This window comes from Balneola sp. EhC07 (genome assembly GCF_001650905.1).
In the GTDB taxonomy this organism is placed as follows: Bacteria; Bacteroidota; Rhodothermia; order Balneolales; family Balneolaceae; genus Balneola.
Genome location: NZ_LXYG01000001.1, coordinates 173,015 through 230,685, shown reverse-complemented (window position 1 = coordinate 230,685; position 57,671 = coordinate 173,015). Strand labels below are relative to the sequence as shown.

Sequence of the window (57,671 nt, the reverse complement as noted above, 5' to 3'; positions counted from 1 at the left end):
TAAAGCATCATGTTTAAGTGTTATTTTCTCATTAGCCGTCGATACTGTCAACTCATGAATACCGTTCACATCGCCTTCTCTTGCTGAAGTGATTTCAACTTCTTTATTTAACCATTCCTTCCAGGAAAGAGCCGTTCCGCTTGGAGCATCTTTTTTGTGGATATGATGCACTTCATGAATTTTGATCTCCGGTTCTTTTAATATTTCTGATCCGGCTGAAATAGCTTCAATTGCATTTCGGATAATATTCATCCCTAAACTGAAATTGGTAGCCAACACCCATTTGGTTTCCATTTTTTCGACTTTATTTTCCAGATCTTCCGGCCAGGAAAATCCGGTACTTCCCCAGGCAGCAGGAATGCCGGATTCTAAGACCACAGGAAGTATTTCTGCTACTGCATCTCCGGGAACAAAAATGATTACAGCATCACTTTCTTTTAGCTTTTCTATCGTAGGTGGGTTGGATTCATCGAAAGCATAAGCGAGTTTATCGCCCAGCACTTCAACTACCTTGCTTCCTGTTTTACCGGTTCCAATTACTGAGATCTTCATACGATTTTTGATTGTCGATTTTTGAATGTTGATTTGAAGTAAACTAATTCAACATTCAAAAATCAAAATTCATTATTCTTGAACTTCAATAAACTCTTTATGCAACAATTTCACAATAGCTTCTCCTTCCGGTTCATCAGCTAAAAAACAGATATTGTTTTCGCTGGCACCATGACAAACCATTCTGATATTGAAATCCTTTAGTTTATCAAATATAGCTCCGCTTATTCCTGCGGTTTTATTCAGATTATTCCCGATCAGGGCTACCAAAGAATATTCCTTTTCGATTTTAACTTCGCAAAACTTTTTCAATTCGTTAATTACATCCGAAGTCAACTCTACTTTGTTCGATGCATTAACGGCTGTATCAAGCGTTAGAGATACGCTTACCTCACTGGTACTTACCAGATCCACAGAAATTTTATAATTCGCTAATACCTGAAATAACTTTGCAAGAAATCCATACTGGTGAAGCATCGCCAAACTTTTAACTGTCAAAAGGGTCTGATTTTTTCTAAGTGATAATGCCCTTATAACCGGTTTTTCCAATGACTCATGAACGATCAATGTCCCCTCTTTTTCAGGCTCACTGGTCGAAGCCACCCTTACATCAACTTTACCTCTTATTGCGGGTTTTAAAGTGGCGGGATGAAGTACTTTTCCCCCAAATACCGAAAGCTCAGCGGCTTCATCAAAAGTGATCTCTTTGATAGGTCTGGCTTCTTTTACAACTCTTGGATCCGTAGAATAGATTCCGGCAACATCTGTCCAGATTTCCAACTTCTCTGCTTCAAGAGCTTCTGCAAACAATGCTGCTGAAAAATCGCTCCCTCCTCTGCCTAATGTGGTTGTGTTTCCAAATATATCCGAACCGATAAATCCCTGTGTTAAATACACTGAATCTGAATTTACCTTCTCACTGATATTTTTCTTCAGTTTTGGAAGATCAACAACAGCATTTCCGAAATTAGAATCTGTTTTCAGAAATTCACGGGCATCTAACCACTTTGCATCCACTCCATTCTCTTTGAGAACATGGATAAAGATCTTTGTAGACATCAATTCACCAAAGGAAACTAAACGATCTTTCCATCGCTTATCTCTCGCAACCTGCTCCAAATGTTGTCGAAGCTGAGTAAGCTCTTCTTTAAAGTCCCTTTCAGCTTCTTCCTTGTTTTCCAGCTGATTGGTTATTGAAAGATGCCTTTCTTTGATGCGAATCAAGATCTCTTCCTGAGATGTAGCATCCAATTCTGAAATCCCGAGAGCAACCAGATCATTGGTTGTACCCGAAGTTGCACTAATTACAATTAACTTTCTGTTTGTGTCGGATCCAACAATTTCAGCACTGTTTTTCATTGCCTGAAAAGTGCCTACACTGGTTCCACCAAATTTTGAAACGATCATATTCCTTTTAATGATTAAGCTTGAAAATAAGAAGCTCTGAGATTAGTAAATCAAAAAATCGTCTTTTTTTACCAGCTTTGATTTTTTAGTGATCTCTCTTTCAAATCGTCCCTAAAATGTGTTATTCTCTGAGTTAACTATTTAAGAAAAATCTTGTGCAACAAAACAGAATTACCTTTTTAATATTAGTACTAATCTTTGGGATCTCCTGTTCTTCTGAGTCAACTAAAGACGGAATTACCATTACTGAATTAGAAGAACGTCTGGAAGATATTTCAGCTATACAGGATGATTCTCAGCGAAAAGCGGAAGCAGATTCCCTTTGGAAACAACTTGCTCTTGAAGATCAGATTCCGTTCAAACAAGATTCTATTGCGATATTTCTTTTTAAAGGTGAAGCAGACCAAGTAAGCTGGAATGGTGATTTCAACTCTTGGAGTGGAGATAAGAGTTTTGAAAACGAAGGCAGCAGAATTGATGGAACCAATATCTGGATGTTGAAAGCTGTCTTTCCTCCTGATGCCCGCATTGACTACAAAGTTACCATTGATGAAAGCTGGATACTGGATCCGGTAAATCCTCATTATCAGTGGAGTGGTTTTGGACCGAATTCCGAACTCAGAATGCCGGAATGGAAACCTGAACCTTTACTAGAACGAATTCCAGAAGCTCCAAAAGGATCAGTAACCGAAAATATCTTGATCAAAAGTACTCATTTGGGTTATGATGTTCAGTATCAGGTCTACACACCCGTTGGTTATGAGAGTCTCGAAAACCTACCGGTAATTTATATTCTGGACGGACAAGAATATTCTGACGACAAGCTTGGTGGAACAGTAGTTATGCTGGATAACCTCATCCACTTGAAAAAAATTAAACCCGTTATAGCTGTATTCATTGATCCAAGAGACCCGACAGATCCGGAAAGCAATCGCAGAGGAGAGGAATTCGGCACCAATGAAGATTACAACGATTTCTTCACCAAAGAATTAATGCCAAAGATCGAATCTGATTATAAGATCTCTGCAAAGAAGAACGACACTGCACTTTTAGGTACTTCTTTGGGAGGATTAAACACTACTTACCTTGGATTTTTAAATCCTGATAAATTTGGGAAATTAGCGATACAAGCACCTGCTTATTGGTACAAAGAAAAAGAGATCTTCGGATTAGTCAGAGGAACTGAGAAAGCAGATTTTGATATTTTTATGAGTGTAGGCACCATTAATGATAATATCCCTGATACCAGAATGATGAAGCAAGAATTTGAGCGACTTGATCTTGATATGAATTATTTGGAAGTAAACGAAGGTCACTCCTGGGGAGCCTGGAGTGCTCAAATGGACGATATTCTCATTCAATTTTATAAGAAATAATAAAACAGAACTAATCTATTTATGGAAACACCACTGATTACCAATGATGCTGTAGTTTTTGGATTGCTGATGGCAATACTCGCTGTAATTTTCACTACTTCGCACAGCGACAAACCGGGTTGGCAAAAATTCTATAAGTTTGTTCCATCACTCCTGCTTTGCTATTTCGTGCCTTCTGTTTTTACCACACTTGGAGTAATTTCACCGGATGGATCTAACCTTTATTACGTTGCTTCCAGGTTTCTTTTACCTGCCAGTTTGATCTTGCTAACTCTGAGTATCGATTTAAAAGCAATTGCCAATTTGGGATGGAAAGCTGTGATGATGTTCTTTGCAGGAACGTTCGGAATTTTTATTGGAGGTCCCTTGGCGCTATTAATTGTTGGTGCAATCAATCCTGATATAGTAGGTGGTGCCGGTCCTGAAGAAGTATGGCGCGGACTTTCTACAGTAGCAGGAAGTTGGATTGGTGGTGGAGCTAACCAAACGGCTATGTACGAAGTTTTTCAACCCAGTGACACTCTATTCAGCGCAATGATTACTGTTGATATAATCGTTGCAAATATCTGGATGGCATTTTTGCTTTACGGTGCAGGTATAAGCGACCGGGTAGATAAATGGTTTAAAGCGGATTCTTCTGCTATTGATCAACTAAAAAAGAGTGTAGCTGACTACCAGGCTAGTATCGCAAAAGTAACCACACTTGTTGACTTGACTAAAATAGCAGCCATCGCATTTATAATTACTGCATTTGGCCATATTGTTGGTGATTTTATGAAGCCTTTTGTTGAAAATAATTATCCGGGACTGAAAGAACTCAGCTTAAACTCTCAGTTCTTCTGGATTATCGTTGTTGCCACTTTAGGTGGATTTGCAATGTCATTTACAAAAGCTAGAAAATTAGAAGGCGCCGGAGCTTCCAAGATCGGAAGTCTTTTTCTATACATTTTGGTAATGACGATCGGTATGAAAATGGACCTTGGCGCTTTTACAGAAGTTCCAGGATTCTTTGCCATCGGTTTTGTTTGGATCATTATTCATGTGATCGTTCTGCTTGGAGTTGGAAAGCTGATTAAAGCTCCTTTCTTCTTTACTGCAGTTGGAAGTCAGGCCAATGTTGGAGGTGCGGCTTCTGCTCCGATCGTAGCGTCGGCTTTCTCCCCTGCGCTTGCTCCGGTTGGTGTTCTTCTCGCAGTACTTGGATACGGAGTCGGTACATTTGTAGCTTACTGGTGTGCGATAGTGATGAAGTTTATTTCTTGATCTAAATAATAACTCGTTCCGTAGCTCAGCTGCGGAACTACGCTTGAAAGCTCTGCTTTCATTAAGGCAGAGCTTCAAAATCCGCATTCCAATCGAGACGTTCGGAATGAGAGCAAACTGCACTGTTTAAATTATAATCCTGAAGATTTCAGAAAAAGCTTCCAACTTCACCGACCTTTAGAATTATTGGCGAGAAAGAACGTAATGGAATCGACGGCTCCGAAGGAGCAATCATTACACTTCTGGCTGATTTGAGAATGTGTTCAGTTAGTATGAAGACCTTTTGTAATGATTAGTCGATGTAATGGAGTTCGCGCCAATAATTCTTGTCGGGAGTTTTTGGTACTTTTGTCGGCACAAAAGTACATAGAACAAAGAAACGGAATGCTGTTCACAAACTTAGCTTAGAATACGTGTACCTACTTTTGTCTTGATATCCCGTTCGAACGGGACAAAAGTTCAAGCCGAAGTATGTTTCTTCGAACTGTCACTACTAAACTGTCAACGAATTATCTAACATCTACAGGGATGATGAAATATTCTCACTCTCCTGCTTCCGTGATTTAGTGGCAAAAACTCTTCTCCAAAATCAACGATCCTTTTTCAAATATGGTTACAGGTAATTCGTATCTTTACAGAGACCAGAATTTAAATAATTAACCATTTTTTTGTTGTGAAGAGAGCCCTCAAGTTCCTCCTCGTTTTTATAGCAGCTACCGTTGTAATTGTACTCGCTGCCGGAATTCCTAATTACTCAGCTTTTAAAACACTTTTCTCCAATACCGATGGTATGAGAGAAGGTTATGAATATGTAGAAAAGACATTCTCGCTCCGAGGACTAACCGAATTCATTGGCGAGCATCCCGAGTATATGTCGGTAGTAAGTTTTAATGTTGACGAACCTGATTCTGGCATTTATTATGGTGCAGATATCCCACGTGCACAGGGAGCTATTTCGAATCTTTTTCTTCTTATAGAATATGAACGACAAGTTCTGGAAGGAAAAATTGATCCTGATGAGCCTGTGCAGATTTCAGATATCGAACGCTTCTTCCTTCCGCAGATCAGTGAAAACGCATATAATTCCAGTGTTGAGCTTCTTGAAGCCAAATCAGAAGATGGTGTTCTTACTTTGGATGAAGCAGTTGCAACAATGATAGCATCAAATGGATTAGCCATTGCAGATTATGTCTGGTTTAAATTAGGAAGAGAGAATATCTTTAATCTGATTGATGAGCTACAATTGGAAGTCACCGAAGCACCACTTCCCTTTTCCGGGCTATATCTGGCAATCCAGCCAACCATCTCAGATACCAATACAACAAAATCATACGACAAGATCATTGAACTGGCATCACGTTTTAATTCTGATGATACTTTTAATTCAGAAACCAAAGAACTTTTCAGAGAAGAGCGATTGAACCTGAGTTTCATTCAGGAAAAAGATGCTTTGGCACAATTCCCTCAAACCACAGCAATGGAAATGGCCAGTTTGATGGCTCAGCTTCAAAAAGATGATCTGATTTCTGTTGAAGTATCACAAGCAGTAAAAGAAAAAATGAAATGGGTATTTGGCGGAGAAGCCATACAACGCAGTTTCAGTAATTACGGAGCTATTTACGACAACCGAATGGGAATGCTGAGCGGAATTGATTTCGGTACTTCTATCTATGACGGACATACTTCAGCGCAGGCTGTATTTTTTGACCAATTGCCTGTTGCATTCTTTATCCATTTATCGGCAAACCACATGCAGGAAGACTATCAACAACGTCTTATTTGGGATCCCGCTTTGTATGAAACAACTGTAAATGAAATCGAAAAAAATAACTGATGTCAAAATACAGATTACTCACTTTTTATTGGCTGATTCCGATGTACCTGTTCTTTCTGGTGTCTCAACAAGCTATGGTGTATGTTGGGGCTAAAGACACCGTTGAAGAAGGAATTCACTACGAAGCTGACGTTCTGGATATGGAAGTAAAGCAGATCGCTGCTCAAAGTAATGGCTACATCGTGATCGCTTTTGAAACAACTTCAGGAACAAAGATCGAGCGTAAAATGACGCTTTCCATTCAAATGGCTCAGCAGCTTCTTCAAAGTTCTAAAGTAGAATTGAGTTACCGAAAAGGTGGTTACCCTGAAATCGTGCTTCTTCCAACCTATGAACTTCAAGTTAAAACATCGCTATTCAATGGAGCCGTAGCATTTCTGGGATTGATCGTGACTTTAATTGCAGGTGTTCGGGTTCAAAAATATATCAACAGAAAAAGCGCTGATGAAACCGGCGATGATTTTAACATAGAACGAGTTGATTCATGAAAGGAACACTATTTTTAATACCCACAACACTGGGCAAAACTTCCGAAAACAACGCTATTCCTGAATACACACTTTCAATTCTTCGTGGATTGGAATCTTTAGTGGTAGAAAATATTCAGACTTCTGTAAAATTTCTGCAATGGGTGGGTGATACCATTCCGGAATACAAGATCGATTTCTATCAGCTGAATAAGAATACTCCTGATACGGAGATATTTTCTTTTATGAAGCCGCTGAAAGCCGGCAAGGATGTTGGATTGTTATCCGAAGCTGGAGCTCCTGCAGTGGCTGATCCGGGTTCAAAGCTGGTGAAAATGGCACATCAGAATGGAATTAAAGTAGTTCCTTTGGTTGGACCTTCTTCTATTTTACTTGCATTGATGGCTACCGGATTTAACGGACAAGCTTTTTCTTTTCATGGTTATCTTCCTATCGATGCCAACAAGCGAAAGCAGATGCTGATCCAGTTGGAAGGGGAATCACGCAGACATGATCGTACTCAATTGTTTATGGAAGCTCCGCATAGAAATAATGAATTGTTCAAAGCAGTTCTGGAAACCTGTACTCCGCAAACCTGGTTAAGTATTGCCACTGATATTACTCTGGAAACTGAAGAAATTGATACAAAAACGGTTTCAGAGTGGAAATCAGCAAAAAAACCTGATCTCCATAAAAGACCTACCATTTTTTCTATTTACGCGAAGTGATTTAGGGAAACCTCAGAGGGCACAGAGAATTTATCTTTCTCCCAAGCTCCTGCTTGGGATGACGACGGGGAGCTCCTGCTCCCTATGGAGACGAACCCCGAAGATGAATTTCATTCAACTAGTTTCGTAGCTCCGCTGCGGAACTAAGCTTGAAAGCTCTGCTTTCATTGAGGCAGAGCCTCAAATTCACATTCCGAACGAGACGTTCGGAACGAGAGCAACCACGCATTAAAGTTTAAAAATAAATGTATTTGGAGCAAGAGCTCCATACTAATTTCCCAAGCAGGAGCTTGGGAAAGAGATAGAATTATTGCTCAGAATCGAATTTTGTCATCAAAAAAGAACGAGTTTTTATAAAAACTAAGCTTGAAACAACTAGAAATATTATAGCATTTATAATTAGTACTGGTAATTCATTACCACGAAAAGCTAAAAAAAGGAAGAAATTAATTCCTAAAATTATTAATGAATGAACTATGATAGCTCCCGGTATAATTGATAAAATCAAAGAAACGAAAGTTATTCCGGCAATTTTATACTTATTCATAGAGTTTGACTTAAATCAATTATGTCAACGAATTGTCTAGCTCCTAGAGAAACGACATATTCATTCATTAAACAAGAATCCAGATAGTAAATTTATTATAAATAAACCTGTTATCAGCTGTTTAGTATACTTTTTTGTGAATGAAACCCAAAAACCATAAATGCATATTGTAATAATTCCAATAAATATCGGAACGTAAATATACATTAGCCCTCCAAGTCCGCTTCCATCTGGAATTCTTAGTGAAGAAATAACAACTCCACTAAATATAGAAACGATGATTATGGAAATATTTCTAACGTGTTTTCCTATAACTGATACAGATTAACTTTCTATTGGCTTAAAAGGAACACTACTCGGCAGTAACTGTCTTCTGTTTAGTTCGGTAAGAATCAGTTCTGTGATCTCTCCTTTCAACAGGAATTCGTAGCGGATATCTAAAACGTATGCTTTCACTTTCAGATGAATGATGTAATTTTTATCGATAACCTGATTTTCTGTGATCACAACCACCGGTTTATTCAAGTACACATATCTGGACGTAATCGCTGCTTTATAGGCCACCTCTTTTACGGTATCAATATTTGTATCAGCCGGTAAATAGATCGAAGCTACAACCTGACAATCGAGCGCTCCTGTATTCGAGTTGGAAACTGAGTTATTAACGATATCCGCATTTGGAATGGTTACCAGAGAATCATCAGGAGTTACAATTCTGGTAGATCGTAAACCTATTCCGGTTACTTCCCCATAATATCCATCAATTTCGATCTTATCGCCAACCTGAAACGGACTGTCTAATATGATGATAAATCCACCGAAAATATTCTTCAGAATATCCTGTGCTGCAAAACCTACGGCTATACCGATGGAAGCTCCAACTGTCAGAATGGTTTCAACAGGAGGGTTTATAATTCCTCCAATAACTATAAACAAAGCCACTGACCACAGGATCACATTTAAAAAAGGGATCAATCTCTTTATAAGTAATCGATATGAAGCCTGATTCTCTGCAAGTTTACCAAGCAGAAAAGTGATAAATCTGTTCAACAAGAAAGCGAATATCAGTACAATGAACGAAGAAATGATCTTTCCCGTAGAAAAGAGCTCTTCAAAAGGAACGATCTTTGGCTTAAGATTTATGACATTAGACGAGTCAGTTACAGCTGAATCAGCCTGAGCGGTACTGAGCGAATCCTGAGCACTCAGAGCAAAAGAACTCAAGCTGAAAACCAGAAACATGAAATATGTAAGTATTCTTTTCATATCAGTGAATAATATTTCTTCGTTTCAGTAATCGTAATACTTGACGATACACCAATTGATTGAGATAGTATCCACTTTCCTCTTCGATCAAAACTCCGCGTGATTTTAATCTTGTAAGCAGTACTCTGCTCTGAGCCAGTGTTAAATTCAGAACTCTGCAAAGCTCAGCTACTTTTAAAGTATCATGCAATACAATAGCTGCAAGGGTAAATAATGTTTCCGGCTTTAAAATCTCCAGTGTCTCAATATTAACAGGTTGAAACGGAGAAATAGTTATGGTTCTTCGTTCCACTTTTTTGATAGAACGAAGCCAAAGAATGGTAGCAACAGAGGTATTTCCTTCCGTTATGTCTGCCAATCTCTCAAAATAAATTTCCTTTAAATACTCCTGAACAGCTTTAGGGTCGTTCAACCTCTTTTTATAATTTCGAGATTTTCTGGTTGATTCGTCGGCCTCAAAATTCAATCTATACACACTCTTTTGGTGTCGGTTCATTATCACCGATTGAATGTGACCATCACTTAACGCATCAGTAAAAAAGACATGCGTGAAATGAGTTTCTACCCCTTCAACTTTGTTCAAAAATTCCCATGCATATCTGGAACACGTAGTTATCCAGAATACTTTTCCCTTGGTTTCAGAAATGATCAACCATAAAGCATCAAGTGCATCAAAACCGTTTATGTTTCTAAGATATAGTTTCTGTAAACCTTCCAAATTCACGACTATTCTTTCTTCGAGTGCATTTAAAGCATTAACTATATGTTCCGGCCGGTTTACATCTTTAATATCAAAAGCACTACCGAATAAGCTTAATATCTGTTCGATCTTCCAGGTTGATTGCTTAATTTCGATATTGATGATCTTTTGTTCTTTAAAGATCTCATTCGTTAACAAATTGGAAAGAGTTGACTTCCCACTGCCCTTTTCACCAACTAACGCTACGCTGCTTGGAAACCCTTCTTTCCATGCATCAAAAGCCTTTCCTACCGCTCTTATATTGTCTGATGCATTAACATAAAGTTCCAGATCTATTTGTTTACTCAGGTCGAATAGTTCTCTGTAAGACTTAGGAAGTTCCTGGATCTTTTGATCTGTTTCGGTTAAAAAAGTGCTTAACCCAACACTCTTTTGAACTGACTTATCATCAATGATCTTAAATCCAAAAATTCTTTGGATTGGGATAATGATCTGGCGTAGTTTTCTACTTGCAAATCTTAGAAAAATTGCTGTAGCATCAACTGTCTTAGCCCAATAAGCAATTGAAAGATTCTTAACCCTTCCTGCCCAACGTTTAAGCCTTAGTATATATAGTTTGGATCGTTTATTGATCTCTGTAGAATTAAATTATTATTCGATAATGTACCATTTTTGGAAAACCTTCCATAGATATACAAAAAATTTATTTTTCTGCTCACCGTTAGGTATTAAAAATGAGGCTTTTTATGCATCCCAGAATGTATTAAATTGAGTAAATCATCTACAAAATTATGTTTAACAAAATTACCCTGAAAAGAATGTTTAAAATTCATTCTAGGCGTACCTTCTTTTTTGTTTTTCTTTGCTTTCTTTTAGCATTAAGTGACTCAATATCAGCTCAGAACAGTCTTTCGAGGATATCAACAGTTGACCGAAGCGATGGTAAAGGAGCTGTAATCAGATATCACTTTTCAGAAGCTGTAGACTCTTTCGAAGTCATTCAACCGGCTCCTGATCTTGTCCAAATGGTCTTATACGGTGATATTGATACCACTGGAATTCAACTACCGGGTTATGGGGATAAAGTAAATCAGGTTATCCTCTACAAACAGGATTATGGATTTGGAGTAGATATCTATTTAGGACAAGGTTACGCTTATATGGCCGATGCTTATCCGGATCAGAATGGAACACATCTGTTAGTGGGCCTTACCGAAACCAATTATGAAGAACTAGATGCCTATTCTCAGCAATTTCTGGCCAAAACCTGGTACGAAAATTTTGAATTCACTGAAGCCCCTACTCCGACAACAATCATTGATACCGGTTCAGTTACAGATAGCTATAATCCCGTTCGGGATAAATTAAAGTTTGATAAGATTGTGATCGATGCCGGACATGGTGGACATGATCCCGGGAATTTAGGCTACAAAAGAAGTGCTAAAGAAAAAGATGTTGTTTTATCAATAGCAAAAAAATTGGGTGGCTATATAGAAGAGAATCTCCCCGGTGTTGAAGTAATTTATACAAGAGAGGCAGACGAATTTGTTGATCTATGGGAAAGAGGAAGTATTGCCAACAGAGCTGAAGCGGATCTGTTTGTTTCTATTCATGCAGATGCATGGACACAACCTTCTGTAAGAGGTGCTTCTGTTTTCTTTTTAGGGCTTGATAGAAGTGATCGTTCTTTTGAAGTAATGAAAGAAGAAAATCAGATCTATGCTGATCATGAAGTAGTTCAGGATTTATCTGAAGAAGACCTGATTGTTTATGAATTGGCACATAGCGGAAACATCGCAAACAGTGAACGAATTGCTTACATGGTGGAAGATCAACTTAAAAACAGAGCACAGAGAAAATCCCGCGGTGTTCGCCAGAAGGGTCTAGTTGTACTTTATCAATCAACCATGCCGGCTATTTTGGTCGAAACAGGATTTCTGACAAACCCGGCTGAAAAAAGATACCTAACAAGCGATTGGGGGCAAAGTTTAATTGCATCAGCTATATACAGAGCTATTAAACAATACAAACAAGAACAAGACGAAAGTTATTCTTTAAAAGCGACTTCAGCAAATGACTAAACCTTTGATCATCGGAGTTGCCGGAGGTAGTGGCTCAGGAAAAACTACGGTTGTAAGTACCATCTCCAAAACTCTTGGTGCAAACAAACACCTGCTTTTACAGCACGATTCCTATTACCGTGATCTTAAACACCTTCCTTTTGAGGAACGTATTAAACATAACTTTGATCACCCGGCCTCGCTGGAAACAGAGCTTCTGATTCGTCACATTAATGCTCTTTCTGAAGGTTATCCGATTGAAGTACCTCAATACGATTTTGCCAACCACATTCGAAAAGAACAAACCACAGCTGTTACTCCTAAAGAAGTTATTCTGGTTGATGGAATCCTGATCTTCAGCGAACCTGAGCTTCTGGAATTGATGGATGTGAAGATCTTTGTTGATACAGATGATGATATTAGATTACTTCGCAGACTTAAAAGAGATATCAGCGAACGCGGCCGCTCTGTAGAAAATGTAATGGAGCAATACCAAAAATTTGTACGTCCAATGCATTTGGAATTTGTTCAGCCGAGCAAACGATATGCTGATGTGATCATCCCCAGAGGGGGCAAAAATAAAGTCGCACTGGATATGGTACTGGCGTTGATCAACGAAAAGCTTTCTAACCGCGAATAAAAGCTTCCATTCCTTTAAAGATCAGAAACTCGTCTCTTTTAGAATTCATCGAGATCAAACCTGAAATAGTATTGGCATCTCCTCCGGTTAAATAAAGATCAAAATGACCAAACGATTCCTGATATCGTTTTAATGAAGCATTGATCCCATCCACAAAAAAAGCAACCTGCCCCCATTGCAATGACTCTACAGTACTTTTTCCCGGAAACGTTGAAGGGATCTCAGTTTCAACTGTAGGAAGTTCAGGAGCTGAAGTTTTGAAAATATTCAGAATACTTTGTAAACCCGGCATGATAACGCCTCCCTGGTAAACTCCTTTTTCGCTCATAATATCTATTGTACATGCACTACCTGCATCTACTACCACAACAGATTCCTGTTCTTGTTTATGTGCACCTAAACACCCCAGAAAACGATCTATTCCCAACGATTTTGGGGTTTGGTAATTCAAATTATGTTCAGGGATATCACTGATTTCGATACTTTTTATTTCGAAGTCCGTTACCTGATTCCTCAGTAATTCAAAGTGATCTTTTCGAACACTTGCCACTACGAGATTCTGAATCGAGTCTTTATGTTGGTTCAGCCATGAAATCAAATATGTTACTGATTTAAAATTATCAGTAGACTTTTCCCAAACATTATTATTCCTGAACGCCACCTTTATGGAAGAATTACCAATATCGAGAAAAAGCGTTTTTTTTGAATTTTCTGAATCGTTTTTGCTCATGAATTTGTATTACATTAAAGACATAAGAGAATAATCAATCTAAACGATAGTATGAATTTAAAATCAAAGATTGCGATAGTTACCGGAGCAAGTAGCGGAATTGGTGCAGAATTTTCAAAAGACCTTGTTAAAAAAGGAGCTAAAGTTTATGGCTTAGCCAGAAGTATCGATAAGCTCAACAGTATCAGAGAAAAACTAGGGAATAATTTTGTCCCAGTTCAGCAGGATATCACCGATAGTGAAAGCCTGGAAACCTGGGTAGAGGAAACATTTTCTGATGACCATTCTCCGGACATTTTAATTAACAACGCCGGACTTGGATATTTTGCAAACGTGGATGATTTAAAAATTTCTGAGTGGGATAAGATGCTGAATGTAAATCTTTCCGGAATTTTCTATCTAACACGATTGGTCGTTCCTTTAATGAAGCAAAATGAAAATATTTGCCATATTGTGAATATTTCTTCCATAGCCGGATTGATGGGAAACCCTCAAATTTCTGCTTATAACGCCACAAAATATGGATTAAGAGGATTCAGCGACGCTCTCTTCAAAGAACTCAGATATGACGGGATCAAAGTATCCTGCTTCTTTCCGGGCTCTATTGCCACTAACTTCTTTGATGCCATTGATGAAGTTGATCAGCATCCGAATATGATGCAAGCGTCTGACGTTTCTGACACATTGATCCATGTTTTAGAAACACCGGATAATTTTTTAATAAACGAAATTATAATGCGTCCACTCAACCCAAAGAATCCCGGGTAGATGTTGAGAAATGTGATAATTCTTTTCGTAGGGAGCTTTATTCTTTTTAATTGCAATAATGATCGTCCTATTCAGAAGCCGGATAACTTAATGGCTGAAGAGTTGTATCTGGATCTTTTCTACGAATTAGAATTACTTAGCGTGTATCAGGATCGAGGCGCTAAAGGCTCAGTTGTTGATTCTCTGCATGAGGAGATCTTTAAAAAATATAACTCAGACAAAGATGTTTTTTTGAGCAGTCATAAATACTACCAAAGCCAAATTATAGAACAGCAAGTTCGTGCTGATTCCGTCATAAAAAAGATCGAGAGAAATCTAATAGCACTTGAAAAATTAGACTCGCTTACAACTCAGGAAGGCTCTGTTAAAGAGTAATGATTCAAGTCTTCTCTACTTACTTCAATTACATTCTCCTTTACTAAATAAGAAAGGATTTGCTTTGCTGCATTTTGATTGATGGAAAGTTTTGAAGCAATACTGATCAATGATTCATCTTCGTTTTTAAGCAATTCTATTACATCCGTGATCAATTGCTTATCGAAAGTGTTCTTAGCTACATTTAAATTACTTTTCAGACAGTTATCGCAATGTCCGCATGGTTCGTTTTTAGTATCTCCAAAGTAATTTCTTAGAAAAACTTCTCTACATGTATCTGAGTTAATGAAGCTATTCATTTTGTCTAACTTCATCAGTAATACGTCCCGATGTTGCTCCACTTCATGTTTACTTATGGGTAGCCTTGATGATCGGGGTTCCAGAATTTTTACTAAATCTCTTTCCTCTACCAGCGTAAAGATCAAAACATGATCGTTCTGCATTAATACATTCAGCGCCTTAATAAGACCGTTCCTGTTGATATCTAAAGCTGATAACAGAGTTTCTTCATCTGTCTCTATCATATCGTAAAATGCCTGGCTATTTAAAGTCCTTTCTAACTTATCTACGAATTCAGCTTTATCAGGATTATTACATCGCTCTTTAAATTTTTGAAGCATTTCCTGGCTCAAAGTAAATTGAATAGAAAAGGCAGGTTTAACATCCTGAATCCAGGAAATAATGCCGAATTGTTCCAAAAGTCTTAGAGAGGTTCTTATAATACTGAATGATTCTTTTGACCTCTTTTGAAGTGCCTTTAGTTCCAGTTCTGAAGCATCCAACATAATTGCTCCTTCTGCAAGCTCAAAGCTGTCACACAATGTTTGATACACTTTTTCTAATTGTTCTCTCTTTGGGTAATTTTGAACAATTCTGTTTTTTGCTCCTGAATAATCAGAAGATTTATAATACAAGATCGGATATGCCTCCTTTCCATCTCTTCCTGCCCTCCCTGCTTCCTGATAGTAAGCCTCAATAGAATACGGCATAGACTCATGAATTACATAACGGCAATCAGGTTTATCTATTCCCATCCCAAAAGCATTTGTTGCAACAACCAGTGGCGTTTCTCCCTTTATCCAACGAGTTTGAATGTTCTTTCGGGTTTCACTTTCTATGCCAGCATGATAGGCTTCTGTATTTATCCCTTTTTTGGTAAAAAAATCCGCCCAATATTCACAGTTCTTTCTTGTTCCTCCATAGATCAAACCATCTCCCTTTTTAGAAGCTCTGGTAACACCTTCTATCAGTTTCTCTCTCTTCTTTTCAGTTTCAACTACCCACCATTTTAAATTCGGACGTTTAAAACCTAGCGATACTACTTCGGGTTGATTGAAGCTCAGATTCTCAAGGATATCCTTCCGAACTTCCGGAGTAGCCGTAGCGGTTAAAGCGATCCAGGAAGCAGAATCCGAAATTGATTCCAGATTTGTTTTTATATCTCTGTAAGCGGGACGAAAATCATGTCCCCATTCAGATATACAGTGTGCTTCATCTACAGCAACAAGATCAATATTAAGGTTATGCAGTTCGTTTTGAAAGAGTTCCGTTCCAAGCCTCTCAGGTGCACAATACAGTAGTTTATACATTCCATTTCTGGCATTAACCAATCGTTGTTCAACTTCATAAAATGGAATTGTATTATTTATGAATGTTGCTGAAATACCCTGATCATTTAATTGCTGAACCTGATCCTGCATTAAAGCTACAAGGGGTGAAATAACCAAGGTCATTCCTTCAAATACAGTTGCAGGAACCTGATAACAAAGAGATTTACCTCCGCCGGTTGGGAAAAGCACTAAAGTATCCTTTCCGGAGAAAACAGAATTTATTGCAAGGTCCTGCCCTTCCCGGAACGATTCATATCCCCAAAACTCTTTTAAATGTTCTAATGCCTGATTAAATTGGTACTGCAATTTTAAACCTCAATTTCTTTTCCCAAAAGTATTGATATCATTCTGTTCATCAAATAAAAACATGAAGCTATTTTTCTATCTATTTTTTTTAGTTGTATTCCTTAGTTGTGCATCATCTTCTCCTAAAGAGAAAATAGACTACCGCGAAGAGATGAGAAACTTTGTTATTGAAATAGCAGAGTTTGCCAGAGAGCAGGACTCCGATTTTATTGTAATCCCTCAAAATGGTCATGAATTAATTCTTAAGAACGACAGTAGCATTGCTCAAGATTACCTCTCTGCCGTAGATGGATTAGGGCAGGAAAGCCTGATCTTTGGCTATTATGGTGATAATACGATCACCCCAACCGACAGCAGAGAATATCTGCTTCAGTTACTGAGAACAGGTAAAGGTGAAGGCAAAACTGTACTTGTTACAGACTATACCGATGAGGATCAAAAAATTAAACGTTCTTATGAGCGAAATTCTTTGAATGGGTTCATCTCTTTTTCTGCGCCTGAGCGTGAACTGACTTATATACCTGAACCATCTGAGTTTTTGAAAAATGAAAATAGCAGAGATATAAAAACCCTTTCTGATGCCCGGAATTTTCTTTACTTATTGAATTATGAAAACTATGATTCAAAAGAAGAATTGCTTTCTTCCCTTTCTGATACAAATTTTGATGTATTTATTATGGATGCTTTTTTCTGGGGTAAAATATTTACCAAAGAAGATCTGGATCAGATAAGAACGAAAAGCGACGGCGGAAAGCGACTCCTTATCAGTTATATGAGTATTGGAGAAGCTGAAGATTACCGATTCTACTGGGATGAAAGCTGGGATAAAAAAGAATTAAGTTGGATCGATTCCGAAAACCCAGACTGGCCCGGTAATTTTAAAGTGAAATACTGGAATCAAGACTGGAAAAAAATCATCTACGGCGAGAGTAGCTCTTATACCCAGATGATTTTAAATGCAGGTTTTGACGGTGTTTATTTAGATATTATTGATGGATTTTGGTATTTCGAAAACCTTGCATCAAATTAGTTTGTTTAAACTTTTTGAAGTTAAATTACCGGTAAACTACCTTCAAACATATTTTCGAAATTTACTTCTCTAGGTTCGTCTGCTTCAATCAGCAAACTAATTACATCCCCGGCTTTAGAACAAGTAACATGGCTGATAGGATCCAAATCAGGTGTAACAAGGCCTTGAGAAATAGATCTGTTTACAGCATTTCTGATTGCATTTGCCTCCCGGTATAATTCAAAACTTTCCAACATCAGTGCTACCGACAAAATGGTTGCAATGGGGTTTGCGATATCTTTGCCAGCAGCTTCAGGATAACTACCATGAATAGGTTCAAATAACGAAGTTTGATCACCTACCGAAGCGGAAGACAACAAACCTATTGAACCTGTTATCACACTTGCTTCATCGGAAATAATATCGCCGAACATATTCTCCGTTAAAATCACATCGAATTGATTAGGTCTTTGGATTATCTGCATAGCAGCATTATCTACATATAAATACTCAACTTCTACTTCAGGGTAGTTTTTTGATAAATCCTGAACTGTTTCTCTCCATAACCTGGATGTTTCCAATACATTTGCTTTATCAACCAATGTTAATTTCTTGCGTCGTCTCATTGCAGCATCAAAAGCCATAACTGCAACTCTCACAATTTCATTTACACTGTATTCGCATACATCATATGCAGATGTTCCTTCTTTACTTCTTCCCTTTTCTCCAAAATATATTCCGCCGGTCAATTCACGGTACACAATCAGATCTGTTCCTGTTATGCGCTCTTCTTTTAAAGGAGAACGATCGGCTAATGAATCAAATAATTTTACGGGACGAATATTTGCATAAAGTCCTAAGCTCTTTCTTAGTTGTAATAGCCCCTGTTCAGGTCTCACCTTTGCTTTTGGATCGTTATCGTAAGAAGGATCTCCTATTGCACCAAAAAGGACAGCATCTGCTTGTCTGCAAATTTCGATCGTGTTTTCAGGTAAAGGGCTACCGGTTTTGTTAATCGCATCAGCACCAACAAGGGCATACTCATATTCAAATTCGTGATCAAATTTCAAAGCAACTCCGTCAAGCACTTTTTTAGCTTGTTTAATTACTTCGGGGCCGATCCCGTCACCGGGTAGAACAGCTATCTTTTTCTTCATTCTCAAAATTCTTTGTGTGTTTGTTCAAATTGTTCGATCTGACTTTTCTTACTTATCAAATAGTCTATATCATCATATCCATTTAACAAGCAGGATTTTTTATTAGCGTTGATTTTGAATTTCTCTTTATGGTTTGTTCCTGGAATCGAAATCTGCTGATCTATCAATTCAATTTTTAGCGTTATATTCTTGTCTTGTTTAACCAATTCAAAAATAGTTTCTAAAAAAGCATCGCTTACCTGTACAGGTAAAAGACCATTGTTAAGAGCGTTCCCTTTAAAAATATCGGCGAAATAACTAGATACTACAGCTCTGAAACCAGAATCGTAAAGAGCCCATGCTGCATGTTCCCTACTTGATCCACAACCAAAATTCTTGCCTGCCACCAAAATGCTTCCGGAATAAGATGGATCGTTTAGTATAAAATCTTCTTTCAGATCACCTTGTGAATCATATCTCCAATCTCTGAATAAGTTTTTCCCAAACCCTTCTCGTGTTGTAGATTTAAGGAATCTTGCCGGTATGATCTGATCTGTATCAATGTCTTCGTTTGCAAGTGGTATAACTGTACTGTTAAGAGTTTTAAATTTTTCCATTATGCCGTTGCGACCTTATTTACATAATTTCTGGTGTCTACGATTTTACCTTCAATAGCTATTATTGCAGCTGTTAAAGGGCTTACTAACATTGTTCTCGCTCCGGGACCTTGTCTGCCTTCAAAGTTTCTGTTTGATGTGGAAACGCAATATTCACCATCAGGTATTTTATCTTCATTCATACCTAAACAAGCTGAACACCCCGGCTCACGAAGTTCAAAACCGGCATCTGCCAGCACCTGATGAATTCCTTCTTCACGTGCTTGTTTCTCAACCTGTTTGGATCCTGGTACGATCATAACTTTCATATGATCCGCTTTTCGCTTTCCTTTTACATACTCTGCCACAACTCGCAGGTCTTCAATTCTACTATTGGTGCAACTACCGATAAATACATGGTCAATCTTTTTGTTTAACAATGAAGAACCGGCCTCCAGATTCATATATTTCAATGACTTTTTAAAAGAGTCCGAATCATTATCAGGAATTGTCTCATCGATACCGATCCCCATTCCGGGATTGGTTCCATATGTGATCATAGTCGGAATTCTTTCAGCTTTAAACGTGTACTCTTTATCAAAATATGCGTCTTCATCTGAATACAAAGTTTTCCAGTAATTGATCGCTTCTTCTAATGCAGCCCCATCAGGAGCGAACTCTCTCCCTCTGATATATTCAAAAGTAGTTTCATCGGGAGCAATCATTCCTCCCCGAGCCCCCATTTCAATACTCATGTTACAAATGGTCATCCTTGCTTCCATAGATAATGAAGAAATCGCAGACCCCGCATACTCCACAAAATGGCCTGTACCACCTGCTGTGCTCAATTTTGAAATGATATACAGAATGATATCTTTTGAAGAAACGCCCCTTTGAAGCTCTCCATTAATAGTGATTCGCATTGTTTTGGGTCGCTCTAACAATAAACATTGAGTCGCCATCACTTGTTCAACCTGAGAGGTGCCAATTCCAAAAGCAATCGCCCCAAAAGCTCCATGAGTGGATGTATGGCTATCGCCACAAACTATCGTCATTCCCGGTTTTGTAATTCCCAATTCTGGGCCAATTACATGAACTATTCCTTGATAAGGATGTCCAAGTCCATAAAGATCAATGCCAAATTCTTTGCAATTCTGGATAAGTGTATCAACCTGAAGTTTAGAAAGAACTTCTTTGATAGGAAGATGTTGATCTTTGGTAGGTACGTTGTGGTCTGCAGTTGCTACAATTTTATTTTTTCTGAATAGACCGATGCCTCTTCGTCTTATTCCTTCAAATGCCTGAGGGCTTGTGACTTCATGGATAAAATGTCGATCTATGTATAATATTTCCTGCTCATTTTCTATAGAATCAACTATATGACTCTCCCAAACTTTCTCGAAAAGGGTTTTTCCCATAATATATTTTAACCTGTTAGAGAATCAGAGGTTTGAGAGAATAACTGTATCAGATCCTTATCAGTTACTACTTTTTTAGTGTCTGCGATAGATAAAAATCTTTTGTAATGTTCTTCCAATTCATTTTTGCTTACTTCAAAACCCAGTCTCTTTCCCCGGAATTTAAGAGCAGCTCTTCCACTTCGGGCTGTAAGAACAATAGAAGATTCGCTTACGCCCACTTCCAGAGGATCAATAATTTCGTAAGTTTCTCTGTTCTTTATTACACCATCCTGATGAATTCCTGAGGAGTGCGCAAACGCATTAGCCCCAACAATTGCTTTATTAGCCTGAACCGGCATTTTCATCTTTTCGGAAACCAATTCGCTTACAGATTTCAAACATCTTGTATTGATACCTGTGTCATATTCTAAGCTTTTTTGTTGTCTTAGTATCATTACAACTTCTTCTAATGAAGCATTACCGGCTCTCTCTCCAATACCATTCATTGTACATTCTACCTGAGTTGCACCGTTCACTACTCCCGATATAGAGTTTGCTGTTGCCAGACCAAGATCATTGTGACAGTGAGTAGAAATAGTCACATTCTGAATGCCTTTTACATTCTCATATAGATATTTGATTTTTTCACCATACACCCACGGCATACAATACCCGGTTGTATCAGGAATATTCAGAACTGTTGCTCCGGCTTTAATAACTTCTTCCAAAATAATAGCAAGGAATTCGTTTTCAGTTCTACCGGCATCTTCCGCATAGAATTCAACATCTTCTACAAAAGTCTTGGCATATTTTACTGCGGCCACTCCCCGCTCTACTACCTTTTCTCTGGTAGTTCTTAGTTTATCAAACACATGACTGTCTGAAGTACCGATACCGGTATGGATCCTGCTATTTTTTGCATCTTCAATTGCTTCAGCGGCGACTTTTATATCGTTTTTAACAGCTCTTGATAATGCACATACCCTTGTATTCTTAATAACCTTGGATATTTCCTGAACTGATTTAAAGTCTCCGGGGCTGGATATAGGAAACCCAACTTCCATTACATCAACGCCAAGAGCTTCCAGAGCTAAAGCTATTTCAATTTTTTCCTTTGTGTTTAGTTGACATCCCGGTACTTGCTCACCGTCTCTTAGTGTGGTATCAAAAATTTGTATTCGCTTGTTTGGCATTATACTTGGGATTTCTAACTTAACTAAATATTCTAACGCGTTGTCGTTGATGGTTCATTTATGCGCAGAAATTACCTTCTCCTTGTAATCTTAAAAAACAAGATTTATGATTAATTACGACACCCAAGAAAATATTTGATATAATTAAAATTAATTTTAACAATTACTTAATTGTTATTTTAGATTTGCTTTTTTACAATGGCTAACCAACCAAATGATCATCTTTATCAACTAATAAAGTCACTTACTAAAGCGGAGAAAAGAGGGTTTAAGATTTACGCTACTCGCTCAGGGAATGAAAGCGCTAAATTTATCAAATTGTTTGATGCTCTGGATAAAGCCTCTTCTTATGATGAAGCTGCCATTATTAAAAAGGTAACTGGAATACATAAGCGTCAACTATCAAATCTAAAAGCACATCTTTATAAGCAAATACTTACCAGTTTAAGGTTGATCAACATAAATCATAATATTGATATTCAACTTCGCGAGCAGCTTGATTATGCCCGAATTTTATATAACAAAGGGCTTTATCAACAGAGCTTAAAGATCCTTGAAAAAACAAAAGAAGTAGCAACTCAACATTATCGGGCTACTTTACGCTACGAAGTTTTGGTCTTCGAAAAGATTATCGAATCACAATATATAACAAGGAGTCTCAAAAACAGAGCCGATGAACTTATTGTGGAAACACAAGTAACGCTGAACTCAATGACAGAATACACGGCTTTGAGCAATCTCGCGCTGAGATTATATGGTATTTATATCAAAGCCGGACATGTTCGTAATAAAGAAGACTTTGAAAATATATCCTCTTTTTTCTCTGAATCAATTAATAGTATCGATATTTCTAAGCTGGATTTCTTTGGAAAACATTATTTAAATGTATCTCATGCATGGTATAGTTTGATCGTACAAGATTTTCTTCTTCAATACAGACATGCTACCAAGTGGGTTGAGTTATTCAGGAATAACCCTGAAATGTTGGCATTAGAACCTATCTGGTATTTAAAAGGAATGCATGTCTTGTTGGAAGCACTTTTTGTACTTGGACACGCAAAAAAGCACTCTCGGGAAATTGAAAAACTGGACGAATTTCTCGCCAATCCACCAAGCCGTATAGACGAGAATTTGGAAACTGTCGGTTTTATTTATTCCTATACATCCAAAATAAATGTACACTTTATTGATGGTAGTTTTACAGATGGTGTACAGCTAGTGCCGGAGTTACTTAAAAAACTGGATAAGTTCGCAGACCAGGTAGACCCACACAGGATTTTAATCTTTTACTACAAGATTGCCTGCCTTTATTTTGGAGCCGGAAATAATAAACAATCTATTCACTTCCTCAATAAGATCATCAATTATCCGGATTCAAGATTAAGGGAAGACATCCATTGCTTTGCCCGAATATTGAATCTGATTGCTCATTTTGAAATGGGGAACCGAACTTTGGTAGATTATCAGATTCGTTCTGTATACCGGTTTCTACGAAAAATGAATGATCTGAATCTTGTTCAACAAGAAATATTGAACTTTATACAGAATTTAGGAAACCTTAAACAAGATCAGACTAAAGAAGCTTTTCTTAATCTGCGCAACAGGCTTCTTGAAATCAATAAAATGCCTTACCAAAAAAGACCATTTTTATATTTGGACATCGTATCATGGTTAGAATCTAAAATTTATGAAAAATCAGTTCAGGAGATCATTAAAGGTAAATTCAGATCCAGATAGCTTACATCCACAAAGTTTGGATATCCCACTTAAGCATAATATTTGAGTGCCTGTTGTTTGAAATTTAAATGAATTAGACATTTCTTTGCTCCAACAAAACTAATTCAAGAATGATTACACGCACTACTATCACGGTCATTATTAATGTCATTGGTACCAAATACCGACCTGGGAAGTAATGTGTGATCTTAATACTCTACAAAAAAGCCTTCCCTAATCCGGAAGGCTTTTTTTTTACACTTAATCTATAGAATGGCTGAATTAAATAAGTTTAGTAAACTGATTACTCAAGATGGTTCACAACCTGCTGCTCAAGCAATGTTACATGCGATCGGTTTAAATGACGAAGACCTGAATAAGCCAATGATCGGAATCGCCAGTACGGGTTATGAGGGAAATCCCTGCAATATGCACCTAAATGATCTGGCTGTCCATGTAAAAAGAGGAGCTCAAAAGGCTGATCTCACGCCTTTGATCTTTAATACTATTGGTATCAGCGATGGTATTTCTATGGGAACTCCCGGAATGCGGTATTCTTTACCCTCTCGTGACCTGATTGCTGACTCCATGGAATCTGTAGTTAAAGGCATGAGCTACGATGGATTTATAGCAATTGTAGGTTGTGATAAAAATATGCCGGGTGCTGTAATGGCAATGCTTAGAGTTAACAGACCTTCAATAATGTTGTATGGAGGTACTATTGCGGCCGGACATCACAATGGGAAAAAATTTGATATTGTATCTGCATTCGAATCCTGGGGACAAAAAGTAGCAGGCAAAATTGATGACAATGAGTTTAAAAAAATAATTAAAAAAGCTTGCCCCGGAGCCGGAGCTTGTGGTGGGATGTATACTGCCAACACCATGTCTTCTGCAATTGAAGCACTTGGTTTGGCTCTTCCCTACAACTCTTCTATTCCTGCTACAAATAGTGGCAAAGTTATTGAATGCGAAGAAGCAGGATATCATTTAAAAAACCTCATTGAAAATGATATAAAACCACTGGATATACTTTCAAAAAAGTCGTTAGAGAATGCGTTTCGAGTTGTAACCGTATTAGGGGGATCTACAAATGCCGTTTTGCACTTACTGGCTATTGCTAAAGCTGCTCAATTAGATTTTACGATTGCTGATTTTCAAAGAATCAGTGATGAAACTCCTTTTCTGGCAGATCTAAAGCCAAGCGGTTCTTATGTAATGGAAGATCTTCACGAAATAGGTGGCGTTCCTGCGGTAATGAAGTATATGATGGATAAGAATATGCTTCATGGTGATTGCTTGACAGTAACCGGAAAAACTTTATTCGAAAATCTTGTTGAAGTAGCTCCTCTATCAAATGATCAAAAAATCATCAAACCAATTGAAGATCCGATAAAGAAAAATGGACACATTCAGATCTTATTCGGAAACCTTGCCAGTGAAGGTTCTGTTGCAAAGATCACAGGAAAAGAAGGACTAATATTTGAAGGGGCAGCAAGAGTTTTTGACAGTGAAGAAGAAGCAAATGAAGGAATTCGGGATGGACTAGTTCAAAAGGGAGACGTTGTTGTAATAAGATATGTAGGGCCTAAGGGTGGTCCTGGAATGCCCGAAATGCTAAAGCCAACTTCAGCTATAATGGGAGCCGGACTAGGTAAAGAGGTTGCCTTGATTACAGATGGAAGATTCTCAGGTGGTTCTCATGGATTTGTAGTTGGTCATATTACTCCGGAAGCCCAAACCGGGGGAATCATAGCCTTGGTTAAAAACGGTGATATAATCAGTATTGACGCTGTCAAAAACACCATTGATGTTCATTTAACTGAAGAAGAACTGAAAGCCCGAAAAGCTAAGTGGACAGCACCTCCAATAAAAGAAAAAAGCGGACAGCTTTATAAATATGCTCGCACTGTTGCTTCTGCATCACAAGGTTGTGTTACTGATGAATTTTAATTTCTCAAACATTGATGAAAATTATGGAATCACAAATAGTTACTAAACAAAACAAAAAAATTAATACTGAGCTTATCAAAGGTGCTGAAGCTGTAGTTAAAATTTTAATTGAAGAACAGGTAGAAGTCGCTTTTGGTTATCCGGGTGGTGCAATAATGCCTATATACGATGCTCTTTATGATGAACAGGATCGTATACAACACGTTTTAGCACGACATGAACAAGGAGCTATTCATGCAGCTCAGGGCTTTGCAAGAGTAACTACAAAACCTGGAGTTTGTTTAGCTACATCAGGGCCCGGTGCTACAAACTTGATTACAGGTTTGGCTGATGCCCAAATAGATTCCACTCCCCTTGTTTGTATAACAGGTCAGGTTCCTTCTTCACTCTTAGGTAGTGATGCATTTCAAGAAACGGATGTAATTGGGATTTCAATGCCTGTTACTAAATGGAATTATCAAATAACAGATGCAAATGAAATTCCGGAAGTACTTGCCAAGGCATTTTATATTGCCAGCTCCGGAAGACCTGGTCCTGTTTTAATTGATATTACCAAAGACGCTCAATTTCAGAAATTTGACTATAGCTACACTTGTTTCAAGAAAATCCGAAGTTATGTACCCAAACCTGAAATAGATCCTTCCAGTATTGAGAAAGCTGCTTCAGCGATCAATTATGCAAAACGACCACTTATTTTATTTGGACAGGGTGTTATTCTTGCAAACGCTGAGAAAGAGTTTAAAAAGCTTATAGAAAAAACAGGAATTCCTGCTGCATGGACTATTCTCGGGCTATCAGCACTGGAAACTGACCATCCTCTAAATGTCGGGATGTTAGGTATGCATGGTAATTACGGGCCTAATCTACTTACAAACGAGTGCGATGTGCTTATTGCTATCGGAATGAGATTTGATGACAGAGTTACCGGAAATCTGAGTAAATATGCTAAACAAGCTAAAGTCATACATCTGGAAATCGATCCTGCTGAAATAAACAAAAATGTTAAAGCAGATATACCCGTATTAGGTGATGCCAAAGAAACGATAACACACTTACTTAAACTAGTGAAGCCAAGTAGCCACGAAAGCTGGCTCCAGAGATTTATCGATTGTGCAAAAATAGAGCAGGAGAAAGTAATAGATAAAGAACTAAACCCTGATTCTGAAACTCTTTCTATGGGTGAAGTCATCAATATTATTAATAAGCATACACAAGGTGATGCAATTATTGTATCCGATGTAGGTCAACATCAAATGGTGACTTGCAGATATTCTAAATTCTCAAAATCTAAAAGCAATATTACATCAGGAGGTTTGGGAACAATGGGTTTTGGGTTGCCGGCCGCTTTAGGAGCTAAACTTGGTGCCCCTGATAGAACTGTTATTGCAGTAATTGGTGATGGAGGTTTTCAAATGACCATTCAGGAACTAGCTACTATCTATCAAACCAAGGCAAAAGTAAAAGTACTGCTGCTTAATAATGAATTCCTGGGAATGGTTAGGCAGTGGCAACAGCTCTTTTTTGAGAAAAGGTATTCCTCTACTGAAATGATAAACCCTGATTTTCAAACTATTGTAAAGGGCTATTATATCCCAACCAAAAAAGTAACGGAAAGGGATAAGCTGGAAAAAGCTATCGAAGAGTTTTTGAATTTTGACGGAGCCTATTTTCTGGAAGTAATGGTAGGCAAAGAAAACAATGTATTCCCTATGGTACCAAGTGGTGCTGGAGTTTCTGAAATAAGATTGGAGTGACAAGAATGGAAAAAGAAGAATTTACGATCACAGCGTATACAGAAAATCATGTTGGATTACTCCATCGTATTACCATCATTTTTACCAAGCGGAAAGTGAATATTGAAAGTATTACTGCTTCCGAAAGCGAAAAAGAAGGGATTCACAGATTTACTATTGCAGTAACAGAAACTGAAGAAGCTGTTGAAAAAATAGTTAAGCAGATAGAAAAACAAATTGAAGTATTAAAAGCAGATTACTACAAAAATAAAGAAGTGGTTCAGCAGGAAGTAGCTCTTTATAAGATCCCAAGTAAATCATTGACTAATGGCATCGAAGTAGAGCGGATTGTAAGACAACATAATGCGCGCTTTTTAACCATTGAAAAGGACTTTCTGGTTATTGAAAAGGCCGGGTTCCGTAGAGAAACCAAAGCATTATTTGACGATTTGATACCATTTGGGATTAATGAGTTTGTGCGATCCGGACGTATTGCTGTATCCAGAGAAGAGCATGGAATAGGAGAATACGTTCAACAAATTTTATCAAAGAATTGAACCAAAAAAATCTATATCAAATAACAAATCAAACAATAAATAAATGGCACTTTTAAATTTTGGTGGAGTTGAAGAACACGTTATAACCAGAGAAGAATTTCCTCTGAAAAAAGCACAAGAGGTTTTAAAAAATGAAACTATAGCTGTAATCGGATACGGAGTTCAGGGACCCGGACAAGCTTTGAATCTCAGTGATAATGGATTCAATGTAATTGTTGGGCAAAGAAAAAATTCTAAAACATGGGATAAAGCAAAAAACGATGGATGGGTTCCGGGCGAAACACTTTTTGAGATAGAAGAAGCATGTGAAAAAGGTACTATTCTACAATACTTATTATCCGATGCCGGACAGATCTCTCTTTGGCCCACAGTTAAAAAGCATTTGACCAAAGGGAAAGCGTTATACTTTTCACATGGTTTCGGAATTACTTACAAAGAACGGACAGGCATCATCCCTCCTGATGACGTAGATGTAATTCTGGTGGCTCCAAAAGGATCTGGCACTTCGCTAAGAAGAATGTTTCTTGAAGGCAGAGGCCTCAATTCCAGCTATGCCATCTTTCAGGATGCTACCGGGAAAGCAAAGGAAAGAGTATCTGCATTGGGAATTGGTGTTGGATCAGGATACCTGTTTCAAACCGATTTCAGAAAAGAAGTCTTTAGTGACCTGACCGGTGAGCGTGGTACTTTGATGGGAGCTATTCAAGGTATTTTTGCAGCTCAATATGAAGTACTCCGGTCTAATGGACACTCCCCTTCTGAAGCTTTTAACGAAACCGTTGAAGAATTAACACAATCATTAATGCCTTTGGTTGCAGAAAATGGAATGGATTGGATGTACGCTAATTGTTCAACTACAGCACAAAGAGGAGCTCTGGACTGGTGGAAAAAATTCCGGGATGCATCAAAACCTGTTTTTGAGGAACTTTATTCTGAAGTCGCTGCCGGAAATGAAGCTCAAAGATCAATTGATTCCAATAGTCAGGACGACTACAGAGAAAAACTCGAAGAGGAACTCAAAGAACTGAGAGATTCTGAAATGTGGCAAGCAGGAGCAACAGTTCGAAAACTACGTCCCGAGAATAATTGATCACTGTAGAATAAACGAAATCTCGTACTTGTGAAAGTTAAAACAACCTACTACCCTGCTTTAAAAAATATCGAAAAAGCCGCTGAAACATTAGAATCTGTTGTATATAAAACTCCTGTACAACAAAGCTTCTCTCTTTCAGAAAGATATAACTCGAATATTTATTTAAAGCGGGAAGATGCCCAAATAGTACGCTCCTATAAAATTCGGGGTGCATTCAATAAGATAAACTCAATAAAAGACACTAAGAGAAGTGTAGTTTGTGCAAGTGCGGGTAATCATGCACAGGGTGTAGCATTTTCTTGCTATAAACTCGGAATTAAAGGCGTAATATTTATGCCTGCAACCACTCCTAAACAGAAGATTCGGCAAGTGAAAATGTTTGGAAAAGAAATGGTTGAGGTGATTATTGATGGAGATACTTTTGATGATTCTTCATTGTTAGCAAAAACATTCTGCCAAAAAAATAATGGAGTCTTCGTACATCCCTTTAATGATGAGTTAGTAATTGAAGGACAAGCAACCGTTGGCTTAGAAATTTGCGACCAAACAGACTTTAAAATTGATTATCTATTTATTCCTGTTGGAGGTGGCGGACTTTCATCAGGAGTTTCAAGTGTGTTTAAAGCTCTGAGTCCGGAGACAAAAATTATCGGTGTTGAACCAACAGGAGCACCTGCCATGTTTAATGCTTTTAAACATGGACAAATACAAGAACTAAGGGAAATCGATAAATTTGTTGATGGAGCTTCTGTAAAAAAAGTAGGCGAACTGAACTTTCCTATTTGTAAAGATAATATGGATGAAATTTCCTTAGTAGATGAAGGAAAATTGTGCTCAACAATTATTCAAATGTACAACGAAAATGGTATAGTACTTGAACCTGCCGGTGCACTTTCTGTTGCTGTTCTGGATAAATTTAAAGATGAAATAAAGGATAAAAATGTAGTGTGTATACTTTCGGGAGGTAATAACGATATTACCAGAACTGAAGAAATACGTGAGAGATCACTACTATATGAAGGCCTAATGCACTATTTCATTGTTCGTTTTCCGCAAAGAGCAGGTGCTCTAAAAGAATTTGTGGAAGAAATTTTGGGACAAAACGATGACATAGTTCATTTCGAATACACAAAGAAAACATCCAGAGAAAGAGGTCCCGCTTTGGTTGGTATAGAACTACAATCAAAAGAAGATCTTGAACCCTTGATAGAGAAAATGAAATTAAAAAATTTCTTTGGTGAGTATCTTAATAAAAAACCGGATCTGTTTAGCTATATGATCTGACTTGAAATCATAGCTACATTAAATAATTTAATCAATGAAAATATTAAAATTTGGCGGCACATCTGTTGGCTCCGAAAATGCAATCAGAAAAGTTGCTGAAATTATCAGCAGGCAAAAACAACAAGTTGTTATTATAACTTCTGCTGTAGGAGGCGTTACGGATCAGCTAGTAAAAATCGGCGAGTTAGCCGCAAAGGCAGATGAACGTTATGAAGTTTTGTTATCGAAATTAGTAACACTCCATAAAGAATTATACCTAAGCCTGACCGGCAAGAAACCGGATGAAAATTTCCATCAAATTATTCTTGAATTACAAGAAATTTGCAAAGGTGTTGAACTTATTAAAGAACTTACCCCTCGTAGTTTTGACTATATTTTAAGCATAGGGGAACGCCTTTCCTCACTGATTCTAAACGACTTTTTTATAGTTGAGGGGTTGGACATTCAATTATTTGATAGCCGTTTTATTATAAAAACAGATGATAACTTTGGAAATGCAAATGTAGAATTCGCTGAAACAAACAAACGAATCAAAGAAGCTAAGAAATCATTCAAAAGAATAAACCTCTTTCCCGGTTTTATAGCTTCCAATAACGATTCAGTAACAACAACTTTGGGAAGAGGCGGATCAGATTACACTGCAGCAATACTGGCCGCGGCATTAGATGTTGAAGAGTTTGAGATATGGACTGATGTAGATGGATTAATGACTGCAGATCCAAGAATCGTAAAGAATTCAAAAGTCATCGAACATGTTTCTTATGAAGAAGCCATGGAGCTCTCTCATTTTGGAGCAAAAGTTATATATCCACCGAGCATCCACCCTGCTCTTAGTAAAGGCATTCCTATCAGGATAAAAAATACTTTTAATCCTGATCATCATGGAACTCTAATAACTAAAGAATGGGATGAAAACAAAGAACTGATCCGAGGCATTTCTAGTATAAAATCTGTGTCGCTGGTTACGCTAAGTGGTAGTAGTATGGTGGGTATTCCCCGGTTTTCTTCACGGCTATTTAAAGCGCTCTCTCTTGCAAAGATCAATGTGATACTTATAACTCAATCCAGTTCAGAACATTCAATAAGCGTTTCCATTGATGTAAAAGACGCTAAGAAAGCTGAACTAGTACTTACTGATGAATTCAGTGAATCAATTAGATCTAAAAAGATCGATCCCATAGAAGTTGAAAATGGTTTGTCTATTCTTGCCCTTGTTGGTTCGAACATGAGAAATCAAGTTGGGGTAAGTGGCCAAATGTTTAATGTACTTGGCAAGAATGGTGTAAGCATTAAAGCAATTGCTCAGGGTTCTTCTGAACGAAATATCTCAGCTGTAATTAACCAAACTGATCTAGATAAAGCTCTTAATGTACTTCATGAAAGTTTTTTCCAATATGTAACGCGACGTATAAACCTGTTTATCATTGGCACAGGTAATGTTGGTAAAGCTTTTATTGATCAACTGACCCAGCAATTCTCTTTTTTAAAAGTGAATCATCAACTCAATATCAAAATTATTGGTGTTGCTAATTCAAGAAAAATGAAGTTCAATAAAAATGGAATTCCCTTATCAAAATGGGAATCTGTATTAAATACAGGCGATACATATTCGGAAAATGAATTTCTCGATAATATGTATTCTATGAACCTACGAAACAGCATTTTTATTGATATAACAGCATCTGAAAATATAGCTTCATTATATCAGCAGATCCTGCAGAAAAGTATTTCGGTTGTAACTCCGAATAAGATTGCCGCTACCGGCTCATATACTGATTATCTTGCTTTAAAAGCATCCAGTAAAAAATTTAGGAGTAAATTCTATTTTGAAACAAATGTTTGTGCAGGGTTGCCTGTCTTATCTACACTTAATGACCTCGTTCGGAGTGGTGATCAGATAAATCAAATTGAAGCTGTGCTTTCCGGAACTTTAGTTTATCTGTTCAATGAATACGACGGGTCTACAAAGTTTGTGGATGTTATTAAAAAAGCAAAAAAATTGGGCTACACAGAACCGGATCCCCGGCTCGACCTGTTTGGTTCAGATGTAAAACGAAAAATTCTGATCTTGATCAGGGAAAGTGGCCATCAATTTGAGTATGAAGACATTGTCCTCGAATCATTTTTACCTGAAAGTTGTCTCAAAACTTCATCGCTCGATGATTTTTACGCTCAGGTTGAAAAAGAAGAAGAGCATTTCTTAAATCTGTATAAAAATGCCCAATCAAATAATACCCGCCTCAAGGTTGTTGCAACATATAAAAATGGAAAGGGTTCGGTAAAATTAAAAGCTATTGAAACCAGTCATCCTTTTTATAATTTAGACGGTAAAGATAATATCGTTTTATTTTACACTAACAGATATAAAGAACAACCTATGGTAATTAAGGGCGCAGGAGCAGGAGCAGATGTAACAGCTTCAGGAATTTTTGCTGATGTCCTCCGAATTTCCCAATCTGATTTATAATGAGTGAAATAAAAGTTTTTGCACCTGCTTCAGTAGCTAATGTTGGTCCAGGGTATGATACTTTTGGCTTCGCTATTGAAGAACTTGGTGATATTATTACTGTTTCAAAAAGAAACGATCAGAAATTAAATTTTCTACCTTCTATAGGTGCTGAATTACCAGTTGAACCTTTAGAAAATGTAGCCGGAGTGGCCATTCAATCGTTTTTGACTAAGTTGGGCTCTACTCAAGGCTTTGACATTACTATTGAGAAAATGTTTCGTCCCGGAAGTGGGCTTGGAAGCAGTGCTTCAAGTGCGGCAGGTTCCGTTTTTGCTGTGAATGCATTGTTAGGGTATCCATGCACAACAAAAGAACTTCTTCCCCATGCTTTAGAAGGAGAAGCATTAGCTTCAAAATGCTATCATGCAGATAATGTTGCACCCTCACTTCTTGGAGGGTTTCAAGCAGTAAGAAGTTATGAACCTCTCGATATTTTCAGCATTAAAAATTTAGAAGCACTACATGTGTTGATCATATTTCCTGATGTCCAGATCAAAACTGTAGAAGCAAAAAAGCTTCTTCCTGTAACCCTTTCCATAAAAGATGCCCGAGAGCAATGGGGAAATGTTGCTGCAGTTATTCACGCTTTACATACCAAAGATTATGAATTACTGAACAGAGCAATCACTGACAGAATTGCTGAACCTTTTCGAAAAAATCTTATCCCTGGTTACGAGAAAGTAAAAAAAATAGCTTCCGAATCCGGTTCGGTAGGTTTTAATATTTCGGGTTCGGGACCATCTATGTTTGCTTTATTCACAGATGAAAGCAACTTAACATCATGTTCTGAAAAAATTGAAAAATTTTACTCTTCAATTGATCTTTCTGTAAAGATCCATATTTCAGGTATTAACTCAGTGGGTTGTAAGATTTTATGAAATTCTATTCAACGAATAAAAAAGTAGATCCCCTATCCTTTAAAGAAGCGGTTATTCATAGTCTCCCCTCTGATCGTGGTCTTTATTTTCCCGAAAAAATCCCAACTTTGGATAGTGATTTTTTTAAGGAGCTGAATTCATATACCCTTTCAGAAATTGGTTCCAAGATACTGGCTCCTTTTACTCATGAGGATATTCCAAAAGCTAAACTTAAGAACATAACAGAAGAGGCTTTTAACTTTGATGTTCCTTTAAAGAAAGTTGAAAACGGGATTTATAGTTTGGAATTATTTCATGGACCAACTTATGCCTTTAAAGATATTGGCGCTCGATTTTTAGCTCGCTGTTTGGCTTATTTCAATGAATCACATAATCAGGAAGTCACCATTCTTGTTGCAACTTCCGGCGATACCGGTGGAGCTGTTGCTTCGGGTTTTTATGATGTTGATGGTGTCAATGTTGTGATTTTATATCCCAGTGGCAAGGTTAGTGAATTACAGGAAAAACAGTTGACCACTCTTGGTAAAAATATCACGGCAGTTGAAATAGATGGTACTTTTGATGATTGCCAAAATATGGTAAAACAAGCTTTTTTAGATAAAGAACTAAATGAAACTCTAAACCTCAGTTCCGCTAACTCAATAAATATTGCTCGCTGGCTACCTCAATCTATTTATTATTTTGAAGCATTTAAGCAGTTACAAAATCGAGATAATCTGGTATTCTCTGTGCCTTCTGGGAACTATGGTAATCTATCTGCAGGATTATTAGCTCAGAGAATGGGATTGTCTGTAAAACATTTTATAGCAGCATCAAATCAAAATGATGTGATTCCCAGATTTTTAACTACAGAGCAATATGAGCCATTAAAAACTATTCCCACTTTGTCGAATGCTATGGATGTTAGTGATCCTAGCAATTATCCAAGACTAATGGAACTAGTAAATGGAAAGCATGCAGAGTTACGAAGTCTAGTTAAAGGCTTTTCAATGGATGATGCTCACACTCTGGAAACAATCAAAAGCTGCTTTGAGCAAAACTCATATATTACTGATCCTCATGGTGCCATTGGCTATCAAGCCTTAAAAGATACAATGACTGCTGATGAGAATGGAATATTTTTAGAGACCGCTCATTATTGCAAGTTTGTATCTACCGTTGAAAAAGCATTAGAAAAACCTCTATCTCAACCTGGTTTTGTATCTGAGCTAATGAGTAAGCCCAAAAAGAGTATTACTATGAGCAATAGCTTTAAGGAATTTAAAAGCTTTCTTTTCGGATAATATTGAAACCTTACAAATTCTGGTTTTTCACCAACATACTTACCACCTTTTTCCCGTCTTCCGTTATCAACTTACTTTTTTCCTTAAATCCCAACTTCTGATGGAAAGCCATTGAGTCAGGATTCTGAGGTTTCACATTGACTTCGCAGCACACTAGATCTGTTTCATTTTTATCAAAGAGAAATTCATATAGCTTTCTTCCCATCCCTTTGCCTTTAAATTCTTCTTTGATCACTATACGATCTACATACTCGAATTGTCTGTAATGATTATTAAAGAACTTGTAATTCACACTTCCATAATCTGCTCCTTCTCTTAGCGAGATCATAAAACCGGCAATTTCTCCGTCAATATCTATTACTACAAAATTGGATGCTATTTCCAGAAAACTCAGAAAGTCTTTTCTCCTAATGCTACTGACATGAGGCACTTCTGCCTCATTCAATTTCCGGATTTCAGAAATATCTTTTGTAATCGCTTTTCTAATTACCATATTCTCTAATAAGCTATAAATAGTACAACTGTTTTCTGTTTAAATATTAAGCCTTGTACAGTTAGTATACCAAACAAAATCTATTGTTTTTGAAAACAACTTCAACTAAAACTTTATAAGACATCAATTTTTACACTAAACTTTCATTTCATAAACTATATTTAAATTAAAATCTAAAGATGGACTGCAAGAAATCTGAATTTACTCTCGATACGAATATTACTTATTTAAACTGTGCGTACATGTCGCCTTTAATGCAAAGTGTTGAAGAAGCGGGAATAAAAGGGATCAAGAATAAGAGGCAACCCAATCTCATTTCAGGTCAGGACTTCTTTACTGAATCTAACGAACTGAGAAACGAATTCGCTCAATTAATTAATTGTCAGGAATCTGAGAATTGCGTGATCATCCCTTCTGTTTCTTATGGAATGGCAAATGTGGCCAGAAACTTGAAACTACAGAAGGGAGATAACATAATTGTTGTAGGTGAACAATTTCCAAGCAATGTATATCCCTGGATGGAAGTTGCTCAAAAAGCGGACGCTGAGATCAAAACTATTTCTCCTCCTGATACAAAAACGGGAAGAGGTGAGCTCTGGAATAAACAGATTTTGGAATCAATAGATGAACGGACTAAGCTTGTTGCTTGTGGTCATATTCATTGGGCTGATGGTACAATTTTCGATTTACGCTCGATCAGACATAAAACCTATGAAGTAGGTGCATGGTTAGCAGTAGATGCTACTCAGTCGTTAGGAGCTTTACCATTCGATGTTCAGCAGCTAAAACCCGATGCTTTGATAGCTGCCGGATATAAATCTTTAATGGGACCGTATAGTATCGGAATGGCTTATTATGGCTCAGCATTAAGCTATGGCAATCCGATTGAACAAAATTGGATAAACCGATTCGAAAGTGAAAATTTCTCTAATCTGGTCAATTATAATGAGCATTATCAACCGGGGGCACTTCGATATGAAGTTGGTGAGCACAGTAATTTTATTTTAGTTCCAATGATGCTGGAAGCAATCAAAAAACTAAATGAATGGAAACCTGAAAACATTCAGCAGTATTTGATCGATCTGGTTGAAAAACCGATTTGTTTATTACGGGAATCAGGGTTTATTATCGAAGAGACAAAATATCGCGCTTCAAACTTATTTGGAATTCGTTTAGCGGAACACCATCAAATGAATAAATTGAAAGCAAAGCTTTTGGAATCAAATATTATTGTTTCTTACAGAGGAGATGCAATAAGAGTTTCCCCAAATGTGTATAACGATTCGGGTGATTTAAATAAATTAGTTCAAGTACTAACATCAAACTAACAAAGATGAACACCTCACGAAGAGATTTTCTTAAAACATTGGCTACCGGCTCCACGGTTTCGGTGCTTTCAATGCTCAATCCTGTTGAAACATTATTTCGGGAAAAGCTGAAAAATAAACTCTCCGGAGGCTCGCTACCCACTAAAGATGACTATTCTCTGGATAAACAGATCAAGTATCTAAACCATGGCTCTATAGGAACTATTCCAAAAATTGTACAGCAAGCTCATAGGAAATATTTATCGCTTTGTGAATCCAATCCCTGGTTCTATATGTGGAGTGGCGAGTGGGAAGAACCCATCGAAAGTGTGAGAAAGAAAACGGCAGAGTTTCTAAATGCTGATAGCGATGAAATCAGCTTCCCTCATAATACAACAGAAGTATATAATCTTCTTGCTTTAGGATTACCACTTGGACCTGATGATGAAGTCCTGTTTTCGAATTTGAATCATGCCGGAGCAAGTATTCCTTTTCACATCCATTCAAAGAAAAGAGGTTATTCTGTTAAAGTCTTTGATATTCCTGTTCATGATCTTCCTAACATCACTAAAGAAGAAATCCTGGATCTTTACGAAGCTAATATAACATCCAGAACTAAACTTGTAGTCATTCCTCATATCGATAATACATTTGGGATACGACAACCTGTAAAAGAAATAACCGCTCTTGCCAGATCCAAAGGAGTGGAATTTGTTTCTTTGGATACCGCACAAACAATGGGAATGATTCCTGTCGATGTTAAGGATCTGGATATTGATGTCATTGGAACAAGTGCACATAAATGGATACAAGCTCCGAAAGGAGTTAGTGTAGCTTATTTCAATAAAAGAATTCATCAAAAATTAGATCCGATGTGGGTAACTTGGGGGCAAGAACGTTGGAAAGACTCCGCCAGAAAATATGAAGACTACGGAACCAGAAACTTAGCTGAAGTTTTGACATTAGGGCATTCAATCCAATACCAGAGTAATATTGAAAGCATTTTAAAAGAAGAAAAACTCAAAAACTTGTGGAAACACGCTCAAAATCTATGCGAACAAAACAGTAATACCGTTTGGAGATCACCGTCTGATTGGGAGCTTTCAGGTTCGTTATTCATAGTTGAATTAAAAAATGAGCAACCTTCCATCCTATCAAAAAAACTATTTAAGGAAAACGGATTTGTATTTCGACCTTTTGATCAGCATTCCACGATACGGATTTCTCCAAATGTATTTAATACGACTGAGGAACAGGACGAACTTTTCGAATTAATCGTCTAGTTCAACATCATCAGGAGAATCATCATCCGATACGAGATCCTCGACATCGGAGTCATCTATCATATCATCTTCGTCGTCGTCAACATCTTCGATATCAATTGGAGCAGGTTTCTCTTTTTCGGGTTTCTTTTCAGTAACTGCGCCTGCTCTTCTTAAAAGAATAGCTATATCATCTTGATCATTTTCGGTGGCGATCATTATTGCTGTATCACCGTTCTTATCACGCAACTTAACATCAGCGCCTGAAGCGATCAGAAACTTTACTACTTCATGATGACCATTTTTTGCGGCCAGCATCAGTGCAGTGTGCCCCCATCTTTGTTGAGCGTTTACATCTCCTCCCTTCTCGACCAATAGTTTAACAGCTTCCAGGTTTCCGGCTCTTGAAGCTACAATTACAGCCATATCACCAATTTGCACACCTTTATCAAACAGCAATTTCATCATCTCTATATTGCCGTTTTCTGCAGCTTTGTTGAGAGCAGTACCTCCCATTTTAGTTTCTGCGTTTAAGTCAGCTCCGGCATTGATAAGAAGCTTAACAATATTCAGATGGTTCTTTTCCGCGGCGGTAATAAGAGCATTAGCTCCGCTGGATGTAGATTCATTTATATCTGCTTTTGCTTTAATAAGCTTAGTTACCTCTGCTTCATCTCCGGATTTAGCAGCTATAATTAATTGAGGTTGATCCATATAGTGGTTCAGTTAAAGTGATATTTTCCCGATGATAAAAAACGTGCTTGTATTCTCAAATTAATAAATAATAAAATTTACTATTTGAATGAGCCCTCAACTTCGTAACCGTTGATAAACTCTTCAGAACTCATTCTTTTTTTGCCCGGTAATTGCAGTTCTGTAATCTCAATGGTTCCTTCTCTACATCCTGCCAGTAATTTCCCTTCTTTTTCTAATAGTTTGGATGGAGCCACTTTTATTTCAGGACCTAGCTTTGAACTATAGATCTTCACTTTTTTGTCATTCCAGGTAGTCCAGGCAACAGGGAAAGGATATAATCCTCTGATTAGGTTATGAACTTCCCCAGCAGTTTTATTGAAATCTATTCTTGTATTTTCATTGAACAATTTTGGAGCCGGTGTAGCCTTTGAGTCTTCTTGTTTTTTCAGATCATAATTATCTGACTCTATGAGATCGATTGCTTCTAAAAGTTGACTACTCCCTTCTGCCATGAGTTTAGAATAGATATCACCTGTTGTATCGTTATCGCCAATAGGAATTTTCTTTTGAAGAATAATATTGCCTGTATCCACTTTTTCATCGAGAAAGAAAATAGTACAACCGGTTTCTACTTCACCGTTTATTACAGCCCAGTGAATTGGTGCCGCTCCTCTGTATTTCGGTAAAAGAGATGCGTGGAGGTTAATACTACCGATCTTGGGTATTTCGAGTATATTTTTTGGTAATATTCTAAAGGCAACCACCACAAAAAGATCCGGATTTAATTCTTTCAAAGTCTTTTCAAACTCCTCAGATTTTAGATCCTCGACTTCAATTACCGGTAAGCCTAGTTCCAAGGCTTTTGCTTTCACAACAGTAGGAGCCACTTCAGAACCCCTACCTCTTCTCTTATCTACATTACTTACTACTGCCTGAATAGTGTGGTTCGAATTAAATATCTTCTCAAGACTTGGAATTGCAAAATCCGGAGATCCCATAAAAACGATATTCATCTTATCCCCTTGAAACTATTGGATACTCTACTTCTATATTTCCCAGATCTATTTGTTCAAGATCTGATTTGACCATTCTTTTTCTAAAAGAGCTTAGATAATCAATGAATAGTATTCCATTTAAATGATCGTTTTCATGTTGAATGATCCGCGCGATCCAACCTGAAAATTCTTCCACCTTTTCGCTAAAATCTTTGTCTCTGTACTTGATCACGATCGTTTCCGGCCTGAACACTTTTTCACGAACTTCTGGTATGCTTAGGCAGCCTTCATCCATCGGGATATTTTTTCCTTTTTTCTCAACGATCTCAGGATTAATAAAGACCATTACCCCGTGTTTTTCTTCTTCATCTTCAACAACAGGATCTCCATCCATAACAAAGATTTTAAGAGATTTTCCAATTTGAGGAGCAGCTAGTCCTACTCCATCAGAATTGTACATGGTCTCGATCATATCTTCTATAAGCTCAGAAACCTCTTCCGTTAATTCGCTTATGGGCTCGGTTTTATCCCTTAAAACAGAATCATTGTAGGTAACAATGGGTAAAATTGACATAAAAAATTAATGTTTAGACTCTAAGTAGGCCTGTAAGATAAGGGCTGCGGCGATTCTATCCACACGTTCTTTTTTTCTTCTCTTTTTTTGGGGTACTCCTATTTCTATCATCACATCAAGAGCTTGATTAGAAGTATATCTCTCATCAATTTTAAATACCGGAATTTCAGGATACAGATTCTTTAACCGATTTATAAATTCCTGAACCATTCTGGTTGCCTCTCCTTCTTCTCCATTTGGCATCAGAGGCCAGCCTATTACAAAACCCTCAACCTGAGACTCTTCCACTATATGAGTTATTTTATCAATAATCTCATCCGGTGAAAAAGTCCCAACTGGCGAGGCAATAGTCTGTAAAAGATCGGTTTGGGCTAACCCACAACGTTTTTTACCAACGTCAATACCGATCAAGCGTGCATAGTTTTGCACTATTATTTCTTTTTTACGTCTTCCAGAGGTTGGCGTAAAAACGACTTCATTAACTTACTTGGCTTGAAATGTGTTTTACGGTGAGCGGGCACGTAAATCACTTCATTAGTTTTGGGATTTCTGGCTTTTGGTTTTGCTTTAGTCTCTTTTACTTCAAGCACTCCAAAATCTCTAATTTCGATTCTGCACTCTGTATCTGCAGACATCATTATTTCTCTTAATGCAACAATTACCGCGTCAACCCATGGTTCAGCGTTTATCATTGCCTCGTCTTGTGCTTCCGCAACACGACGAACAACATCCCGTTTGGTGTATGTCATCATAATAATAGTAGTTTAGTTAAAGCGAGTATATCTCGCGTTGTCCTTTTGATTTATCCGCTTCTTAACTTTTTGCTTATTTTGAAACCTAAAAGCGATTCTAATCATTGCTGGCAATATACTTACAAGTATAGACTCTCAAAAATTAATATTGTTAAAGTTATTCATATCTAAGAACATTTTTTACTCCTTCAACTCTTTCTAACCTTTTCATGATCTTCTTAAGATGTGATAATCCATCAACATAAAGAGATATAATTCCCTCGAACATACCGCTGTCACTATTTACATTTATACTCTTCATATTTGTTGATAAGGATTTAGACAATACATCAGTAATATCGTTGATCATCCCTACTCTGTCCTCTCCGATCACTTTTACAGCACCCAGAAATTTCGTCTCAATATTCTTAGACCAGTCAACATCTACAATTCTCTCGCCTTCAGTTTTGATCAGATGAAGTGCATTATTACACATTGATCTGTGAATTTTAATATCACCGGTTCTGCTTATAAACCCAATTACATCATCTCCAGGAATCGGATTACAACAGTTTGCATAAGAATATTTTACATTACTCAGCTCGCCATTTATAATTAAAGACTTTCCGTCTCCTACAGACCTTGCTTCCTTTATATACTTTTGCTGGATCTCATCTTCAGTAGCTTTAGTGGATTCACTTTGCTCTTCCTCAATTCTGCCGGTGCTCTTATACTTCTTTACCTCTCCGAACAATTTATTGACATCAAAAGAGCCTACCCCAATAGCATAAAACATATCTTGCGTGGTAGTAAAGTCATACATTTTTGCAAACTTAGTAAGCTCCTGATCACTGATCTCGATCTTACCACGATCAATCCTTTTATCCCAAATAGCTTTTCCTTCATCAGAAACCGCTCTTTCTTTTTGTTTTATGTACTGACGAATTCTGGATTTTGCCTTATGCGTAACTACATCATCAATCCAATCTACATTCAGATTGATCTTATTACCTGTCAGTATTTCAACCTGATCCCCGTTAGAAAGCTTTTGTCGGAGCGGAACCATTTTACCATTTACTTTAGCAGCCATTGCACGTTCCCCAACTTCGCTATGAATATCAAAAGCGAAATCAATAGCAGTTGCACCGTTTGGCAACGTAGTTAGCTCTCCTTTTGGAGTAAACACATAAAGTTCTTCTTGGTACAGATTGAGCTGAAAATCCTTAACGAAATCAGTTGCTGCATCAGGTCGGGGATTGTCTAAAACATCTCTTACCCAGTTTACAAACTTATCAAGACTTTCAGATCCTTCCTGGGCTCCTTCTTTATACTTCCAGTGAGCAGCCAGTCCCTTTTCTGCGATGTCATCCATCTTTCGTGTACGAATCTGCACTTCTACTTTTTTACCCTGATTGGTGATCACGGTAGTATGCAATGATTGATAACCGTTGGCTTTAGGAACCGAAATGAAATCACGAAAGCGTTCAGGAATCGGAGTGTACCAATCAGTAAAAATCGAATACACTCGCCAGCAATCTTCTTTAGAATGAGGCTCTCCCAAAATTACCCTTATCGCAAACAGGTCATAAATTTCTTCGAATGGCTTTTGCTGACGCTGCATCTTCTTATAGATGGAGTAAATATGCTTTGGTCTGCCTTTTATCTCAAAATTTAACTTCAACTCCTTTAGCTGCTTTTCAACAGGAGTCATAAATTGTTTGATGAACTTTTCTCTCGATTCCTTCTTTTCTTTAAGCTTTCTTGCAACAAATTTGAAGGATGTAGGATCCAGCGTTTTAAAACAGAGGTCCTCTAATTCATTTTTGATCTTGAACAATCCAAAACGATGAGCAAGTGGAGCATACAGATCCATTGTCTCGTTAGCGATCTTCATTTGTTTTTCTCTTTTCAGATGATGAATGGTTCTCATGTTATGAAGACGATCCGCAAACTTTATTAATACAACCCGGATATCCTCAGCCATTGAGAGGAGCAGCTTCATAAACGTTTCAGCTTGCTTGCTGTCTCTGCTTTTAAAGACACCTTCTATTTTCGTAACTCCGTTAATGATCACAGCTACTTCTTTGCCAAACCAATATTCTATATCCTCAAGAGTAACAGAAGTGTCTTCAACGGTGTCGTGTAATAGAGCAGCTATCACAGAGATCTCATCAATGTTGATCTCTCTGGCTACAATTTTAGCTACTTCAACGGGGTGGTAATAATACGGTTCTCCGGAAGCCCTGACCATTCCATCATGTGACAAGTAGCATAGCTTGAAAGCTTTTTCTACCTGTTCCTCATTTATTTCACCAATAAACTCCCGACATTCTTCCAGGAGCTGCTTCAGATCTTGTTTCTGAGCTTTCTTAAGCTTGAGACTTTCTAAATCCGTACGTGCTATTTCTTTTAAATCACTCATTATTTAACGCGAACAATTGCCCTTTATGTAAGGTTTCATCCTACTAAGAAAGTTGAATATAAAACGTATAAAAAAAGCGGTTGAGTGTGAACAAAACCGCTGTTTGTAGTTAACTAAATTTAAAAACTAAGTACAACCCCAAAAATAATTCTGCCTGTTTTATCATTGAGATCGGGAACTTCAAGATTCCGGCTTGAGAATCTATATTCAACAAAAGGTTTAACCAATGGAATAACAGTTACTTTTGCTCCTGCAAATGTATTCCAATAGATATTAGATTCCTCTTCTTCACTTGGTTGTTGATTTGGTGGTGGTGGATTTGAAAAATCCTCTGCGCTTAGATCTACCGTTTCTGAGCCCAACCCTGCGCCAATATATGGCTCCAATAAACCCAGGGTTACTCCCGCATATGCAGCTAATCCAAAATCATAGTTCTCGATACTTTTGTCATAAGAGAAAGTTGTTTCATCGACGGTATTGGTTTCACTGAAATAACTAAAATGTGCTCGAAGCCCAAAATTCACCACCGGTATCGAATTCAAAAACCCGGATTGAATACGCACTCCAAACCCGCTTTGTGGTTCTTCATCTCTAAGCTCAAAAGAAGCGCCGACTTCTATTTGTGCCGAAGCTGTATTAATTAACACTACACTAAGCAGAATGGGAAATATCTTCTTCATCATGTCTATAGAATCTTTTTTTGTTTTCAGGAATGTACAAAACAGATACCAGAAATAATTCGAAATTTATTGAAAACAATATTGAAGTAGTCCCATATTAAGTTGTATATTTTGCGCCTTCCGAATGGTTAGTGTTTTTAACTACTGACAATCAATTTGGAAGAACAAACCAAGCCCGAGTGGTGGAATTGGTAGACACGTTGGACTTAAAATCCAATTCTAATTAAATTGGAGTGCCGGTTCGAGTCCGGCCTCGGGTACTTTTAGCCTTTTGTAAGTATATTTTTTATAACAACTTACAAGAGGCTATTTTTGTTTTGGTCTCGGTATTGGTCGATGTTCGAGTCTACACTTTGTAGCCTCTTTTAAATTTATTTAGCTTGAAGATTACTACTCAATAAAATGAATTCCTCTTTTTTTGAGCACAAAAGATAATTTATTCCAGCTTTTTAAAATGCTGTAGTAATTATAGACATACTTAATAAAGAAATGACACAATTGTCTGTCTATACTAAATCAAGATTTCTTTTCAACGTCTTTATTCTCTTTAGCTTTTTTTTCGATTAACTTTTTAGGAGGAACTACGGGAAGGAAAACTTTATCTTTATATCGATAGTTTGTAAGTAGTGATGCTAAATAACCTCTTGTACTTGAATATGATAAAGAAACTAGTGTTTCCAATATCCCTATATTTTCTTCCTTATCGATGTCTTCCGCTTCAATTCCTTTTATTATAAAAGAACTTCTCAACCTTACATCGATAAGCTCTTCATTCGTTAATTTAGATTGCAACATTACTCTTATATCCAAAAAACATTCATTTGTATCTTTATCATAAGATGTTTCAGTCTGTATTTTAATAGGTTGTCCTCCAATAGCCTCATTAATGTCACTAACTCGGGGCTCGATAATATTTGAACTCACTAAAAAAATATTTGTATAACGGTATTGAATATTCTTTTTCATTGAACCAATGCTAGAACAAATTCATCTGAGTCCTTACTACTAATTTCAGTAGTGCTTGAATTCGTATTTTTATGTAGAGTCATAAAATAATTATTTGAAGTGTCAATACGCGATTCATTCTCAACCTCAACACCCTCTTCTAAACAATCAGACACGTCAATCAATTCCAAAAAATCAGGTGTCATTCCAACCGCATTTGCTAGTTCAAATATTTTCAATATTGAAATATTAGTTTTTGGGTCTAATAGTTGCGTAACGGCTGATTTAGAAATGTCTAATTTTTCTGCAATATCTTTCTTTTTTCCATTATTGTCTTTGAGTTGTTTTAATATTGATGCAGAAAATTCTTCCAGAAACAGGCTAGCTCTAAAATCAAATTTAGTTAATCGTTTAGAGAATCTATCTCTTTTACTTTCTGGATAACTACTTAATAAGTTTCTGAAACTTTTTTTCATTTTCACTGATCCATTTTAAAGTGTTCGTAATAATTTTATCAGCTGATTTGAACTCAAGGTTTTCTTTATTCTTTTTATCTTTAACAAAAACATGAGTTAAAATTATAACTGAATGATCACAAATTTCCTCAATTGTGAATGGTATTCTTATAACTTTTGAACCTTCTTTTATGTACAACAAGTTTGTATGACCCTGAGCCACTGAATAACATTTCTGTCTTCTAACAACTTCGTACCCATTATCAGCTAAGGAGTCAATTTTACTTATAATTATATCACTAGACTTAACATAATTTTCATCTGCACAAAAATCCGAGTAACTCATCTTGTTACCTAAATTTTTGTTTACACTTACGACTAAGTGTTTTTTACCTTGTTTTTCCAGTTCTATCAAGTTAAGATATATCTAAACTATTAAAAAATATTTTTTGTAAAACAATTTATACCAGTTAATAACTACGGAATTAAACAACAGAAATTATTGATTTTAATCAATAGCTAAAATTCCATTATCTGCCAAATATTTTTAAGCCAAAAAGAGCGATAATCTGGTCTCCATATTGGTCGATGTTGATATCTTAAATAGTAAAAAATAATATTGATTTCGCAATATTAATTACAATAGGCACACCTTTTTGCTATTTGAAATGTAATTTCGTCTATTTTAGACTCCAGTATTACGGCCTCGGGTACTTTAAAGCCTTGTAGCTCATATATTTATAGAGTTACAGGGGTTTTTTGTTTTCACATGATTGTCAATGCTTACCATTCTGGGGACAACATAGGGACACAGAACTTTTCCTCGTTCCGTAGCTCTGCTGCGGAATGACCACCAGAAGCTCTGCTTCAAAAATATTTTGTAAGGAATTACTTCTAAAATGGTATTACCCTACATGGGAAGAAGCAGATACAAAATCTACGAAGAGCATTATCCATACTTCATAACAAGCACATTTAATGATCAGCTTTCATTATTTGCAGATCAAGAAGTAGCTAAAATAGTTCTTAATTCCTTGCGATTTTTGCAGGAAGAAAGATTAATAACACTATATGCCTATGTGTTTATGCACGATCACCTTCATTGTATAATGGCAGGAAATAACCTTTCTGATAAACTCCGTAAATTCAAATCATATACTGCAAGAACTATTATTGATTACCTGACAGAGACGAATAGAACATACTATTTAAAAAGACTTAAAAATGGGGTTAATAAAGAAAACTCAGAGTATAAAGTCTGGCAGGAAAGCTTTCATCCTAAACAAATTAGAACTACTGAAATGATGATTCAGAAAATATCTTATATCCATTTTAACCCTGTGAAAGCTGGTTTTGTGAACAGAGAGATTGAATGGAGATATTCTTCTGCACGTAATTATGAAGGATTAGATGGGCTTGTTCCTATTCGAGTGTTTGATAGATAAAGTAATGGGGGTAATGGGGAGCCGAGCTCCCATTAGCATTCCGCAGCAGAGCTACGGAACGAGATTAAAAATAATCCAATTTCAATCTTGTTTCGCTTTAATTTATTTAGGTAAGTCAAAATAATTTTTTCCATTTATTTTTTAATAAAGCTCTTTACTCTTTCAAGTTCACAACTTAAAAGCAACAGCAAAGATAGTCTGTAAGTCCCATTCTAAATCTAATTCACAAGTCGACGCTTCATTGCTCTCTTTGATGTCACCGGCTTTTCGATCTTATATCTGAACGTAAAAGATGCTCCATTATCATTGTTAATGACAAAACTGGCTTTTAACTGTTTTAACAACACCGAAACCAATCGGAAGCCCAATGTTTCCGGTTTTTCCAGTTCAAAGTTTTTGGGAAGCCCCGGACCATTATCCTCAACTTTGATCGTCACTTCTCCATCAACAGAAAACATATTTACCTTGATCACCGGATCTAAAGCATCAGAGCCATACTTAAAAGCATTTACCAACACTTCGTTTAAAAGTAATCCCGTTGGGATAGCCTGTTCAATACTTAGACTAACCGGACTTGCTTCCAGCTCCAGCCTCGGTTTTTTAATTTTTTGATATCCTTTGAGTTGAATATTCTCAATAAGATCGTTTATGTATTCATCCATTCTAATGCTGGAGAACGTTTCGTTTTGATATAAACGCTCATGCACTAATGCCATGGAACGTATCCTGGATACAGTATTTACAAAACTTTCTCCCCTGTTCTCTTTCTCAATCTCATTCTGTTGCAACTGAACTAAGGTGGAAACCAAAGCTAAATTATTTTTTACCCGATCATGCACTTCTGATAATAGATATGTTTTTTCTACCAGCTGATCTTTAATTTTCTGCTCAGCTTCTTTTCTGTGCGTTATATCATTAATCACACCATAAATACCGGTAATCTCTCCATCCACAATAATAGGAAGGTTGGTAACTTCAGCGGAAATATAACTTCCGTCTTCTTTTAAAATTTGTGTTTCATAAGTCTGAGATCTTCCCTTTAAAGCCAACAGAAAATGCTTTCTTACTCTTTCTACCTGAGTCTCATCCACAAATCTTTGAAAAGTTGAATTTTTCATTTCATCAGCTGAGTAACCTATCAGTTGCTCAAGTACTTTATTGGCATTGATCAATTTTCCTACAGGCGAGACTGAAAAAACTGCATTTGGGTTTTGATCGAACAGAGACCGGTACTTTTGCTCACTAAGCTCTATTTCTTCACTCCATTTTCTAATGCTTTTTAAGAATCTCAATGAGAGTATGCTCCCAACTATTATACTTATTACAACCAGAGAAATAATTACACATATAATTACCAAGTTTAACAGCTCTGTTCCTCTCGCCAGAGATATGGATAATTTAAACTGCATTACTGTTAGTTCATCATCCAGTTCTATAACTCTTGATATCAGTTTTTCCTGTTCTGATTCCGTGAAGCTATTCTCATTGATCAGCTTCTCAGCTCTGTTTGAAATGCCTTCCAATTCAAAGATCAATGAATCAGATTCGATCCATAACGCAACTGTTTCTTTGAATTCACTGAATTCGTGAAAATTTTCGAATGTGGTTATCATTTTTCCTATGTCAGCCGGTACTGAATGCGTTTTTTCCAGCAATGCTCTTACCAACTCTCTGTCAGTATTATCATCCTTCAGTTCGATCCTGATCTGCTCCATTTCTTTAATAAGAAATACAGAACTTTCTACTTTGGTTTTATAACTCTGATCCTGAGTGCGAAGGTAGTTTACCAAATTGAAGGTTACGTCTTTCCGCGCAGTAGTCCAGTTAGTTTGGAAAGATGCAAACCCTCGTAATGCTGATAATGAGTTTGTAGATACAACAATAGAAATAAGAAGAGATATCACCAGTACAATAAATACCAGTAAAATACTCACCACTTTCATATCAACATTCAGCTTGCTGATGTATCTTTTTTTATACAAACTTTTGATGTCCTTCATACTTTAAATAATCACTGTACCCTAATACCGCCCAAAACATTACTAGAAATCAAAACAGAATACTATTATAACTTAAATGAGGCAACTTATTTAGTTTTAACCATAAATAGAACTAACAAATAGGTTTTTTGTAATTATTATAATCTAAAAATCTTTAGTAATAAGAATTTTCTTTATCCATTAAACCTCTTATTATATAAGCTGATTTAAGAAGAGCTAATTTTATGGACAAGAAACAGAAAACGGTTATGATCGTTGAAGACGATCTCATCCTTAATCTGCTTTACGAAAGCTATTTAGAAAAACTGGGCTACGGGGCTGAGGGCGAACTTGTATACGGGAAAACTGCTATAGAAATTGCAAAACGTATAAAACCCGATTTGATCCTAATGGATATCTCTCTTGAAGGAGAAATGGATGGTATTGACGCCATGCTCGAGATCAGAAAATTCTCAGATGTACCTGTAATTTACATTACAGGTAATTCAGATCCTTATCATGTGGAAAGAGCAAAAGAAACCAATTATCTGGATTATTTAGTTAAACCTATCGAATTTGATGTTTTGAAGGAATCTTTAGTTAAAAACTTCGAAAAGCTTTAGAACATCACTTCAATTTCTTTCTTCATCTTTTTTTACCACCATTAAAATGGATGGGATCAAAGATTCTCCTATTTTATATACATGAACATTAATACAGCCAAAAAAATTGGTCGCAATCGCCTATTGCGCTGGATACTCCTGATGGTAGGCCTGTTTGCTATTATTGCACTCACCGGGATGAATGTTTTTAGCCTTTATGACATCCGGGAAAGAGTAACTGAGAGTGAGAGCGAACGTCAGCTTAAGAAAGCCGAAGAATTAACTGCTCTTGTTCAAAGTAAAATTTATGATCCCTTTACAAAACCCCTGAATATAGATGATCAAACTGAAGCATCTTTGGAAAATAACGGGGAAATTTCAAAAACATTAGAAAAGATCTTTATTGATCTGGCCGATAATCCCTACACTTCTTCTATTTATTATACCCCTGCTTCTAAAGATCCTTGTGAAACCGGCACCTCCATTTATTACTTCAATCAAAGTGATATGAAAATGGAAACAACCGGTGATTATAGCAGTTTGGTTTGCGACGGGGTTGGTCTTATACGCTCTGCTACTCGAATTCAGATCAATAATTTCGATCTCAGATGGCGTTCCATGATAGAGTTTGACGCCCATCGTAGCATGAATATTGGATTGATCAACTTAACCGAGAACAGGGTAATTGGGTATTTTACTTTTATTTTGGATCAGGAAGCAATTGTAAATAAGCTCATCGCACCACTCATTTATGAATACTTTGGTGGAATCGAGAATGATGGAACCATTGTATGGCTACATGATCATCGCAGAGATATTGTCTTAGCTTCCAATAACTCGTCTGTAGATTTTAGTGTTGATCTGGTAGATAACCGAGTACGTTTTCCAAGATTCTTCGGTGACTGGATCATAAAAGTAGCTTTCCTGAATCCACCGATCACCTCTGCTTATCAGGATACCTTTAGAAAAAATATTATAGTTCTTGGTTTTGCTGTTCTATTCTTAGTAGGCTCTTTACTGTTCATGTTCTACACTGCTCAAAAAGAACGAGAGCTTTCAATGAGGCAAGCAGGTTTTCTGGCTAATGTTACCCATGAGCTTAAAACTCCTTTAGCTGTTATGCAGGCAGCCGGGGAAAACATTTCTGATGGAAGAGTCACTGAACCCGAACGTCTTAAAAAGTATGGAGCTCATATTTACGATGAATCTATTCGTCTGAGAAAAATGATCGAAAAACTTCTGGACGTAGCTAAATATGATGCAGGCCAAACTCTCATAAATAAAACTCATCAAGATCTTAAAGTATTGATCGACAATTATTTGGCTGAGAATGAGGAGTTCATATTAGAAAAAGGATTTGAACTAGATTACAACTCCGAACAGGAAACTGATTTTAATGTTTTAGTAGATATAGATAGTATTGAAACCATCTTAAGTAATCTTTTTGAAAATGCTATTAAGTATAGCTTTGAAACAAAAAAGATCGCTATAAAATTATTTGAAGATGAATCTCAGATCAAACTCTCTATTCGGGATCACGGTGTTGGTATCCGCAAAAACGAACTGAAAAACATATTTAAGAAATTTTACAGAGTAGAAGAAACTCTGGTTGCTAAAACAAAAGGTCATGGATTAGGATTGAGTATTGTAAGAAACCTTGTTCTGTTGAATGGAGGTGATATTCATGTAGAAAGTGAATATGGTGTAGGAACAACTTTTGTGCTCTCTTTTCCAAAACTTAATACTCAAGAAATTTAAAACTACTCAAAAAAAAGTAGTATTATCCAATTTTACAATCTCAAACTAAGAAGATATGGCAGAGAAGAGTTCTAAAATCCTGATAGTAGAGGATGAACCCAGTCTAATTTTTACACTTCAAGATACACTAGAGGGTGAAGGATTTACCGTATTTGTAAGTGAAGATGGAGAAAGTGCGGTTGAAATGGTCAAGGAGCATAACCCTGACTTAATGATTCTCGATATTATGTTACCCGGGAAAAGCGGATATGATATTTGTAAAGATGTACGTGAACTTAAGTACACATTTCCGATTATTATGCTTACTGCTAAAGATCAGGAAACCGATAAGGTTAAAGGACTTGAGCTTGGAGCTGATGACTATCTTACTAAGCCTTTTGGGGTTAAAGAACTTCTTGCAAGAATTAAAGCACGCTTAAGAAGAGCCGGCACATATTCGAATGCAGGTGAAGTTGATATTCTTCAATTAGGTGAAGTTAAACTGGATCTGGCGGAAAGCGAAGCAATCCATCCCGGAGATAAGGTTGTAGAACTTACAGCCCGTGAGGTTGAATTGATAAGATATTTACTTTCTCATGCTAACAACCCGGTTTCCAGAGATGAGCTACTCGAAAAAGTATGGAGATATGAATACAGCACAAATACCAGAACTGTAGATGTTCATATTTCAAAATTAAGAGCTAAAATCGAAGTTCATCCCGATGATCCACGCTACTTAATTACGCTGCACGGAGTCGGATATATGCTAAAGTCGAATTAAGAGTTATCACGAACAAACTTAATAAAGTTCTCAACCTGAGAATCTAAAAGTTTTTGCTTGAAATCATCTTTTAAGCCTGTTTCCGGATCAAATTCTTTTGATACTCTGGGTATAAATACTCTTTCTGGAAATTGAAGTGCATTTCTGTAATTAGCTATCATTTGAAATTGTTCAACAGACCTCAATGCTCCGAATGCTCCTGAAGCTTCGCCTATAAATGCCATTGGCATCTTTTCAAATGCCCCCGGAAACGGGAGGTAATCGATAAACATTTTGAGAATTCCCGGAAATCCCCCATTGTATTCCGGAATCACAAATATGAGCGCATCAGCATTCAAAATAGGGTCTCTGAATTTTTTTATGGACGGAATTTCTTTTCCATATTTACCACCTATCACATCAACTAATGGAAAATCCTCCAAGCTTATTACTTGAGCTTCTATATCTTTAGTTTTGTAAAGCCCCGACACATATTGGGATACTTTTAGTGCCCATGAGTTAGGGCGATCTGTACTGCTGATTATTTTTAAATTCATTCAGTTATTGAGTTTTTCATAAGTAACAATATTCCTGTCAAATCATTCATTTGTTTGAAGTGTTTGTTAATTTGCCCGACTAAGTTTTTAATTTATTAAAGAAATTACGATAATCGTATAGAATAAATAGGTTTCAAAACATTACACATACTTAAAGCCTTTCTTAAGGCAATCTGATAATGGCTAAACTTTCAATAAAAGATCCTAGGATAGTTTCTGTTATTGGGCTCATTGGTTTAATAGGATATATAACTGACGCGTTATTATTTCCCGTTTCGTATGAGCTTGCACTTATGAATATTGCCTGCAGTTTTTTTACTTCTCTGGCTTTAATTTTTCATTTAGTAAAAAAGCCAAAAATCGAACTCAGCCTTTCTCTGTTTGCACTTATTTTGTTAGTAAATCTTTTGGTAGCTCCTTTCTTTCAAATAGCTGAACCTGATTTTTCTTCATTCTACATCAGGAACACACTTTTCTTTTGGGTAATAATGCCTCTTTTGGGATTAACAATTCATAAGAACATGTTCATTATAAGTGCAGTATTGTACCTCATACAGTTTGGAGTAATATTATTAGTCAGTAAAAATCCTTTTTTAGTGAACTCCTCAGCTACAATTTTTTTGGTTCTTATCGGATACCTCTACATAATTTTGTTTTTACTTCGAATGCTTGAAGAAGCTGCCCTAAGAACAGAAAAACTAATTACCAAACTACGTGAGAATAACACTGAGTTAGTTAATAAAAAGGAAGAACTAAGTTCACTTGTGAAAACTAAAGACAAACTCTTCTCCGTTCTGGCTCATGATCTACAATCTCCTTTTATGGGCATTTCAGGCCTTAGTGAAATGATCAAAAAAAATGCCCAAAAAGGAAAAAAGGATGAAGTAATTGAATATAGTAAGATGATCGCTGATACAACTAAAAGAACCAGCACGCTCTTTACAAACCTACTCGACTGGGCTGCAAGCCAAACTGGTGAGCTGGAAATGAAACATACTATTAATAACTTGGATGAATGTCTGGATGAAACTATTGCTTTACTACAAGACCATCAGCAGAGAAAGAATATTACGATCCTGAAAGACAATACTAATATCAAAATTAGTGCAGATCCGAACGGACTTAAAACGGTTCTAAGGAATCTGATTTCTAACGCTCTTAAATTCACTCCTCATGATGGAATAATTAAAATTTCAGCTGAAAAGAACAGAGACGAAGCTGTTGTATCCATATCCGATTCAGGTATTGGTATTAAGAGCGATTTGATCCCTAAGATATTTAAAACGGATACTTATATCAGCACAGAAGGAACTGATGATGAACACGGAACAGGAATTGGCTTAAGTCTCTGTAAAGAAATGATCGTTCGGCATAATGGCAAAATTTGGGCAGACAGCAAACCCGGTCAGGGGAGCATTTTTTACTTTTCACTTCCCAATTTAAACTCAGTTCAAGAAGATTGAGACCTTTTTTTAATCTCATTTAATCTCTTTATCAGCAAACCTTCTCTCCCTTCTTTTCCTGGTTCATAAAACTTTTTCCCATTCAGTATCTCAGGAAGATATTCCTGATCAACCCAATTTCCTTCAAAGCTGTGAGGATATTTATAATCTTTTGAAGCATTTTCTGTATCTAGGTATGTAGATGAAAGTCGATTAGCGGTTCTGTCTTTTAAATAAGGAGGAACAGCTCCCACTCCCTTTTCCCGTACTTCTTTACTAGCTTCAAAAATACCTTTGGTACTGTTACTTTTCGGGCAAATACTTAAGTACGTACAAGCATGGGATAAAAAATACATTCCTTCCGGCATCCCTGTTTTCATAAATGCCTCCTGACAGGAATTAACGATTGTAATCGCATTTGGTTCAGCCATTCCCACATCTTCACTGGCGAATATGAGTAATCTCCTGAAAAGGAAATTAGGATCATCCCCTCCTTCCAACATGGCATTCATCCAATATAGCGCTGCGTCAGTATCCGAACCTCTTAAAGATTTTATAAAAGCTGAAGCATAATGGTAGTGCTCGTCTCCTGTTCTATCATAACGAACATTTCTTCTTTGTATACTTTCTTCGGCGATCTCTTTGGTGATATGGATTTCACCCTGCTCATTTTTCTTACTTGATAAAACCGCTACTTCCAGTGCATTCAATGCATTTCGAACATCTCCTCCGGCATAATCAGCTAAATGATCTAATGCTTCTTTATCTGCTTGTATGTCTTTATCTCCTAAACCTCTTTCTTCGTCTGCAAGAGCTCTGTCCAACATTCTTCTTACATCAGGAACCGTTAAAGGAAACAACTCGAACAACTGACATCGCGAAAGCAATGGATTAACTAATGAGTAAAATGGATTTTCTGTTGTAGCTCCTACCAACGTAATGATCCCTGATTCCAGATGAGGAAGTAATGCATCTTGCTGAGCTTTATTCCAACGATGGATCTCATCTACAAAAAGAATGGTTTTTCGTCCATTCAACTTTTTTAGTTTTTCCGCTTGCTCTACTACAGCTCGGAGCTCTTTTATACCATCCAGAACAGCGTTGATGACTTTAAAACTGGCTTTGATCTCTTTTGAAATGACATGCGCTAAGGTAGTTTTTCCGGAACTAGGCGGACCATAAAAGATCAATGATCCAATGATCCCACTTTCGATCATTCTTTGAAGCATCTTTCCTTCACCTACCAAATGTTCCTGACCTGCAAACTCTTCTAACGACTGTGGACGCATTCGGGTTGCTAGTGGTTCATCGGAATAACTATTTCCTGAATCGTTTACTTGAAATGAAGATGCATTTTTATCTTGAAATAGATCCATTTTGTTGGATTGGTTGAACATGTGCAATATATGTTATTGCAGGGCAAAAATCACACTGTACAAATGACAAATCTCAATCCTAACTATAAAAGTGATTTTTGGTTTCCGTACTTCGCAAGATACTGATCCAGTTTGACTTTTTTTCTGGTGCTGTCACTGGTCATATAGCGAAGCTTGCCAAAGATCTCTCTTTCCTGCCACGCCCGGTCAAATCGACCAAAGCACCAGAATATTCCGGAGTAGCTGTTTGGGTCCCTCCCATCGATCGCATATTTGTTATTCAGTTCTATCATGTATTCTAATGCGGTTCGGTGATCGGGAGTCCACTCTATGATCTTTTTTCCCCACAACATTCGTAAGTAATTATGAATGATTCCCTCCTCTCTCAACTGGGTTTGTGCGGCATTCCAAATTTCGTCATGTGTTTTGGATTGTTCAAATTCTTCCAAAGTGTACACATATTCCCTAACGTCATTTTTGTGTTCTTCCATGGTTGTTTTTGCCCAGTTTGGCAGAGACTCAAATTCATCGTAATTATTTACATGATGTGCATAATGAAATCCAACTTCCCGCCAGGTGATCACTTCGTCGAGAAAGCTTTCTATATTTCCGTCCCCGTTAAAAAAGCCACTATTCTTACCTCCGTTTGGTGTAAGATCTTCAAGAGTCCACCCTTCGGGCTGATGATCAAGAGCAGCTTTAACGATCTCATATTCACTGATCTTTCCGAAATGTAACCAGGGACTTAATCCACTCGTTTTCTTTTTGTCGGGGTGATTTCTTTTCTCGTCGTATTCCAGCAAACTATGCCCAATAAAATGTCCCAGTTTTCCCAATGCTGCTTGTCGGGTTCCGGTCATTTCGATAACTCCCACTTCATGATCAATATCTAACCCGGATATAGTTTCTTCTATGTTTTCCAGCATCTTATCTGCTTTTGGATAATCATTCAGAAAATCTTTGGGTAATTCGATCTTATCTCTGTTCTCTAACTCTTCGATTGGATCTTTCTTGGGTGGATTTGTGAATCCTTCCTTGAAATGTTTTTGCATGATCTTTCTGAACAGATATGCTGAGTACGGATCTTTATCAGTTACCCCAAGTGGAATGATACCATTTGAATCAATTGTGGTATATGGAACATCAATTTTATCTGCTACCCGTTCGTTGTGTTTTTTTATGATGAAGACAGGATATTCATCCGAAATAACATTACATGCATTTTCAGCTAATCGATAGAACAGTCCTTTACCTGCTCCGATCTCCGGTTCCACAAAACTGAAATAATTCAGATCGTTGGATTCAGCAAAGTCCAGATTCTCTTTCATTCCTTGCATGATAAATGCGTGGAATCGATCACACGCCCATGGGTATTCAATTGAAAGGCCTTCGTAGATAAGCAGTGGTTTCCCTAATTTATTTGCCCAACCTATGGCATATTCAAGAGCGTAGTTATACTGGAATCTTCGATTGATCTGCATCCAATAAAGAACATAATCGCCGTTCTCGTTTGGTTCATTGTTGTTTCTGGAAAACTTTCGGTAACTGTTGATATTTTTCATAAGCATTTGATCTTTTGGTTAAACCAATTGCTTATGTTCGAAATTCCATCTTCTTAATATGTTCTTTGGTATTTAAAAATTTGGTCTGAGTATGGCCGGATAATTGTAGTCGCAGTGAAATTATTAACCTTATCTGAAGAAATGGTAATGGTAGCGGAAGAATCATCCGGGTTTGTAACCAACAAGTAATGAAATTCTGAATTTATAATTTCTGTAATATTCTCAGCATTAAATTCAGCTAAAACCGAGATGTCATCAAACTCTAAGATTTCTTCCGCTATTATAAATGAAACATCGGTAAGCTCCATCCGCATTACATCATGAGTTCTGCTCATCTGTGAGCTTTTGTCTACATTTTGAAACCAATGTATCTTAGACGCTCCTGCAATCATAGGCATAACAACAATTATAAGCATTAAAGCACTCCCGGTATACCAAAGTGCTGTTGGATTTTCTCTTTTTTCGGATTGGATAGTCCCTTTTACAAACAAAAAAGGGATAACAACAAAAATAAGTATTAAGCTTATTGTTATTCCTGCTCTTGCTCCTTTGTAGAAGGCAGAAGTGGTTTCATCTCCCGAAAACTCGTTAATGGATTCTATCACAGAAATTCCATTCACTTGAGTAGACGGGACCGTACTTGGCAAAAATACATCCGGATATTTTGACATTGAATACGAAT

General features: G+C 37.1%; 53 protein-coding genes and 1 tRNA gene (2 of these 54 running past the window's edge). 27 read left to right on the top strand and 27 right to left on the bottom strand.

Annotated features, from left to right (window positions below; genetic code table 11):
* Both A8B79_RS01000 and lysC read right to left on the bottom strand, forming a co-directional pair.
* Positions 1–552, bottom strand: the 5' portion of a protein-coding gene (locus tag A8B79_RS01000) for a dihydrodipicolinate reductase C-terminal domain-containing protein (protein WP_066216843.1). The gene continues 126 nt to the left of window position 1, outside the view; 552 of the gene's 678 nt are visible here — the first part of the coding sequence; it begins with the start codon at positions 550–552; its stop codon lies beyond the left edge, outside the window.
* A 72-nt stretch (positions 553–624) separates the two neighbouring features.
* Positions 625–1,959 carry a lysine-sensitive aspartokinase 3 gene (lysC, locus tag A8B79_RS00995; protein WP_066216841.1) on the bottom strand — a complete coding sequence of 445 codons (1,335 nt, stop codon included), beginning with the start codon at positions 1,957–1,959 and terminating at the stop codon, positions 625–627.
* Between the two features lie 155 nt (positions 1,960–2,114).
* Here lysC and A8B79_RS00990 point away from each other — a divergent pair, with 155 nt between their 5' ends.
* The 5 genes from A8B79_RS00990 (at position 2,115) to A8B79_RS00970 (ending at position 7,627) form a co-directional block, all read left to right on the top strand.
* Positions 2,115–3,335, top strand: a complete 1,221-nt coding sequence (locus A8B79_RS00990; RefSeq protein WP_066216838.1) for an alpha/beta hydrolase-fold protein — start codon at positions 2,115–2,117, stop codon at positions 3,333–3,335.
* A 21-nt stretch (positions 3,336–3,356) separates the two neighbouring features.
* Positions 3,357–4,598, top strand: a complete 1,242-nt coding sequence (locus A8B79_RS00985; protein ID WP_066216835.1) for a DUF819 family protein — start codon at positions 3,357–3,359, stop codon at positions 4,596–4,598.
* 673 nt (positions 4,599–5,271) lie between these two features.
* Positions 5,272–6,432, top strand: a complete 1,161-nt coding sequence (locus tag A8B79_RS00980) for a serine hydrolase (RefSeq protein ID WP_066216830.1) — start codon at positions 5,272–5,274, stop codon at positions 6,430–6,432.
* On the top strand, positions 6,432–6,920 hold the full coding sequence (locus A8B79_RS00975; protein WP_066216827.1) for a hypothetical protein: 489 nt from the start codon (positions 6,432–6,434) through the stop codon (positions 6,918–6,920). The genes A8B79_RS00980 and A8B79_RS00975 overlap by 1 nt, the downstream gene beginning before the upstream one ends.
* Complete coding sequence (locus A8B79_RS00970; RefSeq protein WP_066216824.1) at positions 6,917–7,627, top strand: SAM-dependent methyltransferase; 711 nt, start codon at positions 6,917–6,919, stop codon at positions 7,625–7,627. The genes A8B79_RS00975 and A8B79_RS00970 overlap by 4 nt, the downstream gene beginning before the upstream one ends.
* A 307-nt stretch (positions 7,628–7,934) precedes the next feature.
* On the opposite strand, the gene A8B79_RS00965 is transcribed toward A8B79_RS00970, so the two are convergent.
* The 3 genes from A8B79_RS00965 to A8B79_RS00955 form a co-directional block, all read right to left on the bottom strand.
* A complete protein-coding gene (locus A8B79_RS00965; protein WP_066216821.1) occupies positions 7,935–8,174 on the bottom strand; it encodes a hypothetical protein in 240 nt (79 codons plus the stop codon).
* A 324-nt stretch (positions 8,175–8,498) separates the two neighbouring features.
* On the bottom strand, positions 8,499–9,440 hold the full coding sequence (locus A8B79_RS00960; RefSeq protein ID WP_235603513.1) for a mechanosensitive ion channel family protein: 942 nt from the start codon (positions 9,438–9,440) through the stop codon (positions 8,499–8,501).
* Position 9,441: 1 nt separating this feature from the next.
* On the bottom strand, positions 9,442–10,338 hold the full coding sequence (locus tag A8B79_RS00955) for a hypothetical protein (protein WP_066216819.1): 897 nt from the start codon (positions 10,336–10,338) through the stop codon (positions 9,442–9,444).
* Between the two features lie 620 nt (positions 10,339–10,958).
* Here A8B79_RS00955 and A8B79_RS00950 point away from each other — a divergent pair.
* Together A8B79_RS00950 and udk are read left to right on the top strand one after the other, a co-directional pair.
* A complete protein-coding gene (locus A8B79_RS00950) occupies positions 10,959–12,221 on the top strand; it encodes an N-acetylmuramoyl-L-alanine amidase family protein (RefSeq protein ID WP_153038309.1) in 1,263 nt (420 codons plus the stop codon).
* Positions 12,214–12,840, top strand: a complete 627-nt coding sequence (udk, locus tag A8B79_RS00945; protein ID WP_066216814.1) for a uridine kinase — start codon at positions 12,214–12,216, stop codon at positions 12,838–12,840. The genes A8B79_RS00950 and udk overlap by 8 nt, the downstream gene beginning before the upstream one ends.
* On the opposite strand, the gene A8B79_RS00940 is transcribed toward udk, so the two are convergent.
* Positions 12,827–13,570 (bottom strand): type III pantothenate kinase, encoded by a 744-nt coding sequence (locus tag A8B79_RS00940; RefSeq protein WP_066216811.1) that lies wholly within the window; start codon positions 13,568–13,570, stop codon positions 12,827–12,829. The two genes, udk and A8B79_RS00940, sit on opposite strands and share 14 nt — an antisense overlap.
* Before the next feature lie 51 nt (positions 13,571–13,621).
* Between A8B79_RS00940 and A8B79_RS00935 the strand changes: the two genes are divergently transcribed.
* On the top strand, positions 13,622–14,338 hold the full coding sequence (locus A8B79_RS00935; protein ID WP_066216809.1) for an SDR family oxidoreductase: 717 nt from the start codon (positions 13,622–13,624) through the stop codon (positions 14,336–14,338).
* 90 nt (positions 14,339–14,428) lie between these two features.
* Positions 14,429–14,713, top strand: a complete 285-nt coding sequence (locus A8B79_RS00930) for a hypothetical protein (protein ID WP_161485122.1) — start codon at positions 14,429–14,431, stop codon at positions 14,711–14,713.
* Here the strand turns inward: A8B79_RS00930 and A8B79_RS00925 are convergent.
* Positions 14,689–16,629 (bottom strand): RecQ family ATP-dependent DNA helicase, encoded by a 1,941-nt coding sequence (locus tag A8B79_RS00925; RefSeq protein ID WP_066216802.1) that lies wholly within the window; start codon positions 16,627–16,629, stop codon positions 14,689–14,691. The two genes, A8B79_RS00930 and A8B79_RS00925, sit on opposite strands and share 25 nt — an antisense overlap.
* A gap of 61 nt (positions 16,630–16,690) precedes the next feature.
* On the opposite strand from A8B79_RS00925, the gene A8B79_RS00920 reads away from it, so the two are divergent.
* A complete protein-coding gene (locus tag A8B79_RS00920) occupies positions 16,691–17,659 on the top strand; it encodes an endo alpha-1,4 polygalactosaminidase (RefSeq protein ID WP_066216799.1) in 969 nt (322 codons plus the stop codon).
* Between the two features lie 20 nt (positions 17,660–17,679).
* Here A8B79_RS00920 and leuB read toward each other — a convergent pair whose 3' ends face one another.
* From leuB to A8B79_RS00900, 4 genes are read right to left on the bottom strand one after another with little or no spacing between them, the layout of a single operon-like run.
* On the bottom strand, positions 17,680–18,795 hold the full coding sequence (gene leuB / locus A8B79_RS00915; protein ID WP_066216796.1) for a 3-isopropylmalate dehydrogenase: 1,116 nt from the start codon (positions 18,793–18,795) through the stop codon (positions 17,680–17,682).
* Positions 18,796–18,797: 2 nt separating this feature from the next.
* Positions 18,798–19,391 carry a 3-isopropylmalate dehydratase small subunit gene (gene leuD, locus A8B79_RS00910; protein ID WP_066216793.1) on the bottom strand — a complete coding sequence of 198 codons (594 nt, stop codon included), beginning with the start codon at positions 19,389–19,391 and terminating at the stop codon, positions 18,798–18,800.
* Positions 19,391–20,788 carry a 3-isopropylmalate dehydratase large subunit gene (leuC, locus tag A8B79_RS00905; RefSeq protein WP_066216790.1) on the bottom strand — a complete coding sequence of 466 codons (1,398 nt, stop codon included), beginning with the start codon at positions 20,786–20,788 and terminating at the stop codon, positions 19,391–19,393. The genes leuD and leuC overlap by 1 nt, the downstream gene beginning before the upstream one ends.
* 8 nt (positions 20,789–20,796) lie before the next feature.
* Positions 20,797–21,963, bottom strand: a complete 1,167-nt coding sequence (locus A8B79_RS00900) for a 2-isopropylmalate synthase (RefSeq protein ID WP_066216787.1) — start codon at positions 21,961–21,963, stop codon at positions 20,797–20,799.
* Between the two features lie 198 nt (positions 21,964–22,161).
* Here A8B79_RS00900 and A8B79_RS00895 point away from each other — a divergent pair, with 198 nt between their 5' ends.
* The 9 genes from A8B79_RS00895 to thrC all read left to right on the top strand — a co-directional run bounded on the left by A8B79_RS00895 (position 22,162) and on the right by thrC (position 34,969).
* Positions 22,162–23,700: a hypothetical protein gene (locus A8B79_RS00895; RefSeq protein ID WP_066216784.1), complete on the top strand. Its 1,539-nt coding sequence runs from the start codon at positions 22,162–22,164 to the stop codon at positions 23,698–23,700.
* Positions 23,701–23,952: 252 nt separating this feature from the next.
* Entirely contained in the window at positions 23,953–25,632 is a 1,680-nt protein-coding gene (ilvD, locus tag A8B79_RS00890) for a dihydroxy-acid dehydratase (RefSeq protein ID WP_066216781.1), read from the top strand.
* 23 nt (positions 25,633–25,655) lie between these two features.
* Complete coding sequence (gene ilvB, locus A8B79_RS00885) at positions 25,656–27,386, top strand: biosynthetic-type acetolactate synthase large subunit (RefSeq protein WP_066216884.1); 1,731 nt, start codon at positions 25,656–25,658, stop codon at positions 27,384–27,386.
* A gap of 5 nt (positions 27,387–27,391) precedes the next feature.
* The gene (ilvN, locus tag A8B79_RS00880; protein WP_066216779.1) at positions 27,392–27,922 is read left to right on the top strand and encodes an acetolactate synthase small subunit; all 531 of its coding nucleotides are present in this window, start codon (positions 27,392–27,394) and stop codon (positions 27,920–27,922) included.
* 43 nt (positions 27,923–27,965) lie between these two features.
* The gene (gene ilvC / locus A8B79_RS00875; protein WP_066216776.1) at positions 27,966–29,012 is read left to right on the top strand and encodes a ketol-acid reductoisomerase; all 1,047 of its coding nucleotides are present in this window, start codon (positions 27,966–27,968) and stop codon (positions 29,010–29,012) included.
* Between the two features lie 30 nt (positions 29,013–29,042).
* Positions 29,043–30,299, top strand: a complete 1,257-nt coding sequence (ilvA, locus tag A8B79_RS00870; RefSeq protein WP_066216772.1) for a threonine ammonia-lyase — start codon at positions 29,043–29,045, stop codon at positions 30,297–30,299.
* Between the two features lie 34 nt (positions 30,300–30,333).
* The gene (gene thrA, locus A8B79_RS00865) at positions 30,334–32,766 is read left to right on the top strand and encodes a bifunctional aspartate kinase/homoserine dehydrogenase I (protein WP_066216769.1); all 2,433 of its coding nucleotides are present in this window, start codon (positions 30,334–30,336) and stop codon (positions 32,764–32,766) included.
* The gene (locus A8B79_RS00860) at positions 32,766–33,686 is read left to right on the top strand and encodes a homoserine kinase (protein ID WP_066216766.1); all 921 of its coding nucleotides are present in this window, start codon (positions 32,766–32,768) and stop codon (positions 33,684–33,686) included. The genes thrA and A8B79_RS00860 overlap by 1 nt, the downstream gene beginning before the upstream one ends.
* Positions 33,683–34,969 carry a threonine synthase gene (gene thrC, locus A8B79_RS00855; RefSeq protein ID WP_066216763.1) on the top strand — a complete coding sequence of 429 codons (1,287 nt, stop codon included), beginning with the start codon at positions 33,683–33,685 and terminating at the stop codon, positions 34,967–34,969. Before A8B79_RS00860 ends, thrC begins: the two co-directional genes overlap by 4 nt.
* Positions 34,970–34,979: 10 nt before the next feature.
* On the opposite strand, the gene A8B79_RS00850 is transcribed toward thrC, so the two are convergent.
* Positions 34,980–35,462, bottom strand: a complete 483-nt coding sequence (locus tag A8B79_RS00850; protein WP_066216760.1) for a GNAT family N-acetyltransferase — start codon at positions 35,460–35,462, stop codon at positions 34,980–34,982.
* 179 nt (positions 35,463–35,641) lie between these two features.
* On the opposite strand from A8B79_RS00850, the gene A8B79_RS00845 reads away from it, so the two are divergent.
* Entirely contained in the window at positions 35,642–36,790 is a 1,149-nt protein-coding gene (locus A8B79_RS00845) for an aminotransferase class V-fold PLP-dependent enzyme (RefSeq protein WP_066216754.1), read from the top strand.
* Positions 36,791–36,795: 5 nt separating this feature from the next.
* The gene (locus A8B79_RS00840) at positions 36,796–38,052 is read left to right on the top strand and encodes an aminotransferase class V-fold PLP-dependent enzyme (RefSeq protein WP_066216751.1); all 1,257 of its coding nucleotides are present in this window, start codon (positions 36,796–36,798) and stop codon (positions 38,050–38,052) included.
* Here A8B79_RS00840 and A8B79_RS00835 read toward each other — a convergent pair.
* The 7 genes from A8B79_RS00835 to A8B79_RS00805 all read right to left on the bottom strand — a co-directional run bounded on the left by A8B79_RS00835 (position 38,041) and on the right by A8B79_RS00805 (position 44,132).
* Positions 38,041–38,745 (bottom strand): ankyrin repeat domain-containing protein, encoded by a 705-nt coding sequence (locus A8B79_RS00835; protein WP_066216745.1) that lies wholly within the window; start codon positions 38,743–38,745, stop codon positions 38,041–38,043. The genes A8B79_RS00840 and A8B79_RS00835 overlap by 12 nt on opposite strands.
* 80 nt (positions 38,746–38,825) lie before the next feature.
* Positions 38,826–39,740, bottom strand: coding sequence for a methionyl-tRNA formyltransferase (gene fmt / locus A8B79_RS00830; protein WP_066216742.1), 915 nt, complete (start codon positions 39,738–39,740; stop codon positions 38,826–38,828).
* 1 nt (position 39,741) lies between these two features.
* Positions 39,742–40,296, bottom strand: coding sequence for a peptide deformylase (gene def / locus A8B79_RS00825; RefSeq protein ID WP_066216737.1), 555 nt, complete (start codon positions 40,294–40,296; stop codon positions 39,742–39,744).
* A 6-nt stretch (positions 40,297–40,302) separates the two neighbouring features.
* Entirely contained in the window at positions 40,303–40,725 is a 423-nt protein-coding gene (gene ruvX, locus A8B79_RS00820) for a Holliday junction resolvase RuvX (RefSeq protein ID WP_066216734.1), read from the bottom strand.
* A 2-nt stretch (positions 40,726–40,727) separates the two neighbouring features.
* Positions 40,728–41,048, bottom strand: coding sequence for an HU family DNA-binding protein (locus A8B79_RS00815; protein ID WP_066216732.1), 321 nt, complete (start codon positions 41,046–41,048; stop codon positions 40,728–40,730).
* A 157-nt stretch (positions 41,049–41,205) separates the two neighbouring features.
* A complete protein-coding gene (locus A8B79_RS00810) occupies positions 41,206–43,449 on the bottom strand; it encodes a RelA/SpoT family protein (protein WP_066216728.1) in 2,244 nt (747 codons plus the stop codon).
* Positions 43,450–43,568: 119 nt separating this feature from the next.
* Positions 43,569–44,132 carry an outer membrane beta-barrel protein gene (locus A8B79_RS00805; protein ID WP_066216723.1) on the bottom strand — a complete coding sequence of 188 codons (564 nt, stop codon included), beginning with the start codon at positions 44,130–44,132 and terminating at the stop codon, positions 43,569–43,571.
* A gap of 170 nt (positions 44,133–44,302) precedes the next feature.
* On the opposite strand from A8B79_RS00805, the gene A8B79_RS00800 reads away from it, so the two are divergent.
* Positions 44,303–44,389: transfer RNA gene (locus A8B79_RS00800), tRNA-Leu, on the top strand.
* Between the two features lie 256 nt (positions 44,390–44,645).
* Here A8B79_RS00800 and A8B79_RS00795 read toward each other — a convergent pair.
* From A8B79_RS00795 to A8B79_RS00785, 3 genes are read right to left on the bottom strand one after another with little or no spacing between them, the layout of a single operon-like run.
* Entirely contained in the window at positions 44,646–45,095 is a 450-nt protein-coding gene (locus A8B79_RS00795; protein WP_066216721.1) for a hypothetical protein, read from the bottom strand.
* Entirely contained in the window at positions 45,092–45,550 is a 459-nt protein-coding gene (locus A8B79_RS00790) for a helix-turn-helix domain-containing protein (protein WP_066216717.1), read from the bottom strand. The genes A8B79_RS00795 and A8B79_RS00790 overlap by 4 nt, the downstream gene beginning before the upstream one ends.
* Positions 45,519–45,944, bottom strand: a complete 426-nt coding sequence (locus A8B79_RS00785; RefSeq protein WP_066216714.1) for a hypothetical protein — start codon at positions 45,942–45,944, stop codon at positions 45,519–45,521. Before A8B79_RS00785 ends, A8B79_RS00790 begins: the two co-directional genes overlap by 32 nt.
* 484 nt (positions 45,945–46,428) lie before the next feature.
* Here A8B79_RS00785 and A8B79_RS00780 point away from each other — a divergent pair, with 484 nt between their 5' ends.
* Positions 46,429–46,974, top strand: a complete 546-nt coding sequence (locus A8B79_RS00780) for an REP-associated tyrosine transposase (protein ID WP_235603511.1) — start codon at positions 46,429–46,431, stop codon at positions 46,972–46,974.
* A 218-nt stretch (positions 46,975–47,192) separates the two neighbouring features.
* Here the strand turns inward: A8B79_RS00780 and A8B79_RS00775 are convergent, their stop codons facing one another.
* Positions 47,193–48,974 (bottom strand): sensor histidine kinase, encoded by a 1,782-nt coding sequence (locus A8B79_RS00775; protein ID WP_066216712.1) that lies wholly within the window; start codon positions 48,972–48,974, stop codon positions 47,193–47,195.
* Between the two features lie 224 nt (positions 48,975–49,198).
* Here A8B79_RS00775 and A8B79_RS00770 point away from each other — a divergent pair, with 224 nt between their 5' ends.
* The 3 genes from A8B79_RS00770 (at position 49,199) to A8B79_RS00760 (ending at position 52,073) form a co-directional block, all read left to right on the top strand.
* The gene (locus tag A8B79_RS00770; protein WP_066216710.1) at positions 49,199–49,576 is read left to right on the top strand and encodes a response regulator; all 378 of its coding nucleotides are present in this window, start codon (positions 49,199–49,201) and stop codon (positions 49,574–49,576) included.
* Positions 49,577–49,657: 81 nt separating this feature from the next.
* Positions 49,658–51,313: a sensor histidine kinase gene (locus tag A8B79_RS00765; protein WP_066216709.1), complete on the top strand. Its 1,656-nt coding sequence runs from the start codon at positions 49,658–49,660 to the stop codon at positions 51,311–51,313.
* A gap of 55 nt (positions 51,314–51,368) precedes the next feature.
* Positions 51,369–52,073, top strand: a complete 705-nt coding sequence (locus tag A8B79_RS00760) for a response regulator transcription factor (RefSeq protein ID WP_066216707.1) — start codon at positions 51,369–51,371, stop codon at positions 52,071–52,073.
* On the opposite strand, the gene A8B79_RS00755 is transcribed toward A8B79_RS00760, so the two are convergent.
* A complete protein-coding gene (locus A8B79_RS00755; RefSeq protein WP_066216704.1) occupies positions 52,070–52,609 on the bottom strand; it encodes an NADPH-dependent FMN reductase in 540 nt (179 codons plus the stop codon). The two genes, A8B79_RS00760 and A8B79_RS00755, sit on opposite strands and share 4 nt — an antisense overlap.
* A 179-nt stretch (positions 52,610–52,788) precedes the next feature.
* Between A8B79_RS00755 and A8B79_RS00750 the strand changes: the two genes are divergently transcribed.
* A complete protein-coding gene (locus A8B79_RS00750) occupies positions 52,789–54,072 on the top strand; it encodes a sensor histidine kinase (protein WP_066216701.1) in 1,284 nt (427 codons plus the stop codon).
* On the opposite strand, the gene A8B79_RS00745 is transcribed toward A8B79_RS00750, so the two are convergent.
* From A8B79_RS00745 to A8B79_RS00735, 3 genes are all read right to left on the bottom strand, one after another.
* The gene (locus A8B79_RS00745) at positions 54,060–55,427 is read right to left on the bottom strand and encodes a replication-associated recombination protein A (protein WP_066216698.1); all 1,368 of its coding nucleotides are present in this window, start codon (positions 55,425–55,427) and stop codon (positions 54,060–54,062) included. The genes A8B79_RS00750 and A8B79_RS00745 overlap by 13 nt on opposite strands.
* Before the next feature lie 83 nt (positions 55,428–55,510).
* Positions 55,511–56,989, bottom strand: a complete 1,479-nt coding sequence (locus A8B79_RS00740) for an FAD-binding domain-containing protein (RefSeq protein WP_082894018.1) — start codon at positions 56,987–56,989, stop codon at positions 55,511–55,513.
* Between the two features lie 53 nt (positions 56,990–57,042).
* A protein-coding gene (locus tag A8B79_RS00735) for a hypothetical protein (RefSeq protein ID WP_066216695.1) crosses the window boundary here: on the bottom strand, positions 57,043–57,671 show its 3' portion. The gene runs 88 nt beyond the window's last position; only the last 629 of its 717 coding nucleotides appear in the window; its start codon lies off the right edge, out of view; it ends in the stop codon at positions 57,043–57,045.

What these genes read in the sequence shown, in the direction of transcription:
- lysC (WP_066216841.1), bottom strand. Translation starts at nt 1,959, where the DNA reads ATGATCGTTTCAAAATTTGGTGGAACCAGTGTAGGCACTTTTCAGGCA.
- A8B79_RS00985 (WP_066216835.1), top strand. Translation starts at nt 3,357, where the DNA reads ATGGAAACACCACTGATTACCAATGATGCTGTAGTTTTTGGATTGCTG.
- A8B79_RS00975 (WP_066216827.1), top strand. Translation starts at nt 6,432, where the DNA reads ATGTCAAAATACAGATTACTCACTTTTTATTGGCTGATTCCGATGTAC.
- A8B79_RS00970 (WP_066216824.1), top strand. Translation starts at nt 6,917, where the DNA reads ATGAAAGGAACACTATTTTTAATACCCACAACACTGGGCAAAACTTCC.
- A8B79_RS00965 (WP_066216821.1), bottom strand. Translation starts at nt 8,174, where the DNA reads ATGAATAAGTATAAAATTGCCGGAATAACTTTCGTTTCTTTGATTTTA.
- A8B79_RS00960 (WP_235603513.1), bottom strand. Translation starts at nt 9,440, where the DNA reads ATGAAAAGAATACTTACATATTTCATGTTTCTGGTTTTCAGCTTGAGT.
- A8B79_RS00950 (WP_153038309.1), top strand. Translation starts at nt 10,959, where the DNA reads ATGTTTAAAATTCATTCTAGGCGTACCTTCTTTTTTGTTTTTCTTTGC.
- udk (WP_066216814.1), top strand. Translation starts at nt 12,214, where the DNA reads ATGACTAAACCTTTGATCATCGGAGTTGCCGGAGGTAGTGGCTCAGGA.
- A8B79_RS00940 (WP_066216811.1), bottom strand. Translation starts at nt 13,570, where the DNA reads ATGAGCAAAAACGATTCAGAAAATTCAAAAAAAACGCTTTTTCTCGAT.
- A8B79_RS00935 (WP_066216809.1), top strand. Translation starts at nt 13,622, where the DNA reads ATGAATTTAAAATCAAAGATTGCGATAGTTACCGGAGCAAGTAGCGGA.
- A8B79_RS00930 (WP_161485122.1), top strand. Translation starts at nt 14,429, where the DNA reads ATGGCTGAAGAGTTGTATCTGGATCTTTTCTACGAATTAGAATTACTT.
- A8B79_RS00920 (WP_066216799.1), top strand. Translation starts at nt 16,691, where the DNA reads ATGAAGCTATTTTTCTATCTATTTTTTTTAGTTGTATTCCTTAGTTGT.
- leuB (WP_066216796.1), bottom strand. Translation starts at nt 18,795, where the DNA reads ATGAAGAAAAAGATAGCTGTTCTACCCGGTGACGGGATCGGCCCCGAA.
- leuD (WP_066216793.1), bottom strand. Translation starts at nt 19,391, where the DNA reads ATGGAAAAATTTAAAACTCTTAACAGTACAGTTATACCACTTGCAAAC.
- leuC (WP_066216790.1), bottom strand. Translation starts at nt 20,788, where the DNA reads ATGGGAAAAACCCTTTTCGAGAAAGTTTGGGAGAGTCATATAGTTGAT.
- A8B79_RS00900 (WP_066216787.1), bottom strand. Translation starts at nt 21,963, where the DNA reads ATGCCAAACAAGCGAATACAAATTTTTGATACCACACTAAGAGACGGT.
- A8B79_RS00895 (WP_066216784.1), top strand. Translation starts at nt 22,162, where the DNA reads ATGGCTAACCAACCAAATGATCATCTTTATCAACTAATAAAGTCACTT.
- ilvD (WP_066216781.1), top strand. Translation starts at nt 23,953, where the DNA reads ATGGCTGAATTAAATAAGTTTAGTAAACTGATTACTCAAGATGGTTCA.
- ilvB (WP_066216884.1), top strand. Translation starts at nt 25,656, where the DNA reads ATGGAATCACAAATAGTTACTAAACAAAACAAAAAAATTAATACTGAG.
- ilvN (WP_066216779.1), top strand. Translation starts at nt 27,392, where the DNA reads ATGGAAAAAGAAGAATTTACGATCACAGCGTATACAGAAAATCATGTT.
- ilvC (WP_066216776.1), top strand. Translation starts at nt 27,966, where the DNA reads ATGGCACTTTTAAATTTTGGTGGAGTTGAAGAACACGTTATAACCAGA.
- thrA (WP_066216769.1), top strand. Translation starts at nt 30,334, where the DNA reads ATGAAAATATTAAAATTTGGCGGCACATCTGTTGGCTCCGAAAATGCA.
- A8B79_RS00860 (WP_066216766.1), top strand. Translation starts at nt 32,766, where the DNA reads ATGAGTGAAATAAAAGTTTTTGCACCTGCTTCAGTAGCTAATGTTGGT.
- thrC (WP_066216763.1), top strand. Translation starts at nt 33,683, where the DNA reads ATGAAATTCTATTCAACGAATAAAAAAGTAGATCCCCTATCCTTTAAA.
- A8B79_RS00850 (WP_066216760.1), bottom strand. Translation starts at nt 35,462, where the DNA reads ATGGTAATTAGAAAAGCGATTACAAAAGATATTTCTGAAATCCGGAAA.
- A8B79_RS00845 (WP_066216754.1), top strand. Translation starts at nt 35,642, where the DNA reads ATGGACTGCAAGAAATCTGAATTTACTCTCGATACGAATATTACTTAT.
- A8B79_RS00840 (WP_066216751.1), top strand. Translation starts at nt 36,796, where the DNA reads ATGAACACCTCACGAAGAGATTTTCTTAAAACATTGGCTACCGGCTCC.
- A8B79_RS00835 (WP_066216745.1), bottom strand. Translation starts at nt 38,745, where the DNA reads ATGGATCAACCTCAATTAATTATAGCTGCTAAATCCGGAGATGAAGCA.
- fmt (WP_066216742.1), bottom strand. Translation starts at nt 39,740, where the DNA reads ATGAATATCGTTTTTATGGGATCTCCGGATTTTGCAATTCCAAGTCTT.
- def (WP_066216737.1), bottom strand. Translation starts at nt 40,296, where the DNA reads ATGTCAATTTTACCCATTGTTACCTACAATGATTCTGTTTTAAGGGAT.
- A8B79_RS00815 (WP_066216732.1), bottom strand. Translation starts at nt 41,048, where the DNA reads ATGATGACATACACCAAACGGGATGTTGTTCGTCGTGTTGCGGAAGCA.
- A8B79_RS00810 (WP_066216728.1), bottom strand. Translation starts at nt 43,449, where the DNA reads ATGAGTGATTTAAAAGAAATAGCACGTACGGATTTAGAAAGTCTCAAG.
- A8B79_RS00805 (WP_066216723.1), bottom strand. Translation starts at nt 44,132, where the DNA reads ATGATGAAGAAGATATTTCCCATTCTGCTTAGTGTAGTGTTAATTAAT.
- A8B79_RS00795 (WP_066216721.1), bottom strand. Translation starts at nt 45,095, where the DNA reads ATGAAAAAGAATATTCAATACCGTTATACAAATATTTTTTTAGTGAGT.
- A8B79_RS00790 (WP_066216717.1), bottom strand. Translation starts at nt 45,550, where the DNA reads ATGAAAAAAAGTTTCAGAAACTTATTAAGTAGTTATCCAGAAAGTAAA.
- A8B79_RS00780 (WP_235603511.1), top strand. Translation starts at nt 46,429, where the DNA reads ATGGTATTACCCTACATGGGAAGAAGCAGATACAAAATCTACGAAGAG.
- A8B79_RS00775 (WP_066216712.1), bottom strand. Translation starts at nt 48,974, where the DNA reads ATGAAGGACATCAAAAGTTTGTATAAAAAAAGATACATCAGCAAGCTG.
- A8B79_RS00770 (WP_066216710.1), top strand. Translation starts at nt 49,199, where the DNA reads ATGGACAAGAAACAGAAAACGGTTATGATCGTTGAAGACGATCTCATC.
- A8B79_RS00765 (WP_066216709.1), top strand. Translation starts at nt 49,658, where the DNA reads ATGAACATTAATACAGCCAAAAAAATTGGTCGCAATCGCCTATTGCGC.
- A8B79_RS00760 (WP_066216707.1), top strand. Translation starts at nt 51,369, where the DNA reads ATGGCAGAGAAGAGTTCTAAAATCCTGATAGTAGAGGATGAACCCAGT.
- A8B79_RS00755 (WP_066216704.1), bottom strand. Translation starts at nt 52,609, where the DNA reads ATGAATTTAAAAATAATCAGCAGTACAGATCGCCCTAACTCATGGGCA.
- A8B79_RS00750 (WP_066216701.1), top strand. Translation starts at nt 52,789, where the DNA reads ATGGCTAAACTTTCAATAAAAGATCCTAGGATAGTTTCTGTTATTGGG.
- A8B79_RS00745 (WP_066216698.1), bottom strand. Translation starts at nt 55,427, where the DNA reads ATGGATCTATTTCAAGATAAAAATGCATCTTCATTTCAAGTAAACGAT.
- A8B79_RS00740 (WP_082894018.1), bottom strand. Translation starts at nt 56,989, where the DNA reads ATGAAAAATATCAACAGTTACCGAAAGTTTTCCAGAAACAACAATGAA.